This window comes from Bradyrhizobium sp. (assembly GCF_030697065.1).
Taxonomy (GTDB): Bacteria; Pseudomonadota; Alphaproteobacteria; order Rhizobiales; family Xanthobacteraceae; genus Bradyrhizobium.
The window spans coordinates 1-57,671 of the sequence record NZ_JAUYQU010000108.1 but is presented as its reverse complement, the minus strand read 5'-3'; the positions used below and the strand labels follow the sequence as shown (position 1 = coordinate 57,671).

Sequence of the window (57,671 nt, the reverse complement as noted above, 5' to 3'; positions counted from 1 at the left end):
CCAGGCGGCCTCGGCGCCGAGCCCGGTCCCGACCATATCGGGCGTGCTCGCGGGCCTCGCGGCGCTCGGCCTCGGCGCCGTCGTGGCGTTCTGCGGCGCGCATTTTGCGCTGCGCAGGTCGTGAGCGGAGTAATCGAGCCAACACCCCATCATCGCATCGGGCCGCGAGGTCATGCGACTTCCCGCAGGCTTGACCCGGACAGCAACGCGTCGACCTCGACGGCGGGGCGCGGCCGGCCGAACAGATAGCCCTGCGCCTCGGTGCAGCCTTCCAGCCGCAGCATCGCCAGTTGCTCCCGGGTCTCGACTCCTTCGGCCGTCGTCGAAATGCCCAGCCTCCTGGCCAGCACGGCGACGGCGTGGATGATCGCGATCGCGTCGCCGCGGGTGGAGAGTTCTCCCACGAAGGAGCCGTCGATCTTGATTCTGTCGAACGGAAAGCTTCGCAGATAGCTCAGCGACGAATAGCCGGTGCCGAAATCGTCCATCGCGATTTGCACGCCATGGCCGCGAAGCGCGTGCAGCATCGAAAGCGTCGCCTCGCTGTTTTGCAGCAGCGCCGTCTCCGTGATCTCCAGTTCGAGGCGGCGGGCCGGCAGCCCGGCCGCCGCCAGCGCGGCCGTGACCGAGGACACCATGTCGGGATTGCGGAATTGCACCGGCGACAGGTTGACGGCGACCCGGATATCACCGGGCCATCCGGCGGCGTCCCGGCATGCCCGGCGAAGCACCCAGTCGCCGAGCGGGATCATCAGGCCGGTCTGTTCCGCCACCGGAATGAATTCGATCGGCGCGATCAGGCCGCGGCGCGGATGATTCCAGCGCAGCAGCGCCTCGAAGGCGACGATCCTGTCCGCCTCGAGATTGTGGATCGGCTGGTAATGGACCTCGAACTGGTCCGACGACAGCGCGGTGCGCAGGTCGAGCTCCAGGGTGCGGCGGGCCTGGGCGCGGGCATCCATGCCCGGCTCGAAGAAACGGTAGACGCCGCGCCCCTCCGCCTTGGCGTGATAAAGCGCCAGATCCGCATGCTTGAGCAACTGGTCCGGATCACCGCCGTCGTCGGGCACGAGCGTAATTCCGATGCTGACGCCGATGGTGAGCTGGTGGCCGTCGATGTCGTAGGGCGCGCCGATCACATCGACGATGCGGCCGGCCAGCGCGGCCACCGCGGACGTCTCGGCATCGCCGCGCAACTGGACGATGGCGAACTCGTCGCCGCCGAGACGCGCGACGGTATCGCCGGCGCGCACGGTCGCGCGCAGGCGCCGGGCGACGTCCCGCAGCAAGGCGTCGCCGATCGGGTGACCGAGCGTGTCGTTGATATCCTTGAAATGATCGAGATCGAGGCAGAGCACGGCGATGCGGTCGCCGGACCCGGCCGCTCCCAGCGCCAGTTCCAGCCGCTCCCTGAACAGCGTGCGGTTCGGCAGATCGGTCAGCGCGTCATGACGGGCCATGTGAAAAATCTGCTGCTGCGCCTGCTGCCATTCGGTGATGTCCTCGAAGGTCGCGACCCAGCCGCCACCGTCCATCGGCTGATTGACGACGCGGATCGTGCGCCCGTTCCGCTCGACGATCCGGGTCGCCGTCTGGCCACCGCGCATCTGCGTCACGATGCTTTCGTAAACCTGCTCCGGGTTGTGCTCCCGCTCGCCGGTGACCCTCTGATGCTCGAACAGTTCGAGCAGCCGCCTGCCCTTGAAGGACATGATGGTGCGGCCCATCATTCGGGTGTAGCGCTCGTTGAACAGCACGATGCGGCCGTCGGCGTCGCACATGCACAGGCCCTGTGACATGTTCTCCAGCGCGGTGTCGAGCAGGATTTCCTGCTGGCGCAGTTCGCCCTTCGATCGCCGGTCGAGCAATGCCGCCAGCAGGCACATGCCGAGCAGGATGGCAGCGGCGCCGGCAATGAACAGAGCGAGCGCGGCGGACGACAGCGACGGGCCATCGATGACCACGGCAGGATCCGGAATGAACGAGACCGCCCCCATCGCCGTGAAGTGATGCGCCAGGATGGCGATCGCCAGCAGCGCGGCCGCCGCAGCCCCATGGCGAAAGTCCTCACGCCGTGCGGCGACGAATACCGCGAGGCTGGAAAAAACCACGCCGAGCAGCAGCGACGCCGCGACGGTGCCGTGCGACCAGATCAGGCGGGCGGGCAATTCCAGCGCCAGCATGCCGGTGTAGTGCATCGCCGCGATGCCGAGACCGACGACGGCGCCGCCGGTCGCCGCGATCCATCGCCGGTCGTGGCGCACGGCGATGCCAAGACCGGCGCCGGTGATGACCACGGCCAGCAGCAGCGACACCGCGGTCTGGCCGAAATCATACCTCAGACCGGTGCCGCGCCCGTAAGCCAGCATGGCCACGAAATGCGTTGCCCAGATCCCGAATCCGCCGGCAGCGGCATCGAGGCCCAGCCACAGCAGCCGGGTGTTGCCCGCCGTCTGCTGCGCGCGCTGGAACAGGCTGACCGTCACCGCGCTCGCCAGCAGACAGACCGCACCGGCCAGCGCCACCAGGCGCCAGTCGTGCTCGATCATCAGGGAGTTGAGAACTTGATACATTGGACCTCGCTTCACCGGGACAACGAACGGGTCGGTGTTTCGCGGTGGTCAGGCGCGGTATCGTTCCGATCGTGGATAACGAGGGCTTACAAGGGGATGGCAACGGGACCGGGCGGTATCGGATCGGCCCGCAAAAGCCGTGCGGGGCCGAAACCGCCGGATGGAACCTGCGGGCAGACCCGGGTGGGCGGTGGAAACGGCGGATTTATCGCCCACAGAAATGCCGCCTCTTGAGAATGATATCATTTCCATGATATCATTAGGTTCACGACAAGGAGGTAGCCATGCAAGTTTCGAAATGGGGCGACAGCCTGGCCGTGCGGTTGCCCAAGGCGCTGGTGGAGAAGATGGGCCTGATCGTCGGGGACGAGATCAACATCGTCGATGTGGCCGAACGAACGTTGGTCGTGCAGAAAGAGGACCGTCGCAAGGCCGCGCTCAAGGACATCGCCTCGCTGAACTGGACGCTTCCTCCCGATTACAAATTCGATCGGGACGAGGCCAACGAACGGTGACGGCGTTTTTCGATACCAACATTCTGGTTTACGCCGCGAGTTCGGATGCGAAAAGACAACCAGCCAACGAGTGCCTGGGGCGACGTGGCTTCGCCAGCGTGCAGGTACTGAACGAATTCGTTCATGTCGCACGGCGGAAGTTCGGCCACGACTGGCCACAAATCGAGTTCGCGCTCGGGCTCTTTCGCGCCTCGCTCGACGATGTCGTTCCGGTCACCTTGAACACGCATCAAGCCGCCGTCGCGCTGGCCCGCGATCATCGCCTGTCGTTCTACGACGCGCTGATCGTCGCCGCCGCGCTGCAGGCCGGCTGCGACACGCTCTACACCGATGACATGCAGCACGGCCGAAAAATCGGCGGGCTCGCCATCGTCAATCCGTTTGATGAAGGTGGCGGTTGACCGCTTCTGTCGAAGGGCTGCCTGTCGAAGCAACTCGCCGATCTCCGCAGCCGTCATTGCGAGGAGCGCTTGCGACGAAGCAATCCATTCTTTCTCGCCCAGCAAGATGGATTGCTTCGCGAGCCTCTCTTCGGGCGCGCGTTCGCGCGACCCGTTGGCTCGCAATGACGAGGGGTGACGCTCCGCTCATTCGAGCGGCGCCTGCACGCTGCTGCATCCAATTCCGCCGCTGTAGGCCTGCGGAGGAGCCGCCCCCCAACCCGGCGGGCCTGCGGCCCGCCACCCTCCCCACCGCTTCGCGGGGGGAGGACAAGAAAAAACGCCGCGCGGGATTTCCCGCGCGGCGCTCTGATCGAATCCGGTTTCGCCGGTCAGCTCGCGGCGCGCAGGTTGATGCGGCTCTCGGCCAGGGTGGTCAGCTTCTTGTCGGTGGCCTTTTCCTCGTCGAGGGTTTTCTGCAGCACGACGGCGCAGTCGTTGCGGCCGAGCTGTTTGGCCCAGGCAACCAGGCTGCCGTAGCGCGCGATCTCGTAATGTTCGACGGCCTGAGCGGCGTTGATCAGGGCGGCATCGAGCACCGACTTGTCCTCGACCTCGCCGAAGATCTCCTCGGCTTCCGCGATGATGCCGTCGATCGCCGGGCAATTCACCGCCTTCACCTCAGCGCCGTGCATCTGGAACACCTGTTCGAGGCGCTGCAGCTGGATCCGGGTTTCCTCGATATGGGTCACAAAGCCCTGCTTGAGCTGCCTGTCGGTGGCCTTGTCGGCCATTTTCGGCAGCGCCTTCACCAATTGTTTCTCGGCGTAATAGATGTCCTGCAACTGGTGCACGAACAGGTCGTCCATGGTCTGGATGTCTTTACTGAACAGTCCCATGCGGGTCCTCCTGGTAGGGGAACAGTCCGGCGGCCCGTTGCTCACGGGCGTTCGGTTCGTTCGATTTCGGATACAGCGCTAACCGGGGCATTGCCGGGATGTTCCTGGCGCGAGCCCAAAGCATCGTGATGGAACGGGCCACCAGGCCCGCGGGCCGTTGATGATCCCGGTCAATGCCGGGAGCCGGGTTTTGCGCGTAGGCGATATGCAGGAAATATGACGCCCGTCCCGGCGGAGGCCGCATGGCCGGGCGTTGTCAAGGACTGCCCAACGCCGCGTTTTTGCATTATGGGTCTGGGCTGGATCGGGCGGTTGGCGGTATGCCTGTCATCAATCGCTGCGAAAAGGCTCGCAACAGGTTGCCGCCCCGCCGGGAGGACGAATGCATCGACTGCTGACCACGCTGAGGCGTGGCTTCAAGGAACGGATCGGCTGGAAACGGCTGGGGATCGCCGCAAGCCTCGTCATTATCGCCTTCGCCATTTCCACGATGGTCCGCACCCTCAAGGGGGTCGATACCGGCGTGATCCTGACCGCATTGACGGAGATTCCGCTTGCCAACATCGCGCTGGCCGCGCTGTGCGTGATCGGCGCGTTCTGCACGCTGACCTTCTATGATTTCTTCGCGCTGCGCACCATCGGCAAGAACCACGTGCCCTATCGCACCGCCGCGCTGGCGAGTTTCACCAGCTACACGATCGGCCACAACATCGGCGCCACGGTGTTCACCGGCGGCGCGATCCGGTTCCGGATCTATTCGGACCACGGCCTCTCCGCCATCGACGTCGCCAAGATCTGCTTCCTGTCCGGCCTGACTTTCTGGCTCGGCAATCTGTTCGTGCTGGGCATCGGCATGGCCTGGCACCCGGAGGCGGCGACCGCGATGGACCTGCTGCCGCCGGCGGTGAACCGGCTGATCGCGATCGGCTGCCTGGCCGGCATCGCGGCCTATTTCGTCTGGCTGGTGACCGGCGAGCAACGCCGCGAACTCGGCCAGAACGGCTGGAAGGTGGTGCTGCCCTCGGCGCGGCTGACGTTGCTGCAGATCCTGATCGGTGTGGTTGATCTCGGATTCTGCGCGCTGGCGATGTACCTGCTGATGCCGGCGCAGCCCCACATCGATTTCGTGTCGCTGGCGGTGGTGTTCATCCTGGCCACCCTGCTCGGCTTCGCCAGCCATGCGCCGGGCTCGATCGGCGTGTTCGACGCCGCCATGCTGGTCGCCCTGCCCCAGTTCGTCAGCGAGCAATTGCTGGCGACCCTGGTGGTGTTCCGGATCCTGTATTTCCTGATCCCGTTCGCGATCTCGATCTCGATCATGGGTTTGCGGGAAGTGTGGCTCAGCGTGGTGAAGCCGTGGATGGAACGCCGCCGGCTCAGCGAACTGGCCGAGGTCTGCACCTCTTCCAACGCCGTGCCGCAGCCGGTAAAGCGGCAGGCGCAGGGGTAGAGCGCGAGTAACAGCCACGTTATCGAATCCGTCCGGATTTCTCTTATTTCCGCCCTACCAGTAGCGTCAAAGGCGCCATGGTTCGAATTCAAATCCGCCTCATCCTGCCCGCGGCGCTGCTCGCGGCGGCGCCAAATGTGCTGCCGGCGGCGGCGCAGACCCCTCTGCTGCCGCCCGCGGCCATGCAAAGCACGCCGGCGATGCCAGGCGCGCCGGATAGCGCGATGCAGATTTCGTGGGAAGTCCGCAACCGGTTCCGGCTGTTCCGCGAGGAGCGCGACTTCGCGCTGCATACCGAGGGCGGCGCCGGCCGCAGCGTGCTGGCCACCGAACAGGCGCTGGCGCTGCAGAGCGACGGCCGCGGCTGGGCCCGAAATGCGGTGAACCGGCTCTGCATCGACCTGCTCGGCCGCGTCAGCGAGCCCTGCACCCGCGACGGCGTCAAGGAAAGCTACCTGACCCCCACCGAGCACCCGGTCACGGTCCGGCTGACCGGGCAGGTTCCGGTCGGCGCCACCTGCGCCTGGACCCTTGAGGACGGCGACGGCCCCCGGCAATCCACCTTCGATTGCGCCGAGCCGGTCAATTTCCGGGCGCGCTACGGCCGGCCGACGCTGGCCACCGTGGACGTCTCGTCCGCCGACGCGCCGGTTCGGATCTCTACCGAGATCGCGGTGCGCGATATCTTCATCGCCGGCCTCGGCGACAGCATCGCGTCGGGCGAAGGCAATCCCGACCGGCCGGTGGCGCTGGCCGATGTGGGTTTCTGTTTCCGCTCCTATCTCGGCATGGCCTACACGCAGTATTACCGGCCGAGCCGCGCCGGCTACAAGGGCGGCCGGGCCTGCGAGGCGCCCGACTCGCTGCAGGTGTGGCAGCGCCAGAGCGCGCTGTGGCTCAATTCGGCCTGCCATCGCTCGCTGTACAGCTACCAGACCCGCACCGCGCTGGCGCTCGCCGCGCAGTATCCGCACATCGCGGTGACCTACCTGCCGCTGGCCTGCACCGGCGCCACCATCGCCGAGGGGCTGTTCGGCTCGCAGCAGGCGCGGGAATGCCCGCCGACCAAATCGGGCGCCAAATGCTCCGGCAAGGTGAGCGCGCAGCTCACCGAATTGCGCGAAGCCGTCACCGCCGCCAAGCGCCGCCAGCCCGACCGCAACCTCGATCTGGTGCTGCTCTCGATCGGCGCCAACGACATCAATTTTTCCGGGCTGGTCGCCGACGTGATCGTGGACAATGCCACCGAGCGCGCGCTGTTCCGGCGCTCCGGCGTGATCGGCTCGGTGGAGGATTCCCGCAGCGCCATGACGCGCGATCTGCCGCGGGGGTTTGCAAAATTGCGCGAAGCGCTGAAGCCGCTGGTCGGCGACATGTCGCGGGTGGTCTATGTGTCCTACGCCAATCCGACGCTGGCGGCGGGCGGCGTACCCTGCCCCGGCGGCCCCGCCGGTTTTGACATTCACCCCTCGTTCAATGCCGAGCCGCGACGGCTCGCCCACGTCTCCAATTACGTGCAGAACGAGTTCCTGCCGGCGCTGAAGGCGCTCGCGCTGTGCCAGGGCGGCATCCTGTGCCGCGATCCCGCCGCCGACCGCATGACCTTCGTCGATGCGCACCAGCCCGCCTTCGCCGGCCGCGGATTTTGCGCGCGGGCGCCGACCGATCCGGAATTCGACCAGGCGTGCTTTTCGCCCAAGGGCGAAAGTTTCGATCCCGACATCGTCACGGCGGCCAGCCAGCCGATGCTGTGCGGCCGCAGCGCCGGCGAATACCGCGCCTATCTGCCGCGGGCGCGCTGGATCCGCGACGCCAATGACAGCTATTTCGCCGCGATGACTTATCCCGGCGGCTTGCCGGCTTCCAGCCAGCCCTCCGATATCCACGATGCGACCTGGGGCATTCTCTCCGCGGTCTATGGCGGCGCGGTGCATCCCTCGGCCGAGGGCCATGCCGCGATGGCGGACGCAGCCGTGCCGGCCGCGGCCTCGGTGCTTCGGCTCGATGCGGTCGACCCGGTGCCGGCGGCACCGGCGGAGTTGGCGCCGATGGAGATGGCGCCGGACGTTCGTTGATCCGGCGTCAGCGCGCCGGCGCCGGCAAGGCCGCGGGGGCGGGCGCCGTGCTCTTCCTGGCGGCGGGCTGCTTGGCAGCCTTGGCGCCGGCCGGCGATTTCATCGCCGCGGCCTGCGCCGGCAGCCATTTGGCGACGACCGCGGGATCGAGCTCGGCCATCGCGGTGTCAGGCAGCCGGGTCCAGGTCTCGTCCTTGCCGAACAGCGCGATCCCCATATAGCCGCGCATGGTGAGCGACTGGCCGTCCGGGCTGACGGTCATCTTCGCCTTGTAGATCTTGCCGTCGCGCGGATCGAGAACGTTGCCTTTCTCGTATTTAAGTCCGTCGCGCTGCATGTCCCTGATGAAGGACAATCCGAGCAGCGGCGCGTTCATGCGGTCATCGACGCACTTGCTGCAGATCGGGTTCGGAGCGTCGCCGGGCCGCGGGAAGGTCTTCGCGATCACGCCTTCGAACACCCCGTCGCGTTCGACGAACAGGAACCAGCCGACCGGCTTGCCCTCCTCGATCTTCTGCCAGAGTCCCGCGGCTGTCGGCTCCGCGACTTGCGCCGCCGCCATGGTGGCGAACAGGCCGAAACCGATCACGAACAAAAGTGTCTGTTTAATTCTGGATATCGCAGTCTGCATGTTCACCACCACCTGACCAATCCATAAAACAATGGCCCCAGACTAAGGCCATTTCGCGGAGGGTTCCAGCGCCGCCGACCGGCATCGGATCAGCCGGGCGGCGTGGCGCTGCCATATTGCAGCGGCATTTGCGGCGGTCAGTTGACCCCGAGTTTCTTCTGCAGGCTGGAGGACGAGGTGGTGTACTGGAACACCAGCCGCTTGTCCGGATAGATGTAGCGGTGCGCCTTCTGCGCCATCAGCGATCCCTCGTGGAAACCGCACAGGATCAGTTTCAGCTTGCCGGGATAGGTGTTGATGTCGCCGATGGCGAAGATGCCGGGGATGTTGGTCTCGAACGCCGAGGTCTCGACCGCGACCAGATTGTTCTCCAGCGCCACGCCCCAATTGGCGACCGGACCGAGCTTCATGGTCAGGCCGAAGAACGGCAGTATCGTGTCGCACGAGATCTTCGTCATGGCATTGTCATTGCCCTTCACGGTGGCGCCGGTGAGCTGGCCGTCCTTGCCCTCGAGCTCGGTGACCTGGCCGATCCTGAGCTCCAGCTTGCCGGCCGCCACCAGCGCGCGCATCTGCTCGACGCTGTGGGGCGCGGCGCGGAAATCGTCGCGACGGTGCAGCAGCGTGACGCGCCTGGCGATCGGGTGCAGATTGAGGGTCCAGTCCAGCGCGGAGTCGCCGCCGCCGACGATCAGAATATCCTTGTCGCGGAACTGCTCCATCTTGCGCACCGAATAGAATACCGAGGTGCCCTCATAGGCCTCGATGCCCGGCACCGGCGGCCGCTTCGGCTGGAACGAGCCGCCGCCCGCCGAGATCACCACCACCTTGCATTCGAACACCTGGCCGGCATCGGTGGTGACGCGAAAGCCGGGGTCGCCGATCTTCTCGATCGTCTCCACCATCTCGTTGAGATGGAAGGTCGGGTTGAACGGCTTGATCTGCTCCATCAGCGCATCGGTCAGGCCCTGGCCGGTGACGAAAGGAATGCCGGGAATGTCGTAGATCGGCTTTTCCGGATAGAGCTCGGCGCACTGGCCGCCGATCTTGTCGAGGATGTCGACGAGATGCGCCTTCATGTCGAGCAGGCCCAGTTCGAACACGGCGAACAGTCCACAGGGGCCCGCGCCAATAATCAGCACATCGGTCTTGATCGCTTCGCTCATGTCAGCTTCTTTTTCAGTTGAACCGTCGCCGGCCGGCCGGGGGCCGTTGGGCTGCGCCTGTCTAGCCAACGCCGGGAGCCGAGGAAAGCCATAAATGGGCGACAGGGCTGCCCGGCAACCCCTTGCCGGACCTGCATAACTGGGCTGTATGGGCGCGGAATGTCAGGAGATTGCCGCCGTGAATGCCCCTGCTCGCCTCGATTCGACGCCCCGCCTGGAGGATTTTCCCTACCGGCTGACCGACAATGTGCGGTTCGCCGACCTCGATCCCAACCAGCACGTCAACAACGCGGTGTACGCGACCTATTTCGAAACCGGGCGGGTCACGCTGATGAAGGACCGCAGTTACGGCCTGATGCCATCAGGCGTCACCTGGATCATGGTCCGGCTCGACATGCATTTCCGCGCCGAACTGCGCTGGCCGGGCACCATCGAGATGGGACTCGGCGTGGTGAAATTCGGCCGCACCTCGGTGACGTTCGATCAGGTGGTATTTTCCGATAGTATCTGCGTCGCCTCGGCACGATCGGTATCGGTGCTGCTGGACGAAGCCACGCGCAAGCCGACGCCGCTGACGGAAGATATCCTGGCGAAATTCCAGCCGTGGCTGCACCGAAACTTCGACGGAAAATGATGCGCATCGCGCTGGCACTGGTGGTCCTGCTCACGGCGGCGCCGGCCGCGGCCGATCAATTCCATCGCGAAAATCTGCGGATACCGTCGGCGGCCGCCGGCCCCCGCGGGCTGGAAGCCATGCTGATCCGGCCGGCCGGCACCAAGCGCTATCCGCTGGCCCTTCTCAGCCACGGAGCGCCGCGCGATGCCGCGGCCCGCGGGCGCATGACACCCAACGGCCTCTATGCGCAGGCCACGGAATTCGCCCGCCGCGGCTTTGCCGCGGTCGTGGTGATGCGCCGCGGCTACGGCGATTCCGGCGGCAGCTACGCCGAAAGCAACGGTCCCTGCACCCGCCGCGACTATCTCGCCTCGGCGAGCGCTTCGGCCGCCGATTTGCGCGCCGCCGTCGATGCGCTCGGCCGGCGCGCCGATGTCGCCACGCAGGACATGGTCGCCGTCGGCATTTCCGCCGGCGGATATGCCAGCATCGCGCTGTCGGCCGATCCGCCGCCGGGCCTCGCCGCCGTGATCAATTTCGCCGGCGGCCGCGGCTCGCGCGCCGACGACGATGTGTGCGACGCGGACGCGCTGGTCCGCGCTTTCGCAGCCCTGGGCAAGACATCGCGAACGCCGATGCTGTGGGTCTATGCCCGCAATGACAGGTTTTTCGGACCGGAACTGGCGCGCCGGATGCACGCCGCCTTCACCGCCGCCGGCGGAAGCGCCCGGTTGATCGACGCGCCGGCCTTCGGCCGCGACGGCCACGCGCTGTTCTCCGCGGCCGGAGCGTCGATCTGGACCCCGATGGTCGATGCGTTCCTGCGCGAGATGAATCTCGGCACGCGCGACCTGATCGCCGCGCCGGCTCCCGCGGCGCTGCCGCCGCCCCGGCAGTTCGGCGAAAAAGGCCGCGCGGGTTTTGCCGCCTACCTCGCCAGCGGCCCACACAAGGCCTTTGCAGTATCGCCGAAGGGCCAATACGCGTTCCGCGCCGGATTGCGGACGCCGGCCCAGGCCGAGGCGGCGGCCCTTGCCGAATGCGCCAAGCATGCGCCGGACTGTGCGCTGTATGCGACGGGCGACGAATTGGCCGGTCCGGGCGGCCGGTGACGCTTCCAGCGGGGTGTCGCCACGCGCGGCGATGTCACCCGGCTTCGCTGCCGGACCCGTCCGTTTGCAATTGCCGCATCAGCGTCTCGCGCAGCCATCGATGGCCGGGATCGTCGTTGCTGTTCTCGTGCCAGATCATGTGGAAATGCTGTTCGGAGACCGGCATCGGCGGCTCGTGCAAACCGAGGCCGAAGATCGGGGCCATCTGCTCGGCAAAGCGGCGCGGCACCACCGCCACGAGATCGGTGGCGGCCACCATCGCGGGCATCGACCACACCTTGTTGACGAGGTAGGCGATCCGCCGGTTGCCGCCGCGGGTGATGATGTCGCGATCGACCGTGGCGTGGTTGCGCAACTCCCCGATCAGCGCGATATGGCCGAGCGTCATGAAGGTCTTCAGGTCGAGCGTCCTGCCGATGCCCGGATGGTCGTTGCGGGCAATGACGACATACTCGCATGGGCAGATCGTCGTCATCACCAGACCCGGCGCACTGACCGGAAACGTGTAGCAGGCGAGATCCAGCGTTCCCGCGATGATGTCGCCGGCGACGTTGGTGTTCCATGGCGGCCGCGACTCGATCGTGACCAGCGGCGCATGGCAGGCGATCTCGCGCAGCAGCGGCGCCATCAGCAGCGGCTCCAGCGGGTCCACCATCACGATGCGGAAGTGCCGCTTGTAGGAAACGAGGTCGAGGGCGCGGTCGCCGTCGAACTGCTGCCGGATCAGCCGCAGCGCCTCGCGTACCGGCTCGATCATCTGCTGCGAGCGGTTGGTCGGCTTGACGCCGCGGCCGGCGCGCACGAACAGCGGATCGTCGAAATGCTCGCGCAGCCGCGTCAGGGCGTTGGAGACGGCGGGCTGGCTCAGCGCCAGTTGCCGGGCGGCGTGGCTGATATTGCCGGTGGCGAACACGGCGTCGAACACGATCAGCAGGTTGAGATCGACGTTCCGCAGGTTGATATTCGCCATCGCCGTCCGCACCCCCAAGATAATCATTCGCGCGGGTGATACATAGGTCGTCCTGTCGGCCGCTGTCCAAGATAAAAGCCGCGGGCCGCGGAACAAATGCGTGGTGTCCGCCCGTACCGCGAAACATTCGCGGGCGTTATGGATGGCATTCAGAGACTCAATTTTTCGTCGTCCCGCATCGCACCTATTGTCCCGGCCGGGACTGGGATCGTGCGCGTGACGGCATCGCCGTCGACACGCACCCCTGAAAGCCAATGCGGAAATACGAACCGGCCGGCGCGCCGTCGTGCGCCGGAACGGCACGGTTATGGGGACGTCATGATGATTACAAAGCCGCCATTCGTTGGCGCCGTTGGCCGGCGCCTGGGGGCGCTCGGTCGCCGCCTGCTGGTATCCACCACGGTGCTGACGCCCGCCGCGCTGTTGCTGGCCGCGCCGGCCCAGGCGGACGACTACGTCTGGGTCGGCGGTTCGGGCGCGGACTACGCCGCGCCGGCCAACTGGAATTTGAACACGGCGTTTCCGGGCAATCTCGCCGCCGACACCGCAACCTTCGGGAATACAGCGGCCGCATCGGAAACCGTCACCCTCGCCGGCCCCGCGACGCTGGCAGGCTGGACATTCAACACCACCGCGGCGACCGCTTATACCGTCGATGGCGGCCAGACCGTGACGCTGTCGGGAGGCATTCTGAACACCTCGACGGGCGGTACCCATACCATCGCCAACGCCATTGCGGGCGCCGGCGGCATCGTCCAGAACGGCGCCGGCTCGACTCTGGTTCTGTCCGGCGCCAACAGCTATACCGGCGCGACCACGGTGTCCGCCGGCACGCTCGAAGTTAGCGCCAACGACGTGCTCGGCAGTTCCACCGCGCTGAGCATCGCGGCAGGTGCGACGTTCGATATCGGCACTACCCAGCAAACCGTCGCGTCGCTGAGCGGGGCGGGCACGCTGCATTCCGGTAGCAGTTCCGCGCGCTTGACGTTCGGCGCCGACAATTCCTCGACGGCCTTTTCGGGAAACGTCACCAACGCCTGGATCGGATTTGAGAAATACGGCAACGGTACCTTCACCTTCAGCGGCACCACCTGGCCGGGCGGCGGCACGTTCACAATCCATGAAGGGACGGTCGCGCTGACCGGCGGCGCCGACACGACCAATACGTTCTTCAACATGCAGAATAATACCACGCTGGACATCGCCGGAACCGTCAACGGCGCATCGGTCGGCTTTCTTTCCGGCGCGACCGGGACGGCGGTGCATCTCGGCAACAGGACGCTGACGATCGAGCATGATTCCCTTCGAATCAGCACCTACATGAACGGCGTCATCGACGGCAGCGGCGGCCTGACGCTCGGTCAGAATTCCTTTCTGAGGTTGACGAACGACAACCTTTATACCGGCGCCACCACGCTCACCGGCACCAACGCGGAACTGGAACTTCGAAGCGCACAAGCGATCGCCGCATCCAGCGAACTGAATATCGCGGCCAGCGGCGCCACCGTAAACGTTGGCTTCGCGGGAACGGACGTCTCGATCCGGTCGCTCCGGGGCATCGCGGGCGGCGTCCTCCGCGTCGGAGACGAAAATCTGGTCATCACCCATGCAGCAGGGGATTTCGCCGGCGTGATCGAGCGGAATTTTGGCAAGACCGGAGGGCTCGTGCTGGCCGGCGGGCACCAGACCCTGTCGGGCATCAACACCTATACCGGCGCCACCACGGTCAACGGCGGCACGCTGAGCGTAAACGGCTCGATTGCGACGTCCGCGCTGACCACGGTCAATGCCGGCGGCACGCTCGGCGGCAACGGCACCGTCGGCAACACCGCGATATCAGGCGGCGCGCTGGCGCCCGGCAATTCGATCGGCACCTTGGCGGTGAACGGTAATCTCAGTTTCACCGCTGCCTCCTCGTACATGATCGAGGTGTCGCCGGCGAATGCCGACCGCACCAACGTCACCGGCAGCGCGACGCTGGGAGGCGCGACCGTCAATGCCAGCTTTGCGCCGGGTAGCTTCGTGGCCAGGCAGTACACCATCCTCAATGCCGCCGGCGGCCTTGGCGGCAGCACTTTCGGCGCCGTCGTCAACAACAACCTGCCTTCCAGCGTGACCTCGAGCCTGAGCTACGACGCCAACAACGTCTATCTCGATCTCGCGCTCAACTTCGCGATTCCCGGTGGCCTCCACGGCAACCAGGCCAATGCCGGCCATGCGCTGACCAACTTCTTCGATGCCACGGGCGGCATTCCGCTGGCGTTCGCCGCGTTGACGCCGGCAGGACTGAGCCAGGTCTCCGGCGAGACCGCTGTTGGCAGCCAGCAGACCGCTCTCGATGCGATGAATTTGTTCATGGGCGTGATGACCGATCCGTTCCTCGGCGGGCGCGGCGACATACCGGCGGCGCCGGGCGCCGCGCAATTCACCGAGGCGGGCATGGGCCGGGGCCCGGGACGCGACGCCTATGCCATGAGCACCAAGGCTGGCGCGGCGCCGGCCGCCTTCGCCCCGCGCTGGAGCGTCTGGGCCGCGGGATATGGCGGGTCGCAGACCACCGACGGCAACGCCACGCCCGGCACCGGCACCGCGAGCAGCCGCATCTACGGCACCGCCGTCGGCGCCGACTACCGCTTCTCGCCGGACACGCTGGCGGGTTTTGCGCTGGCCGGCGGCGGCACCAGCTTCAGCGTCAACGGCTTTGGTGGCGGCCGTTCCGACCTGTTCCAGGCCGGCGCTTTCCTTCGCCACACCGTCGGCCCGGCCTATCTTTCAGCCGCGCTGGCCTATGGCTGGCAGGACATCACCACCGATCGAACCGTCACCGTCGCCGGCGTCGACCGGCTGCGCGCCCAGTTCAACGCCAGCGCATTCTCCGGCCGCGCCGAGGCCGGTTACCGCTTCGCGACGGCACTGGTCGGCCTCACGCCCTACGCCGCGGGAAAGTTCACGGCCTTCGAATTGCCGGCCTATGCGGAAAGCGTGGTGTCCGGCGCCAACACCTTTGCGCTGGCCTATGGGAGCAAGGCCGTTACGGCGTCACGCAGCGAACTCGGCCTGCGCACCGACAAATCCTTCGCCATGCCGGGCGCGGTGCTGACGCTGCGCGGCCGTGCTGCCTGGGCCCATGATTTCGACACCGACCGCAGCGTCGCCGCGACGTTCCAGACGCTGCCGGGCGCTAGCTTCGTGGTGAACGGCGCGGCGCAGCCGCGCGACAAGGCGCTGACCACCGCTGCAGCCGAAGTCAAATGGATGTCGGGCTTCTCGCTCGCCGCCAATTTCGAAGGCGAGTTTTCTCCCGGCGCCCGCAGTTACGCCGGCAAGGGCATCGCCCGATACAACTGGTAAGCCGGCGCTGCGATGAACAAGGCTGAGCATCAGAGCGCTGGCCGGCGGGAGGTCAGAGGCTATCCGAAGCGCACCATAGCGAACGAGGTGAAAGGCAGGGCGATCTCGTCCGAAGAGCTGCTGGTTGCGGCGATCCTGCTGAGCGCAGCACTCATGCTGGTCACCTTCCTCGCGCCGGTCGCAAAGCGGTTCCTTGTGCCGGGCGAGGGCAGCAGCACCTTCTCGAAACATGGGGCGACCGCCACATGGGGGAAGCGCTCCGCTCCCCCAGCCTCAGGTCGCTCCATCGATCGTGAACCTGATCAGGCCTGACGCTCCGGCGTCGACACGATCAGGCCGTCGAGTTCGTCGCTGACCTTGATCTGGCACGACAGCCGCGAATTCGGCCGCACGTCGAAGCCGAAATCCAGCATGTCCTCTTCCATCGGGGTCGGGGCGCCGACCTTCTCGCGCCAGGCTTCATCGACATAGACATGGCAGGTCGCGCAGGCGCAGGCCCCGCCGCACTCGGCCTCGATCCCGGGGATGGCGTTGCGGATCGCCGCTTCCATCACGGTCGCGCCGTTTTCGACATCAATGATGCGGGTTTCGCCGTTATGGTCGACAAAGTGAATCTTGGCCATGATTGCTCGTTACTGCCGGGATGAAGAGAGGTCCGGGCAGTCCTATAACCGCTCGATCCGCTCCGCGCCAGCGGCCGGGGCGAAAACCTGCCGCGCGTCCGCGCGGGTGCCGTCTGACGGCGGCGGTATCAGGATCGATGCAGGATCGTGTCGATGTCGGCGCGCGCTTCGGCCACGGCATCCCTCAGTCCGGCAAGCGACAGTGCCGGATCCTCGCCGTTCTGAATCGCGGCTTCCAGCCGCTCGGCGGCGCCGGCAACGGCGAAGGCACCGATTGCGCGCGCCGATCCCTTCAGTGTATGGGCCAGCGCGCCGGCTTCCGGAGGCAACGTGGCAAGCGCGCCGATCAGGCCGACGGTCTGGGCCGCGAACATCGCCAGCACCTCGCGTTCCAGGCCGGCATCGCCGAGCGTCATGCGCCGGAGGTGTGCGAGATCGATCGGACCGTCATCGGGAGCGAGCGGCGGCGATGGCATCCAGGCAACCTGTTCCAGATGAAGCGGCATGGCGATAGTCCAAATCTCCCGGCGAACGGCCCCGGGGCAGCGACGATCCCGCCAGCCAAACACGAAAATGGTTAATGGAACGTTTGGCGTACCTGCCGCAAGTTCGCCTTGTTTTCGACGAACCGTCGCCCCAATCGACGTCTCGATCCGGGAATTTTGTGTGCCCTTAAGGCGTTACGCGCCCCTGCTGTTAACGATGATTAAGATTGTATTAATCGCGGCCATTTCATTCGCGCGTCTCAGCCAATAGGATGTTTCCGGATGGTGGCGGAGAAGGCGAGCAGTGGGCGCGCCTTGGCTCCGCACGGGGAACGACACCGGTCTGGGGCTTGCGAGCGATTTTCCAGCAAGCCTCGCCCGGACGCGTAAAAAGTAAATCGAGGGCTCAGACTGAACATGGCGAACAATCCCAAAAAGGTCAAAGACCCCACCGAAGTCGCGCTTTCTGCCATTCAGGAAGCCCTCAACATCAGTGACGCGCCGATGGCCGACCACTCCCGCGGTTCGGTCCGCAGCGATGCGCCGTCTTCCAGTGCATCCTCACCGTCATACGATGACAGTTTCGACACCCGGCCGAGCGTCGACCGCCAGATATTCGAACCCATCGAGGAGCCGCGCTCCGCCCGCCGTGCCGCCAACGACGACCGCGAAACCATCGGCCAGATCCTGCAGGCAATCCAGAAGGGCCGGCCCGCCCGCAACGTCTACACGCTCGCCACGCTGTTTGCCGGCGTCTGGATTATCGGCTGCGCCCTGCTGACCTTCAGCTTCCTGCCTGCGCTGCAGGCTTCGATCGGCCAGGGCCCCGGCGGCACGCTGGTGCTGGCCGGCCTTGCCGCCTTGTTCTTTGCGCCGGTGCTGCTGTTCTACTTCCTGGCGAGCCTTGCCTGGCGCGGCCAGGAACTGCGCATGATCGCGCAGTCGATGGCGCAGGTCGCGATCCGCTTTTCGGAGCCCGAAGGGGCAGCCTCCGACTCCATGGTCACCGTCGGCCAGGCGATCCGCCGCGAAGTCGCCGCCATGGGCGACGGCGTCGAGCGCGCGATCGCGCGCGCCGGCGAACTCGAAACCCTGGTCGCCAACGAGGTTTCGGCGCTGGAACGCGCTTACAGCGACAACGAAGTGCGCATCCGCGCGCTGCTGCAGGATATCGCCCACCAGCGCGACAATCTGGTCGGACAGGCCGAGCAGGTCCGCAGCGCCATCTCCGGCGTGCAGATCGACCTGCGCCACGACATCGCGCTGATCTCGGACGCGATCGCATCGCGCGTCGATGAAGTCGCCAAGAGCATCACCGGCGCGCTGGAAGAACGCGGCGCGCATATCACCGGCGCGCTAAGCCACGCCGGCGACAACATGATCCTCGCGCTCGGCGAGCGCGGCGGCGACCTGCTCGACCGGCTCGAGGAAGCCAGCGCCGAGACCACGCGCGCCGTGCTCGACGCCAGCGAACGCCTCACCACCAGCCTCAATTTCAAGACCGGCCACGTGCATGACGAGTTCGTCGATCTCGCCGACCGCGTCCACGAGATGCTGAACGAGCGCATCGACCGCATCACCAGCGAGTTCGAGCAGCGCTCTTCAACCATCGTCGACGGCATTTCCGAGCGCACCGAGCAGGTCCACGACTCGCTGAAGAATTCCAGCGACTCCCTGCTGCTGGAACTCGAACTGCGCAGCGGCGATCTCGTCAACAAGATCGACGACGCCGGCAACCGGCTGGCGTCCCAGATCCTCACCTCCGGCGACAAGGCCAGCGATGCGCTCGACGTCACCGTGAACTCGCTGGTGGCCAAGGTCGTCAGCCAGACCGAAACCGCGCACGACACCCTCTCCTTGCAGATGAGCGCGTTCGACGAACTGGTGCGGAACCAGGGCGGCGAACTGGCGGAGAAATTCGCGCGCGACTCGGGCACGCTCGGCGCGCTGATCACCCGCCACATCTCGGAATTCGACCGCACCGTCAAAACCTTCGGCGGCGAGATCGTCGACCGCATGGGCCAGCGCACGCAGGACATCTCGGATACGCTGAAGACCTATGTCGACACCTTCGACACACGCCTCAGCAGCAATGGCGGCGACATCACCGCTTCGCTGGACCAGCGCCTGGTGCAGTTCGAGACCACGCTGGGCAGCCGCGTCGCCCATCTGGACACCTCGCTCGACGGCAAGATCGCATCCTTCGACTCCTCGATCGAAGGCAGGATCAGGTCGTTCGACGAATCGATCGACGGCCGCCTCAAATCGCTCGAACAGAATTTCGATACCCGCGCGAAGTCGGTCACCGAGACCATCGACAATCGCCTCGGTACGCTGGCCTCGTCGCTGACCGACGGAGCTTCGCAGGCCGTCAACGTGCTGGACTCCCGCCTGACCCATCTCACGACGTCGCTGACCGACGGCACCGCGCAGGCGATCCAATCGATTGACGCGCGCCTGACCTATCTGACCACGTCGCTGACGTCGGGGGCAGCCCAGGCGGTAGAAGCCGTCGAGCAGCGCATCACCAATGCGACGCAGACGATCGATGGACGCAGCGCCCACCTGACCGAAACCATCACGGCCCGGTTCCAGGAAATCCATCTGGGCATCGAAAACCGGGTCGGCGCGGTTGCCTCCGACATCGATATGCGCGTCGCGCAGTTCGAGGACCTGCTGGGTTCGCGCATCGAAGCCGTGGCAGGCCGCATCGAGAGCAGCGGTCGGCAGGCCAGCGAGGGCCTGATGGCCCGCGCCGAGGAATTGTCGTCCGGAATCCGGTCCCACGTCGAGGACGCGGAACGGTCGCTGACCAACCTCGTGGTCAATACCAGCGAGACCATTCAAACCGGCGCCCGCGCCGCGCAGCAATCGCTGCTCACGGTCTCGAGCGACGTCGGCGCGCAGCTCAAGCTGACCTCGGGAGAAGTCGAGCGTGCCCTCACCGCTGTCGGCACCGGCGCGGCAAACTCGATCCTGACCAGCGCCCGCAATGCGCAGACCACTCTGGTATCGGCTTCCACCGAGGCCGCCGGCCAGATCAAGTCGCTGTCCGCCGACGTCGAGCGCACGCTCTCCGCCGCGGGCTCGGCAACCGCAAGTTCGATCGTCGCAGGCGCCCGCGAGGCGCAGACCACGCTGGTCGCGGCTTCCGCGGACGCAGCCAGCCAGGTCAAGTCGCTGGCCGCCGACGTCGAGCGCTCGCTCTCGATGGCCGGGACTTCAACCGCCGAAGCCATCACAGTCGGTGCCCGCGAGGCACAAAGCACGCTGGTCGCGGCTTCCACCGATGCAGCGAACCAGGTCAAGTCACTGGCCGCCGACGTCGAGCGCACACTCTCGATGGCCGGAACTTCCACCGCCGAAGCCATTACTGCCGGCGCACGCGAGGCGCAGAACACGCTGGTCGCGGCTTCCACCGATGCGGCGAACCAGGTCAAATCGCTGGCCGCCGACGTCGAACGCTCGCTCCTGACGGTCGGAAATTCCACGGCCGAAGCCATCACCGCCGGCGCCCGCGAAGCCCAGAGCACGCTGGTCACCGCTTCGATGGATGTCACCAACCAGGTGAGGTCGCTGGCCGCCGATGTCGAGCGTTCGCTGTCGATCGCCGGCACCTCAACCGCCGAGGCGGTCACCGCCGGCGCGCGTGAAGCCCAGACCACGCTGATCAACGCGTCCTCGGACGCTGCCAGCCAGGTCAAGTCGCTGGCTACCGATATCCAGCGTTCGCTGTCGATGGCCGGCACCTCCACCGCCGAGACGCTCACCATGGCCGGCGCCTCGACCGCCGAAGCGCTCACATCGGGGGCGCGCGAAGCACAGAACGCGCTGGTGAGCGCGTCCGCGGAAGCGGCGAGCCAGGTCAAGTCGCTGGCAGCGGATATCCAGCGTTCGCTGTCCCACGCCGGCTCCACCACGTCCGAAGCGCTCACCTCGGGCGCCCGCGAGGCCCAGAACACGCTGGTCGCCGCCTCGTCGGACGCTGCCAACCACGTCAAGTCGCTCGCGATCGATGTGGAACGCACCTTGTCGGCAGTCGGCGCCGACACCGCAGCTTCGATCCTCGCCAGCGCCCGCGAGGCGCAAAGCTCGCTGACGGCGACTTCCGCCGACGCAGCCGTCCAGATCAAGGCGATCGCGACCGACATCGAGCGTTCGCTCGGTGCGGTCACCGCCAACACCACCGACAATATCCAGACCAGCGCGCTCAACGCGCAGAGCGCATTGGTGGCCGCGTCGAACGAAGTCTCCTCCAAGGTCAAGTCGACCTCGGCTGAAGTCGAGCGCACGGTGCTCGCCGCCAGCGGCTCGTTCGGCTCCACCATGACCGGCAAGACCGACGAAATCGTCACCTACGTGCAGCAGCAGACCGACCGCCTGTCGCAATTGATCGACGGCAAGCGCGGCACGCTGGTCGAGGCGATCGGCTCCAAGACCAGCCAGCTCCAGATCGACATCGATCGCGTCACCACCGATGCGCTGAAATCGATCGAGACCAGGGGCCAGGCGTTCTCGCAGGCGATGATGACCAACGGCTCCGACGTCGCGCGGACCATTACCTCCGCCGGCGAACTCGCCAGCGGCGCGGTAGCCCAGTCACTGAAGGAGCTCGAGCAGTCCTCGCGCGCGGCGATCGACCAGTCGCGTCAGGTATCGATCGCGGCCGTCACCGAAATGCAGGAGACCAGCAAGATCCTGCGCACCGATACGGTCGCCCTGTTCGAGCGGCTGCGTGAAGGCAACATCCTGCTGCAGGAAGTGCTGACCGGCGCGCATGACAACCTCAACTCGCTGGAGCGCGCTCTGGTGACCCGCGTGGCCGACTTCGTGTCCGCCATGAACGACGTCACGTCCCGCAACGGCGTCGCCACCCAGACGCTGGAAGACCAGCTCGGCGTCTTCAACGTCAAGACCTCGAAGGCGCTGGAGGACCTCGGTTCGCTGTCCAGCCAGTTCGAACATCACGGCCAGGCGCTGGTCGAGGCCGCGGCGCTGGTCGAGCAGAGCAACCGCAGCACCACCGCCTCCGTCTCCGAACGCAAGGCGGCGCTGGAATCGCTGGTCACCACCATCGACCTGCGCACCGCCGATCTCGATCAGCGGCTGTCGCGCTTCACCAGCCTGCTGGATGAATCGCTGGCGGCCGCGGAAGAGCGCGCCCGCGATATCGCGCGCGTGGTCGCGGAGACCGCCGGCGCGGGCTCGGCCGCCATCAGTCATCAGTTCGAGGCGGTCAGGGCCACGGCCGAGGAAGAGCGCAGGCTGACGGCGGAAGCCATGAGCGAGCTCTATCAGCAGGGCACCCAGGAAGCCGACGCGATGTTCAAGCAGTCCGCGGACAAGTTCGCCAGCATGGTGGCGGGCATGAAGCAGATGGCGGCGGAAATGCACCACGAGCTCGAGGCCACCCGCAACGAGCTGCGCCGCGGCGTGCTGGAAATGCCGCAGGAGGCCGCCGAAAGCACCGCGCAGATGCGCAAGGTAATCGTCGACCAGATCGAGGCATTGGCCGAACTGAACCGGATCGTCGCCCATCACGGCCGCGGCCTCGACGTGGTCACCGCGGGCCGCGCCAGCGTGCAGCGCGAGGAAGAGCCGATGCTGGTCGCCGCCGGCGGCCAGTCGCGCCCCGCCCCGCGCATGGGCGGCAGCGCCGCATCGACCCTGCCGCCGCCGGACCTCGGCGGGCCGGCCCCGCGCCGTACCGAAGCGCCGCCGGTCAGCCCCGCCAGTTCCGACCAGGGCCGCGACGGCTGGCTGTCCGACCTGCTGAACCGCACCGATGCCGCCGGCCCGGCCCAGGCTCCGCGCCCCCGCGCGCCGCAGCAGGCGGCGGCAGGCGATAACCCGCTGGCGTCGCTGTCACTCGACATCGGTCGCCTGATGGACCGCAACCTTGCCGCCGAGATGTGGGATCGCTATCAGCGCGGCGAGAGCAAGGCCTTCACGAAGCGGCTCTACACGCCGGCCGGCCAGAAGGCCTTCGACGAGGTCGCCCGCAAATACCGCGCCGACCGCGCCTTCAAGCAGACGGTCGACCGCTACATCACCGAGTTCGAGCGCCTGCTCGACGAGGTCGCGCGCGACGAGCGCGGACCGGCGGTGCTGCGCGGCCACCTCACCTCGGAAACCGGGCTGGTCTACACCCTGCTCGCGCACGCGGCGGGACGGCTGGGATAAGCTTGCGAACAGCGAGCACGAATGAAAATGGAGGCCTCGCGGCCTCCATTTTGTTTTTGGCGAGGTTTGCGGCTGCGCAATACTCAACTCGCGACTGAATGAAAATTCCGATCAGTTTCTCGCTGTATCCGGAGGCAACGCCGCCATCATGAGCGACACCGCCAGGACGCGAGCCCTACGTGATGATCGCAGACGACAGGCCAAACTTGCTTACCGCGCCCTGCGAGGCCCAGGGGCCGCGGCGGGCGGTCTCGCCGCCGGCGGCGGCTCCGCCGGCGTACTCGAACTGCCGGCGCCGAACAGCAGCCGCGTCGGGTTGCGGTCGAGGTTGTTCACGGCCCGGCTGATGTCGCCGAGGGTCCTGCGGCCGTCGGCCATCAACAGGCCCGAGCGCTTGTCGAAGTCCTCGGCGAGGTCCTTGATCGCCTTCACCATCGCCGACAGTTCGCCGCCGGAATCGCCACCCGCGATGGTGTTCAAACCCAGCATCAGGCTGTCGGCCTTGCCCATCACGCCGTCGACCTTGAGCATGACGTTGTCGATTTTCTCCGAATTGCGCGCCAGCGCGCCGGTGAAGGTTTCCAGGTTGCGCAGCGAGTTTTTGACCGATTCCTGGTTATCGGAGACGATCCTGTTGACGTTCTGCAGGGTGGCGCGGATCGCCTCGGTGACGTCCTGCAGCGCGTTCGGATCGGCGGTCAGGACCGGGATGCCGTCCTCATCGAGCGGAACCGAGGGCGCCGCCTCCTCGCCGCCCTTCAGCGAGATCGCGGCAACGCCGGTGAGGCCTTGGAATTCGAGGCCGACCAGGGTGTCCTTGCGGATCGGCGCCTTGTTCTCGACCATCGCGAGTGCGACGACTCGACGCGGGTTATCCAGTTTGACGGAGATGACCTCGCCTATCCGGATACCGTTGAAATTGACGCTGCCGCCGTTGCGCAGGCCGGAGGCCGGGCCTTCGAACACGATGCGGATGGGGCTGCGCGCCTTGGTGGTGTGGAGGCTCTGAAACCACAGCACAAAGCCGACTGCCGCGGCAATTACCGCCAGGGTGAAGGCTCCGATCAGGACGTAGTTCGCCCGCGTTTCCATCAAGTAACTCCGTACCAGGCCCTGATCCAGCTTCGCCGCATCAGGGCCGTCGTTTGTCTAGTCGTTTGAGCACGATCCGTTCCGAAGACCGGGACCTACTCCTGGAGGATCATGCTCTAGCCCATGACGGCGCGGGCGCGCTTGCCGTGGAAATATTGCCTCAGCCAGGGATGTTGCGAGGCCTGCATGTCGGCAACCGATCCTGCCGCAATGATCTTACCGTTCCCTAACACCGCAATGCGGTCGCAGGCCGTATAAAGGCTGTCCAAATCATGGGTTACCATGAAAACAGTCAGGCCCAAAGTGCGCTGCAGGGTGCGGACCAGTTCGTCAAAATCGCCGGCGCCGATCGGATCGAGGCCGGAGGTCGGCTCATCGAGAAACACGAGCTCCGGATCTAGCGCCAGCGCGCGCGCCAGCGCCACGCGCTTGATCATGCCGCCGGACAGCTCCGAGGGGAACCGGTCGGCGACCTCGGGCTTGAGGCCGACCATGCCGAGCTTGGCGATGGTGATCTCGTCCATCAGCCGCTGCGAGAGGTTGAGATACTCGCGCACCGGAAACTGGATGTTCTGCCGCACCGTCAGCGAGGAGAACAAGGCTCCCTGCTGGAACAGCACACCCCAGCGGCGCTCGACGCCGCGCCGCGCCTTGGCATCGGCGCCGTCGAGATCGATGCCGAACACCTCGATGCTGCCCGAGAGCTTCGGGACGAGGCCGATGATGGTGCGGGTCAGCACCGATTTCCCGGCACCCGAGGGGCCGACAAAGCCCAGAATCTCGCCGCGCTTCACATCGAGGTTGAGTCCGTCAAGGATGCGATTCTTGCCGAACTGAACGGTGATGTCGCGCACCCGGATGATGTTGTCGGAAGGTTGCGGCGCCATCGTCACATTCCGATCGATGCGAAGAAGATCGCGAACACGCCGTCCATCACGATGACGAAGAAAATTCCCTTCACCACCGACGAGGTGGTGTGCTGGCCGAGCGATTCGGCGCTGCCCTGCACCGCGAGCCCCTCGACGCAGGCGACGATACCGATCACCGCCGCCATCACAGGCGCCTTGATCAGGCCCACGATGAAATGATTGATCGAAATGGCGTCGCGCAGGCGCAGCAGGAAAGCTTCCGGCTCGACCCCGCCATAGAGCCACGCCACCAGACCGCCGCCATACAAGGCGGCCATCGCGCCGAGGAAGGCGAGGATCGGCAGCGCCAGCACCAGCGCCAGCATTCGCGGCAGAATCAGGACCTCGATCGGATCGAACCCCATGGTGCGCAGGGCGTCGATCTCCTCGCGCATCTTCATCGAGCCGAGTTCGGCGGTGTAGGCGCTGCCGGAGCGGCCCGCCACCATGATCGCCACCAGCAGCACGCCGATTTCGCGCAGCACCAGCACGCCGAGCATATCGACCACGAAGATGTCGGCGCCGAACTGGCGGAAATGAAAGATGCCCTGCTGCGCGATGATGCAGCCGATCAGGAAGGTGATCAGCACCACGATCGGCACCGCACGCCAGCAGACCTGTTCGAGGTGGTGCACCGTCGAGGTCAGACGAAATCCCCTCGGCCGGATCAGCACCCGGCCGCTGGCCGCGAGCACCGCGCCCAGCATATCGATCAGGCTGACGAGGGTGACGCCGACGCCGGCCACGCTGCGGCCGATCTGTTCCAGCATCCCGGTGACCGACACCGCACTGCCGTCGAGTTCGGGATTGGCTTTCACCCGACGCACTTCGTCGACCAGGCTGGAATAATTGGCCGAGAGCCCGGCGATCTTCGCCTCCACCCCGCCCTGCGTCAGGCTGCGGCGAAGCCGCTCGATCAACCAGGCGCCGAAGGTGTCGAGCCTGGAGACCTGCGAGACGTCGATGAAGATGTTGGGCCGGCTGCCGGCCAGCTTCTCGGCGTCGGCGACGATCCGCTCCAGATCCGGCGCAAAGCGGGCGGTCCAGGAACCGGCGGCGCACAGCGCCAATCCATTGCCCTGGGCAATGCGCTCCAATGTCGGGTCGCCGCTCACGATACCACTACCTCAGCCTGATCGCCGCTCACCACGAAGGGAATATCCAACAGACCGCCGCCTTGTCGAACATGGCGCTTACCAGCCATACTTGGCTACGCCGGGCAAGACGGATGGTTCAGAAATTGCCAGATTTTAAAACGACTTCCAGCAAATCTCCTGTTCTTGCCGCCCGAATCGAACGCTGGCCGATCGCCGGTTCCTTCACCATCAGCCGGGGCGCCAAGACCGAGGCGGTGACGGTCGTGGCCGAGGTCAGCCATGGCGGCCATACCGGGCGGGGCGAATGCGTGCCCTATCCGCGCTATGGCGAGACCCCGGAAGCCACGCTGGCCACCCTGCTGGCGATGCAGGAGCCGATATCGCACGGTCTCGACCGCGGGGCGCTGCAGGCCGCCATGCCGGCCGGCGCCGCCCGCAACGCGCTGGATTGCGCGCTGTTGGACCTCCAGGCCAAGATCAGCGGCCAGCGCGTCTGGAACCTGCTGGGGCGGCCGGCGCCATCCGCCTGCACCACCGCCTACACCATTTCGCTGGGTACGCCCGAGGCCATGGCGGCGGCGACCGCCGGAGCGGCGCACCGGCCGTTGCTCAAGATCAAGCTCGGCGGCGACGGCGACGGGATACGAATCGCCGCCGTGCGCAAGGCCGCGCCCCATTCCGAACTCATTGTCGATGCCAACGAAGCCTGGACGCCGCACAACCTGGCTCAAAATCTCGCCGCATGCGCCGCGGTGGGCGTCACGCTGGTGGAGCAGCCGCTGCCGGCCGGACAGGATGACGCGCTGGCGCGGATCGGCAGGCCGGTGGCGGTCTGCGCCGACGAAAGCGTGCACGACCGCAAATCGCTCGATGGACTTCGCGACCGCTACGATGCCGTGAACATCAAACTCGACAAGACAGGCGGCCTGACCGAGGCGCTCGCGATGGCGGACGCGGCGCAGGCGCTGGGATTCGACATCATGGTCGGCTGCATGGTCGCGACGTCGCTGGCGATGGCGCCGGCGATGCTGCTGGCGCGGCAGGCCCGCTTCGTCGATATCGATGGCCCGCTGCTGCTGGCGCGCGACCGCGACGGCGGGCTGCGCTACGACGGCAGCCTGGTCTACCCGCCCGAGGCCGCGCTGTGGGGATGATGGGCAAGCCGGTGCCGCGCCAGCCACATCACGAGGCCGCCTGACAGCGCCATCGCGGCCATCACATAATAGACGCCCTGCCCGTAGCGGGCGAATACCATGCCGGACGAAATCGACGCGATCGAGGTGACGATGCCGGTGCAGGCCGCAAGATACCCCTGCCCCCGCGCCATCACGTGAATGGGCACATGGCGCACCATCAGGCCCATGGTGCCGACCATGGTCAGCCCGAACGTCAGGCCATGCGCCAGTTGCACCACCGCAAGCACCGCGATCGGCGGATCCTGCGCGGTGATCGCCCAGCGCGCGACGGCACTGAGCGCCGCGATCACCACCAGCAGCGCGGGCTGCAGCTTGAACCGCGGCGACAGCGCGAACACCACGATCTCGGCGAGCACGCCGAGCGACCATAGCCCGGCAATGGTCAGCCCGCCGAGCCCCGACTGCTGCCAGGCGATCGACGCGAAGACGTAATAGGCGGCGTGGCTGCCCTGGATCAGCGCCGAGGCGGCAATGATGGCGAGAAAGCCGGGATTGCGCAGCAACGGGGTGGTGCCTTTCGTCGGCGCCGCCGCCGCTCTCGGACTATCCAGCGGCTGCAGCCCGAGGCTCGCGACGGCGCCGAGCGCCGCCACCGACGCGATCACCCAGATCAGCTGTTCGGCGGCGATCAGGTCGACCAGCAGCCCGCAGGCCAGCGCTCCGGCCACGAACGCGGCCGAGCCCCACAGCCGCAGCGGCCCGTAACTCAATCCGTAGCGCGCCACGCCGCGCAGCGCATAGGCGTCCGTCAGCGGCGTCATCGACGTCCACAGGCAGGAGGTGACGACGTAGATCAGGAATACCGCGAGCGGCAGATGCTGGGTTCCGACCAGCGCCAGCCCGAGCGCGGTCGCAAAGGCCGCCACGATCAGCGTGCCGCGCAACGCCTGGCGCCGTTCGGCGAGGCCGGTGATGAACGGCAGCACGGTAAACCGCGTCACCGCGGGGACAGCCGTAATGATGCCGATCCACGCGGCGTCGATCCCGACCGCCTTCAGCCACACCGGGAAGAACGGCAGATGGGTGCCGATCAGGCCGAACAGCGTGCCGTAAAACAGCGCCAGCCGGATGGCGAATCGCCCGGAGGTCGCTTGAGATGCGATGGGGATTTGTGATTCGCTCGGCATCAATTCAATTGCGATTCGTTCGATATCGTGATGATCGTTAACGCAACGCGCTGACATTTGCGCGGTGAGTCTTGCATGGCCGACGAAGCATTTGCCCTGTCCCCGATCTCTGCTCGCGCCGCGCAGCCGAGCGAGGAGGACTATGACGCGATCAGCAAGGCGTTCATGGAAACGTCGCGGGGCCGCTGGTTCCTCGGCGAATACGCCAAGCGCAACCGCAATGCCGACACCAGCATGGTGCTTGAAGCGGTGGCGCGGCTCGAGGAAAATCTCGCCGCCCAGCGGCAACCGCAGCCGGCCGACAACGGGCTCGATGAGGCGCTGGCCGCGATCCGCGGTGCGGTCAACCAGGCCAGGGTAGCGGCGCTCGACGGCCTTGCGCTGGAGGAAAAACTGGGGCCGGTCCGCAAAGGCAGCCGGATCATCCGGGAAATCGCCTGGCGCTGGCGCGAAATCGGCGCCGATGGCCGGATCTGCGATCTGATCGACTCCCAGATCGGCGCCATCGAGGCCGCTTGCGGCGAGATCGCATCGATCAATCCGCTGACCGCGTTCGACGTCATCGAGCGGCAACTCGCGGAATTGAGCGGCGGCGAGGCCGCGGCATCGCCGCAGGCCCCCGCAGGGGACACCCCATCGGCCTCGGCGCCACCGGCCCCATCGGATGAAATGCTCGCCGCCCTGGTGGAGCCGTTGGAGACCGCGACTTCGGCTGCGGCCTCCGCTGACGACTCCGAAGCCGCAGTAAGAGCCTCCTCGGTGCTGGCCGAACAAGCCATCGCGACGGCGGAAGCCGCGACGACGGTGGCGGAGACGGCAGAGGTGGCGCTGGCGGTCGAGACCCAGGATGCGATGGTCGAGACCGCGGACGCCATGGCGGAGACCGCCGACATCGCGGTCGAGGCCGTGGATGCCATGGCGGAAACCGATGATGATGCGACCGAGCCGCAGGGCCTGGCCGGCGAAGCCGCCGATGCCGAGGACAACGCGATCCTCGACATGATCGCGCTCGAAATGGCCGCGGACGATCCGTCCGATTTCGACGATATCGCCGAAATTGAGCCTGCCGAAATCGCCGTCGCGGAACTCGCACCCGCCGCCTCCGTCAGCGCGGCGCCGGAGCCCGAATCCGAGGCGATCGCCGTCGCGGTGGAGCCGCCGGCCGTCGAACCCCTGCTTCAAGCCTCCGGGGAGCCTCTTCAGGCAGCCGAGGAGCCCTCGCTCGGCGCCTCGCTGATATCAAGGGGAATCCTGCATAGGCCCCAGGTGGAGGCGGCCGATCCGCTGGCGCCGATCCGGCGCATGAGCCAGGCCGAGAAGATCGCGTTCTTCTCCTAGGCTCTCTTGTCCTGGGTACTTCGGCGATCTGCTTCTCAGCCGATCAATCGCGCGAACAGATCCGCATCGACATTGCCGCCCGACAGCACGATGACGACGTTCTTGCCGGTGACATCGATGCGGCCGGCCAGGAGAGCAGCGAGGCCGACGGCGCCGCCGGGCTCGACCACCAGCTTCAACTCGCGAAAGGCAAATCCGACGGCGGTACCCACTTCGGCATCGGACGCGGTGATGCCCTGCGCCAGCAGCTGGCTGTTGATGGAGAAGGTAATCTCGCCGGGGATCGCGGCCATCAGCGCATCGCAGATGGTGCGGCCTTTCGAGCCGTGCGCTTCACGTTTGCCGGCGCGCAGCGAGCGCGCATGGTCGTCGAACTCCTCGGGCTCGCCCGACATCACCATGGCCTGCGGATAGCGCGCCTTGATCGCGGTCGCGACGCCGGCGATCAGTCCGCCGCCCGACGCGGGCGCCACCACGATGTCAGGTATCAGGCCGAGTGCCGCCATGTCCTCGGCGATCTCGCGGCCCACCGTGCCCTGCCCCGCGATTACGAACGGATCGTCATAGGGCCGCACCAGCGTGGCGCCGCGTTTGTCGGCGATCTCGCGGGAGATCGCCTCGCGATCCTCGCGGTCGCGGTCGTACAACACGACCTCGGCGCCATAGGCCCTGGTGCGCTCGCGCTTGGAAAGGGGCGCGTCGGCCGGCATCACGATGGTCGCCTGCATGCCGAGCAACTGCGCCGCATGCGCCACGCCCTGGGCGTGGTTGCCGGACGAGAACGCCACCACGCCGCCGCGGCGTGCTTCCAGCGGGATCGACGACAGCTTGTTGAAGGCGCCGCGAAACTTGAACGATCCGGTCCGCTGCAGCATTTCCGGCTTCAGGAAAATCCGGGTCCCCATCCGTTCGCTGAGAACGGACGGCGACAACAGCGGCGTTCGCACCGCGAACGGCGCTATCACGCGCGCGGCCGCATCGATGTCAGCGGATGTCACAGGCAAAATGGCGATTGTCATCCGGGAAAGTTACGCCTGTGCCGGCGGGCGGGCAAGGTGCTTCAAACGGTTCAGCCGACGAAACGCGGCTGGTCCACCTCGAATGGAACCGCGCCGCCTTGCGGATCGATGCGAGCCCTGATGACGTTATCGACGAAGGCGCGGGCTGACGCTTCCCAGCTGTGCCTGGCGGCAAAGGCGAGGCAGGCCCGCGGCGAAAGGCTCAATGCGGAGAGGCATGCGACCTGCAGATCGTCGTGCAACGAGCCGACCGGCGCCGAGCCGATCACGTCGCGGGGACCGGTCACGGGAAACGCGGCGACCGGCAGGCCGCTGGCGAGCGCTTCGAGCAGCACCAGCCCGAACGTGTCGGTCCGGCTTGGAAACACGAAGACGTCGGCGGCCGCATAGGCCTGCGCCAGCGCTTCGCCCTGTCGCGCACCGAGGAACACGGCTTGCGGGTACTTGCGCGTCAGGGCCGCACGCGCGGGCCCATCGCCGACGATCAGTTTGGTGCCGGGAAGATCGAGGTCGAGAAACGCATCGAGGTTCTTCTCCACCGCGACGCGGCCGACACAGAGGAAGATCGGACGCGGCAGGCCGAGATCGACAGGACGCGGATGAAAGTGGCGGATGTCGACCCCGCGTGGCCACAGCACCACGTTGCGAAAGCCGCGCGAACGCAGTTCGCTTGCCAGCGCCGGCGTCGCCGCCATCACCGCCTGGCTGGCGTTGTGAAACCAGCGCAATCCCGCCCAGATCCACGACTCCGGGACAGGCAGGCGCGCGGAAATATACTCCGGAAAACGGGTATGGAAGCTGGTGGTGAAGGGCAATCCATGTTGGCGGCAATAGCGCCGCGCCAGCAAGCCGATCGGGCCTTCGGTGGCGATATGAATGCTGTCGGCACGGGCATCGGCGATCAGCCGGGCGATTTTCCCGGGCGACGGCAACGCCAGCCGCAGGTCCGGGTAGCTCGGCAGCGCGACGGTGCGGAACGATTGCGGGGTGACAAAACCGACATCGACGCCGAGCGGCCTTGCCGCCTCCGCCATCATGGTCAGCGTCCGCACCACGCCGTTGACCTGGGGATGCCAGGCATCGGTCGCGATCAGGATTCGCATCAGGCCGCCTGCGCCGCAATGGCGGGCACCGGCACCGGCCGCCGCAGCGGGTTGGTCCAGCTGATGATCTCGAACCGGCCGTCCTCGTGCTCGACCAGCGCGGTGCAGCTTTCCACCCAGTCGCCGCAATTCATGTAGCGGATGCCGTGCTCGTCGCGGATGACGGCATAATGGATGTGGCCGCAGATCACGCCATCGGCGTCGTGGCGACGCGCTTCGGCGGCCAGCGTCTGTTCGAACGCGCCGATGTAGTTCACCGCGTTCTTGACCTTGAGCTTGGCCCATTGCGACAGCGACCAATAGGGCACGCCGAAGGCGCGCCGGAAGAAGTTGACCAGGCGGTTCATCCGGATCGCGAAGTCATAGGCCTTGTCGCCGAGATGGGCGAGCCAGCGCGCGTTCTGTACCACGAGATCGAAGATATCGCCGTGGATCACGAGATAGCGCTTGCCGTCGACGCCCACGTGAATGGTGTCCTCGACGACGTCGATGCCGCCGAAATGGGTGCCGTAATAGTTGCGCAGAAACTCGTCGTGATTGCCCGGCACGTAGATGATCTTGGCGCCCTTGCGCGCCTTGCGCAGCATTTTCTGCACGAAGTCGTTGTGCGATTGCGGCCAGTACCAGCTGGACTGCAGCGCCCAGCCGTCGACGATATCGCCGACCAGATAGATGGTGTCGGCATCATGGCAGCGCAGGAAATCCAGCAATTGGTCGGCTTGCGAGCCCCGGGCTCCGAGGTGGACGTCGGAGATAAACAAAGTGCGAAAGCGTCGCTCTGGACACTCTTCACTCATCACGTCACTTCCCATGCGCGAGCAGCTAGCAGATTTGCGTGACGGCGCGATGACAGGCCGGCTTGCGCCAGCGAATCAACCACCGATCCTCATCAATGCAAATAGCAGTGCCGCACGACAAACAGGCGACGGCCGCTCCACTCATCGCGAACCTGATCGCTCCCTCATGGTGAGGAGTTCATCGACAGCGCCTTTGTGCAGTCCGGCGCGTGTCTCCTCAGGTGCGTGGCCGCCGGTCGCGTTGTCGCGGCGGCTTTCGGGTGCCGGTGTAGTATGGATTGACGATGCACTGTGCGGCGCGGCCCGATGCCGACATCTGGCACTGTGGCAGCGAGGTATAGGCGCATTCGAAGTAATAGTCGGTAAAACCCTGGTAGATTTGCAGGCAGACCGGATATCGCGGATCATAGGTCTGGGCGCGAGCCGACGGCGCGGCCGAAACCGTTGCGACCATCACAATTGCCAAAGCCAGAACGCGCATCAAAATCTCCCTTCGGATAGCATGGGTCTTCCACCGCATCCCCGAGAACGCGGGCGGCTTCGAACCGTTCCTTTCGGGCAGGGAAGCACAGCCCTGCCTGATCGACAATCGCGGTCATCGACGGCTGAGAGCGGCGATCGGTAGTCAGCGCGGGCGTGCTCGACTTGCGCCGCGTCGCCTCAGTAAAACCGGTGAAAATGATGGATCGGCCCATGGCCATGGCCGACGCCGAGCCGGTCCGCCGCCGCGATCGCGGCGCTGACCCAGGCCTTGGCGTGGCGCACCGCGGTTTCCATGTCCTCGCCCCTGGCAAGACCTGCCGCGATGGCGGAGGAGAGCGAGCAGCCGGTGCCGTGGGTGTTCTGCGTGGCGATGCGAGGGGCCGCCAGCGCGATGGCGCCGCCAGCCGTGACGAGATAGTCGATGCTTTCGGCGCCCTGCCCGTGCCCGCCCTTGATCAGCACCGCGGGACAGCCCATCGCCAGCAGCCGCCGGCCCTGGTTCTCGATCGCGGCCTCATCGGCGGCAACCGCTTCATCCAGCAGAGCGGCGGCCTCCGGCATGTTCGGCGTGATCAGCGACGCCAGCGGAATGAGTTTGGTGCGCAGGCTTTCGACTGCTTCCGCCGCGAGCAGCCGATCGCCCGAGGTCGCGACCATCACCGGATCGAGCACGATATGCTTCGGCGACCATTTCCGCAGTCCCGCGGCGATGGCGTCGATCACCGCGAGGTCCGCGACCATGCCGATCTTGACGGCCCCGACGTCGAGATCGCCGAACACCGCGTCGATCTGCGCGGTGACGAACCCGGCGGGCACCTGATGAATGCCGGTCACGCCCCTGGTGTTCTGCGCGGTCAGGGCCGTGACGACCGAGGCGCCGTAGACGCCGAGCGCGGCGAAGCTCTTGAGGTCGGCCTGGATGCCGGCGCCGCCTGAGGAATCCGAGCCGGCGATGGTGAGCGCGATCGGAATCGTCATGGTTCGGCCCGCGGCAATTTCAGCAATCGGAAATGGGTCATGTCCAGTCCTAACCCGGTGAGCAATTGCCAGCAAGCCACGCTCCTTCCACTCGCACCGCTGCGCTGCCTTTCCCGCTTGCGGGGGCAAGGGCAGCATGCAGCGTTTGACCATCGGTTTTCTTCCCGCGAGCCGGTATCCACGCCGCCTGAAAACGCTATATTGCGTCCGAAGCGACGCTCCCTGGAGACGACAACGATGGTTCCCTTTTTCGTGCAGTTCAAATGCAAGCTCGGCCAGTCCTATGCCGTCGCCAACGCGCTCGCCGAAGCCGAGATCGCCTCGGAGATCTATTCCACTGCCGGAGATTACGACCTGCTGGTCAAGTTCTACGTCGACAACGCCACCGACATCGGCCATTTCGTCAACGAGAAGGTGCAGGTCATTCCCGGTATCCAGGATACCCACACCATCATCACCTTCAAGGCGTTCGGCGGCGGCTAGGCTCTGGACTCGCGAGAGTCGGCGCAACCGCGACGATCACCACGGCAACCCGCTGTGCACCGGCTATCGGACCGGAGCGGCCCAACTGGGCCGTTTGGCCTCCGTCGGAATCGCGCTTCCGGCTTGCGGCGGGGCTGGAAATCCGCGAGCATCGACGCCATGCGCGAGCCCTGCTCCCCGGCGTGAAATGCCTTGCGGGCCACGGGGGGCTTCGGCGACAAGCGCCTCAAGGCTGCAACGACAGCCGCAACGGGAGGAATGGAATGATCAATCCGAGGATGATGCTGGCGGCCATTGCGTTGACGGGATCCGCGATCACGGCATCGACGGCAGTCGCGCAGGTGAAATTGCCGCCCAGCGTGACGATGACGGCATACGACACCGGTACGTCGGGCTTCAACATCACCGTCGCCATCGGCAAGATGTTCAAGGACAAGTACGGCACTGACGCGCGCGTATTGCCTGCCGGCAACGACGTCGCCCGCCTGCAGCCGCTGCGCCTCAAGCGCGCCAGCATCTCGGCGATGGGCGTGGGGGTCTATTTCGCGCAGGAAGGCGTGTTCGAATTCGCGACCCGGGAATGGGGACCGCAGCCTCTCCAGATCACGCTGAGTTCAATCGACTGCAACGGCCTTTCACTCGCGGTCGCCGCCGACACCGGCGTCAAAAGCTACGCCGACCTGAAAGGCAAGCGCATCGGCTTCGTGGTCGGTTCGCCCGCGCTCAACCAGAATGCACTTGCCGTGCTGGCATTCGCCAATCTGACGGCAAAGGACGTCAAGATCGTCGAGTTCGCCGGCAACAATGCGATGTGGAAGGGCATCATCAACAACGATACCGATGCGGTTTTCGGTTCGACGATCTCCGGACCCGCCAAGGAATTGCAGACATCACCGCGCGGCATCACCTGGCCTTCCATGCCGTTCTCCGACAAAGCGGGATGGGAGCGCGTGCGCAAGGTCGGCCCGTATTTCACGGAGCACAAGGCCACCTGCGGCGCGGGTGAATTCTCGAAGGAAAAGCCGATCGAGGTGGGTACCTATCCGTATCCGATCTACAGCGTCTATGGCAGCCAGCCCGAGGACGAGGTCTACGCGCTGACCAAGGCGTTGATCGACGGCTATGACGGCTACAAGGACAACGCGCCCGGCGCCAGCGGGCTTGCGGCAAAGGCGCAGGCGAAGAACTGGGCCGTGCCGACGCACAAGGGCGCCGTCAAGGCGCTGAAGGAAGCCGGCGCGTGGAGCGACGACCAAGAAAAGCACAACAATGCACTTCTGAAGCGGCAGCAGGTCCTGATCACCGCATGGGAGGACTTCATGAAGGGCAACCCATCCGCCGATGCCGCCAAATTCACCGAGGAGTGGATGGCCGCACGGAAAGCGGCGCTGACCAAGGCCGGCCTGACCGATACGTTCTCGTGATGCGGCTTCCACTTCTCCCCTCCTCCCGCAAAGCGGTGGGGAGGGGCGCGTGGGAGGGAGGGACGAAAGACGGCTACGATTTCGCCGCCCTCGTCGGCCGAGGCGGTCCCTCCACCGGCGGCAGCGACTTGATGTATTCCGCCATCGCCGCGCGATCCTCGGATGACAGTTGCGACGTATTGCGGATCACGCGCGCCATCGATCCGCCTGCGGTGTCGCCTTCGGGCGTCTGCCCGGTTTCGAGGAAGAAGGCGATGTCCTTGGCGCTCCATTCGCCGAGCCGCTTCTGCGTGATGTTCGGCACCCAGCCCTCGCCTTCCGGATTCGGTCCGCCGGCGAAACGCTGCGCCGTCACGATACCGCCGAGAAAATTGCGCGGGCTGTGGCATTCGGCGCAGTGGCCGAACCCATTGACCAGATAGGCGCCGCGATTCCACTGCGCCGAGCGCGCGGGATCCGGCCGGAACGGCGTGCCGTCCATGAACAGGAATTTCCAGATTCCGACATTGCGCCTGATATTGAACGGAAACGGCACGTCGTGATCGCGTACCTTGCCGGGCACCGGCGCCAGCGTCTTCAGGTAGGCGAACAGGTCGCGGACGTCCTCGACCCGGGCGATCCCGTAGGAGGCATAGGGAAAGGCCGGGAAGTAATGCGCGCCCGAAGGCGCGGTGCCCTCGAGCACCGCGCTGACGAATTCGGCTTCGGTCCACCGCCCGATGCCGTCGGTCGGATCGGGTGAGATGTTGGGCGAATGGAAGGTGCCGAACGGCGATGGAATGGGGAGCCCGCCGCCAAGCTTCAGACGATCGGGCTGGCCCGGCACGGCATGGCAGGAGGAACATCCGCCGGCATTGAACGTTGTGAGGCCGTTGGCGGTATCCGGTGTGTAAGCCGGCAGTGAATTCGCGACTGTCGTCGCGGGGATCGTCAGCCACCAGAAAATCCCGCCGCCAATGGCGGCGGCAACGACAAGCGCAAGGAAAATTCGCCGCAGCATTCACCGATCCCTCGTCAATGGCCTGAATCCGGAGCCAGTATGGCCGTTATTGCAGCCTTGCGCTGCCTGAAATTTGAGGCCGTTCAAGCGGCTCCGCAGGAATAAATCCGCAAGCGCGCTGTTTGAAACGGTGCGATCACGTCGCGTCAACAGGGAGAAAACCATGTCGAAGAACAGAACCATGCTTGCCGTGCTGGCGTTCGGAGCGGCTATTGCCCTTGCCGCGCCCGCATTTGCCGACAAGATGAAGGTAACGCTCGACAGCAAGGGCGCCGCCGTCGCCTCTGCCGGAAAGGGTACCGCCGACCTCGACTATGATCCCGCCAGCAAGAAGCTGAGCTGGAAACTGACCTATTCAGGGCTTTCCGGTCCCGCGACCGCCGCGCATTTCCACGGACCCGCGGCACCCGGCGCGAACGCCGGCGTCGCCGTGCCTATCCCTAACGCGGCCTCGAGCCCGGTTGAAGGCAGCGCCACCCTGACCGACGCCCAGGCGGCCGACCTGATGGCCGGCAAGTATTACATCAACGTCCATACCGCCGCCAATCCGGCCGGCGAAATCCGCGGCCAGGTGACGAAGTAAGGCTTCGCACAGGGATGACGAAATAAGGCTTCGCACGCGACACATAAAGGGGGCGGACGCTTCAGCGCCCGCCCCCTTCAGTTCCGTAGATGGGTGCCAAGCGGCTGAAACGATCAGCCCTTCTTGAGGCGATAGGTCTCGTGGCAAGCGCCGCATTCCCTGCCGATGCCGGGGAAATTGGCTTTCAGCGAATCGAGGTCCTTGACCTTGGCCTTGGCCTCGGAGACCACCTTGGCGAAGCTGGCAACCTTGGCGTCGTAGCCGGCCTTGTCATCCCAGATCTTCGGGGACGGGCTGAAATCGCCTTCCCATTTGGCGTTTTTGACGCTGGCGGGGAACATGGTCGGCAGCTTCTTGGCGGTGTCGTCGAACTGGTTGAGCGCGGCATCGACCGCGGCCTGGTCGTAGGGCTTTTCGCCCTTGACCATCGGGCCCAGCACCGTGCCCATGTTCCTGCCGTTGGCCTTCATGGTGTCCTGGGCCAGCTTGACGGCATCCTGCTGCGCCAGCACGGCGCCCGCACCGAGCAACAACGTTCCTACCACTATGACAGTTCGCATCATCATTGGTCGAATCCCCCTTCTCTTTGATGGCGCCGATCCGCCTGATCGCGAATGGTGCTGATTATGGCCAAACCCCGCGCCCGGATTTTCATTCCCGGTGCGCGACAAAAAAATCAGAGGCTATGCTGGCGCTGGTGCTCGCGGATCGCGACCCAGACCCGCTCCGGGGTCGCCGGCATGTCGATGTGGTCGATCCTGTATTCGCGCCATAGCCCCTCCACGATCGCATTGACGACCGCTGGACAGGAGCCGATCGCGCCCGCCTCGCCGGCGCCCTTGACGCCCAGCGGATTGGTCTTGCAGGGCACGTTATGGGTTTCGAACACGAATGACGGACCATCGGCCGCGCGCGGCAACGCATAATCCATGAACGTACCGGTGACGAGCTGGCCGTCCTTCGGGTCGTAGACCGCCTGCTCCATCAAGGCCTGACCGATCCCCTGCATCGCGCCGCCGTGAACCTGGCCCGCCAGCAACAGCGGATTCAGGGTCACCCCGAAATCGTCGACGATCACATACTGGACGATGGCGATGATGCCGGTGGCGGGATCGATCTCCACTTCGGCGAGGTGGGTGCCGTTGGGGTAGGTGCCGTCGGCGCTGGTGAAGGTCGCGGCGGCCTTCAGCTTCGATGGATCGACGCCCGGCCGCTTCGCCAGATCGGCGAAGCTGATGGAACGGTCGGTGCCGGCGATCCGAACGAGGCCGTCGCTGATCTCGAGATCGCCGACGCTGGTTTCCAGCGCCTCCGCGGCGATCTCGCGCAAATTCGCACCCAGCGTGCGGGTGGCGCGCTCGACGCTGACGCCGCCGGTCGGAATCGACGCCGAACCGCCGGTGCCGAGGCCGGTGGCGATGCGGTCGGTATCGCCCTGAAAAACGTGTACCCGCTCCGGCGCCAGGCCGAACTGCTCGGCGACGATCTGCGCATAGGCGGTCTGGTGGCCCTGCCCGCTCGACTGCGTGCCGATCAGGATGGTGACGTCCCCGTTCGGATCGAGCGCGACATTGGCGGTCTCCTCGCCCATCGTGCCGCACACCTCGACATAGGTGCCGAGGCCGATGCCGCGCACCAGACCCTGCTTTTTCGCGGCCTTGGCGCGCCTGGGAAACTCCTTCCAGTTGCCGATCTCCATCGCCCGCTTCATATGCGCTGTGAAGTCTCCGGAATCATATACCTTGCCGGTCGCGGTCTTGTACGGCATCGCCCGCGGCGCGATGAAATTCTTGCGCCGGATGGCGTCCGGCGCCATGCCGAGCTTTCGCGCGGATGCATCGACCAGCCGCTCCACCACGTACGCCGCCTCGGGGCGTCCGGCGCCGCGATAGGCGTCGACCGGCACGGTATTGGTGAAGACGGTGCGGACCCGGCAGTGGAAGGCCTGGATGTCGTAAAGCCCGGGCAACATGCCGGCGCCGCCGTGCGGAATGTAGGGCCCGAAGGTCGACAGATACGCGCCCATGTCGCCCATCAAGTCGACATCCATGGCGAGAAACCTGCCGTCCTCGGCCAGCGCCATCCGCGCCGTGGTGAGGTTGTCGCGGCCCTGCGCATCGCCCATGAAATGATCGGCACGATCGGCAGTCCATTTGACGGTCCGGCGCAGCTTCCGCGCGGCGACCGCGACGAGCGCGTATTCGCGATAGGGAAACAGCTTGGTGCCGAAGCCGCCGCCGACATCCGGACAGATCACCCGCATCTTCTCGACCGGGATCTTGAGCACGTTCTGGCACAGTATATCGCGCAGCCGGTGGCTGCCCTGGCTGCCGACCGTCAGCGTCAAATGGTCCCGCCTGGCGTCGTATTCGCAGACCACCGCGCGGGTTTCCATGAAGTTGGTAATGGCCCTGGGATTGACGATCGATATCTCGGCGACCGCATGGGCCTTGGCGAAGGCGGCCTCGGTCGCCTTCTTGTCGCCGATCGGCACGTCGAACAGCACGTTGCCCGGATGCTCCGGCCAGACCTGTGGCGCGCCCTTCTTCACCGCATTGGCGAGGCCGATCACGGCGGGCAGCGGCGTCCAGTTGACCTCGATCGCCTCGATCGCGTCGCGGGCCTGATCGACGGTGTCCGCCACCACGAAGGCGACGGCATCGCCGACATGGCGCACCACACCGTGGGCAAGGATGGCATAGGGTGGGCCGGTGAACGGGTCGACTTCCAGATTGAACAGGCAGGGAAGACCGCCAAGATCCTTGACGTCGTCGGCCGTCAGGATCGCCCCGACACCCGGCAGGCTTTTGGCGCGGGTGGCATTGAGGGTGAACTTCGCATGGGCGTGAGGCGAGCGCAGCACCAGCGCATGCATCGAGGCCTGCGGCGCGTGATCGTCGGTGTAGCGGCCCTTGCCGCGAATCAGCGCGTCATCTTCCTTGCGAAGGACGCTTTGACCGACGCCGAACTTGATGGGAGCAGCCATCGTATCTCCGGTTCTGGAATTATAATCATTCCATATTGCAGCGGTTCGCCTGCCAGCGCAAACCGCTTTCGCAAGGGAATTCGCAGCTCAGACCAAGAGGAAACGTTCGGTTGCACTGCAATCGCCAGCAAAAGCGATCGCCAACGAAAAAGCCCCGGACGATGCCGGGGCTTTTCACTGTAGCGAGCGGCTTTCGCCGAGATCAGTACTTCGCGACCACCGGGCCGCCAAAGTGGTAGTTCACGCCGGCCCGCAGCACGACATCGGTAATGTCCGAATTGTAGTCGAACCGCAGCGGCGGAGAGCTGGTGAGCAGCGTGGCGCTGCCCGAGACGTTGCCGTAATCCATGTAAAGGCCCTCGATCTTGCCGGTCCAGTTGCCGCCAAGCCGGGCTTCGAGGCCCGCGCCGACCACCCAGCCGAACTTGGTCTCATCGTGGCCCCAGGCCGCGGAGGTGGGCACACTGGCGGCAGTAAAGCCGCTGATCACGCCGTCGGTCTTGATTCCCGCGACCGCGAGACCGCCGGTCACATAGAGCAGCACGCTCGGAGTGACGAGGGCGCCAACCCGCGGGCGGAAAGTCGCAAACCAGGAAATTTCCTGGTTGAAGGTCGTCGTCGGCGCGACATTCAGACCAGGTCCGAAAGTAAGCGTGTTGCAAGCGCCGGGCGCCGTTACGCAAGTGAAGCCGCGGCCGCCCCTCTCATCGGTCCATTGGGCGTCGGCTTCGAGGCCGAAGACCCAGTTTCCGAACTGCCAGTTCTTGCCGATCTGGCCGCCGAACAACCATCCGTCGAGATTGATGTTCCCGCTCTCGGTGGGGCTGATCTGAACTCCGGTCAAATTGTTGTAGAACGTGCCTGACGTGTCCGACCGGCCCCAGCTGTAGCCGCCGTTGAGGCCGACATAGAATTTGTCCCAGGTCCAGATTTCGACGATCGGCGGCGGCGCCTTGGTGTAGCGCGGCGCCATATCCGCGGCCGAAGCGATCGAACTCGCAGCCATCGCAGCGAACGCCGCGGTCGCAATTGCCTTGATTGTGGAAGTGCGCATGGCATGACCCTCTTGGTAAGATCAAATCGAAATCTGGCGTGATCTTACCGGGGATTCCCGGCCAAGGGGACGTCCAGTTGCGGTGCTCCGGCATTTTGCTCACGGATGTTGCAAAAAGGCGCCACTGCTCCGATAGGGCCGTTCCTCACGCAAAGCCCCGGAAAACGCCGGGGCTTTGATTGTTAGGAGAAACGCTGGTGCCGGGATCAGTATTTCGCGACCACCGGGCCGCCGAAATGGTAGTTCACGCCGGCTCGCAGCACGACGTCGGTGATGTCTGACCTGTAGTCGAACCGCAGCGGCGGATTGCTGGTGGCGAGAACCGGGCTGCCCGAAACGCTGCCGTAGTCCATGTAGAGGCCTTCGATCTTGCCGGTCCAATTGCCGCCCAGGCGTGCTTCGAGACCCGCTCCGATCACCCAGCCCCACTTGGTGGCGTCGTTGCTCCAGGCCACCGAAGTGGGTGTCTGTATGGCTGTAAAGCCACTGAGGACGCCGTCGGTCTTGATTCCCGCGACCGCGAGGCCACCGGTCACGTAAAGCAGCGCCGACGGCGTGACGAGCATGCCGACACGCGGGCGCAGGGTTACGAACCATTCGATATGCTGGTTGAAGCTCGTGGTCGGCGAGACGCCGGCACCGGGTCCAGCAGTAATAAAATTGCAAACGCCGCCGGGGGGGGCCGTCGGCGTAACGCAGGTGAAGCCGCGACCGCCCTTCTCGTCGGTATACTGGCCGTCGGCTTCGAGGCCCACGACCCAGTTTCCGAACTGCCAGTTCTTGCCGATCTGGCCGCCGATAAGCCATCCGTCGAGATGGATGGTCCCGGTCTCGGTGGGGCTGAGCTGAACCCCGGTCAGATTGTTGTAGAACGTACCTGAGGTGTCCGATCGGCCCCAGCTATAGCCGCCGTTGAGGCCGACGTAGAATTTGTCCCAGGTCCAGATTTCGACAACCGGCGGCGGCGCCTTGGTGTAGCGCGGCGCCATATCCGCCGCGGACGCGATCGAACTCGCAGCGATTGCGGCGAAAGCCGTGGTCGCGATTGCCTTGAATGTGGAAGCGCGCATGGGAGCTCCTCTCCATAGGATCAAATCAAAAACCTGACGTTGAGCTTAGTGGAGAATCTCGGTCATGGGGATACGCGGTTGCATCGCTCCAGCATTTTGCTCGCGGATGTTGCAAAAAGGCGGCAGTGCGGCAGCAAGCTCGCGGTATGACATTGAAAGGTCGATGAAATTCAGGAGGACCGCACCAGCGCTAGCAGCCATCGGCGGCCAAACAGCAGCAGGATCAAGCCGGCATAGACCACCGCGCCGGTGATTATCAGGAGCAGCAGCACCGTTTCGTCGCGCAGCGTGCTCCAATGCGCCAGTTGCTGATTGGCGTACCAGCCGGCCGACCACAGCACGGCCGCCAGGACGATCCCGCACAAGGCGAACTTCGCCAGCGACTGCATCAGCGCGCGGTCGAGGACGAGGTACCCTGCCCGCACCGCGAAGGCGATCACCAGCAGCAGGTTGATCCAGGCACCGACCGCGGTCGCTAGCGCGAGACCGACCTGTGCCAGTGAACCGACCAGCGCGATCTTGAGCGCGATATTGACGGCGATGCCGGTTAGCGCCGCCTTGACCGGCGTCGCGGTATCCTGGCGGGCATAGAAGGTCGCGACCGCGCTGCGGATCAGCACGAACGGGATCAATCCGATCGCGTAGGCGGCGAGCGTGGCGCCGGCCGCCGCGGCATCGGCTTTCGAGAATGCGCCGCGCGCGAACATCGCGCGCATGATGACGTCCGGCACCGTCAGGAACGCAGCGACGAACGGCACCGAAAACAGCAGCGTGAAGTCGAAGGCCCGCCGCTGCGACGCCATCGCGCCGGCCTGATCGTTCGCCGTCAGCCGTCGCGACATCTCCGGCAGCAGCACGGTGCCGATGGCGATGCCGATCACGCCGATCGGAAGCTGGTTGAGCCGGTCGGCATAATACAGCGCCGAGAGCGCCCCCGCCGGCAGGAACGTCGCGATGATGGTGTCGGCGAAAAGCGCGACCTGCGTGCCCATCGAACCAACCGTTGCAGGCCCCAGTGCACGAAAGAAGCGGCGGACATCCTCGTCGAGCTTGAGCGGTGCAAATTTCGGCAGGATGCCGCTCCTGGCCGCGTCGCCCGCCAGCAGGAAGAATTCGAGGAAGCCCGCGATCAGCACGCCCCATGCGGCGGCATGGCCGACGCCGGGAAAGAACGCCGCCAGCGCCAACGTCGCCATCATCGACAAATTGAGAAACACCGGCGCCGCCGCGTAGCTGGCGAAGCGGTGCATGACGTTGAGCATGCCGCCATAGAGCGTCACCAGCGTGATCAGCAGCAGATAGGGAAACGTGATCCGCGTCAGTTCGACCGCGAGTTCGCCGCGTACGGGATCAGCGGAAAATCCCGGCGCCAGAATGGCGATCACCTGCGGCATGAACAGCCATGCCACCGCCAGCAACGCCAGTTGCGTCAGAAACAGCAGGGTGAAGATGCGATCGGCGAACAGACTGGCGGAGCCAGCCCCGCGCTCGCCGAGGACATGCGAGTAGGCCGGCACGAATGCCGCATTGAAAGCACCCTCGGCGAAAATCGCCCGGAAGTGATTGGGCAGCCGCAACGCCACGAAGAACGCGTCGGCCACCGGGCCGGCGCCGAGAATGGCCGCGAGCATGATGTCGCGCGCAAACCCGGTCACCCGCGAAAGGAGCGTAAAGCCGCCGACGGTGAAGATACGTCCGAGCATCAGCCGCTTCTACAGCAAGCGGCAGCGCCGCAAAATGGTGAAATCAGCAGAATTTCTTTTTGCGCATGATCTTCTCCGAAGACCGGATTCCACTTTTCGGGATCATGCGCCAAGCGCGCCGCGCACAGCCCTGATGATCCGCTCCTGTGTCGGTTCATCGAGATAGGCATGCATCGGCAGGCTGATGACATCGTCGGAAAGCCGTTCGCACGCCGGCAAACCGCCGTCGGCGACCGGAAAATCCCGATAGGCGGTCTGCTGATGCATCGATTTCGGATAATAGATCGCGGTCGGGACGCCCTGCGCCTTCAGCGCCGCAGCGAACCCGTCGCGGTCGCAGCCCGCGGGCAGCCGGATGGTATACTGCGCCCAAATCGACGTGCAGCCGCTGGCGAGGCGCGGCACCGACACCACATTGCCGAGGCCGCGCGCATAGCGCTCCGCGACCAGGTTGCGCGCGGCGATCTCGTCGTCGAAAATCTTCAGTTTCTCGAGCAGGATCGCCGCCTGCATGGTGTCGAGCCGCCCGGTAAGCCCGAGACGGACATTGTCGTACTTGTCGGAGCCTTGGCCATGGACGCGGATGCTGCGCAGGGTTTCGGCAAGAGCGGCGTCATCGGTGAAGATCGCGCCACCGTCGCCGTAGCAGCCCAGCGGCTTGGCGGGGAAAAAGCTTGTCGCCGTGGCAAGGCCGAGGGTGCCGAGGCGGCGGCCCTTGTAGCTGGCGCCGAACGCCTGCGCCGCGTCGTCGAGCACGAACAGGCCCTCGGCCTCCGCCACCGCCGCGATGGCATCATGATCGGCACTCTGCCCGAACAGGTCGACGGGCATCACCGCCTTCGGCGCGAGACCGCGCTTTCGCGCGGTGGCGATGCCGCGCTTCAGCGAATCCACGTCCATGTTGAAGGTCGCTTCGTCGACATCAACGAAAACAGGCACGGCTCCGGTCAACGCCACCGCTTCGCCGGTCGCGCAGAACGTGAACGACGGACAGAACACCGCATCGCCGCGGCCGACACCCTTGGCCATCAGCACCATCAGCAGCGCGTCGGTACCGCTGGCGCAGGTCACGACATATTTTGCGCCGCTGTATTCGGCGAGCGCGGCCTCCAGCGCGGTCACTTCCGGACCATTGATGAACTGACAATGCGTGAGCACGCGGGTCACCGCCTCATCGATCGCCGGGCCGAGGCGGCGGCGCTGCGCCGCGATGTCGATGAACGGTACGGGTTCTGGACGCAGATGCTGGTTCATGGAGCCTTGCGAAGATTCTTGCGAGGATTGGGACTGGGACATTCAGGGATCGCTAGCCGACGACGCGGCGTGGCCCCTTGCGGGCGGAGGACGCGGCGGGCCGGGTGGGCGTTTCCAGGCAGCGGATGGCGATTTCGAGGCTGGCAACGCCTTCGGCGCCGGTAACCGCGGGGACGGCGCCGGAGTTCACCGCGCCGAGAAACGAAATCAGTTCGGCGCGCAGCGGCTCGTCATGGCCAACCGGCAGATGGCGCATCGAATAGCTGCCGTCCGGCTTGAAGCCGAAGCATTCGGTGACCTGGCGGGTCAGCAGATCGCCCATCACATACTTGCCCCTGGTCGCGACCGTGACGCTGCGCGCCTTGAAGGGAGTCAGCCAGTTGGTGTTGATATGGGCGAGCACGCCGGAGGCGGTCCGGAACTGCAACAGCGCGATATCCTCGCGCTCGGCGATGGCGCTGGACAATTGCGGCTGCACCTCGACGATATCGGACTCGGTGAACCAGCGGATCAGATCGATGTCGTGCACGGCGAGGTCGATCACCACCCCGACGTTCGACATCCGCGGCGGAAACGGACCGACGCGCGTGATGGCGATCGAGAGGATATCTTCGCCCGCCAGCGCCTGCTTGATGGCGGCGACCGCGGGATTGAAGCGTTCGACGTGCCCCACCATCAGCGTCACGCCGGCGCGGCCGGCCGCCTCGACGATGTCGCGTCCTTCCTCGACCGTGGATGCGATCGGCTTTTCGACCAGGATGTGAATGCCGCGGGCGATGCAGGCGAGCGCCACCTCATGATGGAGATGCGTCGGTGCGGCAATGGTCACGGCATCGACGCCCTCGGCGAGCAGTTCGTCCAGCGTGGAAAAGGCCCGACAGCCGGCCAGCTCAGTGGCGCGGGTACGATGCTCCGGCAATGGATCGACGATCCCGACCAGCGTGGTATCCGGCAGCCCGGCCAGGACGCGCGCGTGGTTGGTGCCCATGACACCTGCGCCGATAACGCCGACTCGCATCAAAATCCCCTTCGCACCCCAAGCCTTGTCGCTTTAAGCCATTCCAAAAGCTTGCAAATTCTGGAAGGCGCCGCTCCACTCCGCGGTCGGCCGCATGGTCGCTTAACAGGCCCTCTCGCGCACAGGAATACACAATTTGCTGCACTCCGTTACCAACCATGCTGCTGGCAGGCCATTCCGCGGCCGACGGATCACCCTGACACACCGCTCTATATACCTGCCGGGCACATTTGGCATCCGGCTGGGAACCATGGGGAGGCTACTCAAATGTACCATCAACCCACCGTCACCGGTTCGCCGCATCTCCGGAGCCGGCGCCGAGCACCGTGGCTGCAACGATGCGCAGATCGCCGGTAAATGTCTGGTTCTCGATATAGCTTGCATCGGCCTCGGCGAGTTTCTCGGGCGTCGACATGTCGATGGAGGCCAGTTGGGCCGGCCCGGTGATTCCGGGACGGATCCGGAAGACGTCGCGGGCACGGCGCGCCGCGATCACCTCGCTTTGGTTGGGCAGACAGGGCCGCGGGCCGACCAGGCTCATGTCTCCCCGCAGCACGTTGAAAAGCTGCGGCAGTTCGTCAAGCTTCGAAGACCGCAAGCGCCGTCCGGTCGGCGTAATCCAGCTGTCGTCGACTTCATGAGAACCGGCGCTGGGGGCGCCGTGCGCCATGGTCCGAAACTTGTAGCACCTGAACGGCTTTTCGAATTTGCCGATCCGGGTTTGCACGAACAGGACGCCACCGGGCGAAGACCGTGCGACGAACCACGCAATGATCAGCATGAAGGGCATCAGCACGATCAGCCCGCATGCCGAAACGAAGAAATCGAAGGTTCTCTTCATGGCTGGCCCGTCGGTGATGGTCGAACCGACCGGTCAACCATACAGCGGTCCACTGACGGACACGGTGTTCGTGCCGCCTAAGCCGATTGGGCTACCGGGTCAAGGTCGAACCCTTGAAAACAACGCGCGGTCTGCCGCAGACCTTCGCTCACGCACTTGCGCCAGCCAAGCAGTTCCCGGATCTTGGTCACGTCCACCTGCAACGAATCGATTAGCCGGCTGGTGATCGCGCGCTGCCCGATCATCGCGGCTCCCAGGGTGGCAAAAGCTGCCAGTTCCATCTCCAGGAGAACTGTTTCAACCCGAAATTGTGGACGACAAACCGCATTGGCATCTTGAGCGCAAGCGGAGCGGCCCATTTCCCCCGGTCCCCGCCGACGTCATCTACCCGCCATGCCGCCAGCGCCGGCTGGGAATCCCACAGGTCGTTCAGGCGACGCGATAATAATCCCTGTACCAATCGACAAAGCGCTGAACGCCGTCTTCGATTGCCGTTTTTGGTTGAAAGCCGATATCGGACACCAGCGCCTCGACATCGGCGTAGGTGCGCGGCACATCGCCGGGCTGAAGCGGCAGCATTTTCTTCACCGCCTTCCTGCCCACGGCCTTCTCGATGCATTCGATGAAATACATCAGTTCGATCGGCTGGTTGTTTCCGATATTGTACAGACGGTAGGGCGCCGCCGACGTGCCCGGATCCGGCTTTGCGCCATTCCAGTCCGGATTGGGTGTCGCGACCTTGTCCAGCGTCCTTACAACCCCTTCGACAATATCGTCGATGTAGGTGAAATCGCGGGCATGCTTGCCGAAATTGAACACATCGATCGGCTCGCCGGCGATGATCTTCCTGGTGAACAGGAAGAGCGACATGTCCGGACGGCCCCATGGGCCGTAAACGGTGAAGAAGCGCAGGCCGGTTACCGGCAGGCCATAGAGATGGGAGTAGGAATGCGCCATCAGCTCATTGGCCTTCTTGCTGGCGGCATACAGGTTCAGGGGATGATCGACGTTATCGTGGACGCTGAACGGCATACTGGTATTGGCGCCGTAAACCGAGCTCGAAGAACCATAGACCAGATGCTTGATATCGTGATGGCGGCACCCTTCCAGGATATGCAGAAAGCCGACAAGGTTGGAATCGACGTAGGAATGGGGATTCTCGAACGCGTAGCGGACCCCTGCCTGCGCGGCGAGGTTGACGACGCGATCCGGCCTGTGCTCTGCAAACACCCGCTCGATTTCCCCGCGGTCGGCAAGGTCGGCTTTCACGAACTGAAAACGGTTCTGTCCCTGCAGCCGCGCCAGGCGGGCCAGTTTGAGGTTCACGTCGTAATAGTCATTGAGGTTGTCGAGCCCGATGACGTCATCGCCGCGGGCAATCAAGGTCGTCGCGGTTTGCGAGCCGATGAAACCTGCGACACCGGTGACCAGAACTTTCATTCCATCAATCTCCCGACGCCTGCCGCCGCGGCTCACCCATCGGTTGTCCTCCAAAGCGGATAGCTGGCCTCCTCACCACCGATCGTCCGTCAGGCTTGTTCGGGACATCCTTCGCCACCAACCGTTCCGCCAAACTGGCACGGGTGTCAAACCCGCCGGTAGTCGTCCTCGATGCGGATGATATCGTCCTCCCCGAGATAGCTTCCGGTCTGGACCTCGATCAATTCCAGCGAGATCTTGCCCGGATTTTCCAGCCGGTGCGTGGCGCCGATCGGAATGTAGATCGATTCATTCTCGTGCACGGTCTTGACCAGTTCGTTGACCGTCACGCGCGCCGCACCCCGCACCACGATCCAGTGCTCGGAGCGATGGTGATGCTTCTGCAATGAGAGGCGACCGCCCGGCTTCACGATGATGCGCTTGACCTGATGGCGATCGCCATTGTCGACGGATTGATAGGATCCCCAGGGCCGGTGCACCTTGATGTGTTCTTCGGTTACCTGGGGCGCAAAGGTCTTCAGTTTCGCGACCAGCCGCTTCAGCCCGTTGGCATCCTTCTGGCGCGACACCAGAATGGCGTCCTGTGTTGCCACCACCACGAGATCGTCGACGCCTTCCAGCGCCACCAGCGCCCTGTCGGTCGAAACGTTGCAGTTGCGGGAATCCTCGAACACCGCGGCGCCCTGCGCGGCGTTGCCCTCGGCATCCTTGTCCGACAGCTCCCACACGGCGTGCCAGGAGCCGACGTCGGACCAGCCGCAGGAGACCTGAACCACCGCGGCGCGCGCGGTCTTTTCCATCACCGCGTAATCGATCGAGATCGCCCTGGCCTTTCCGAACGACTCCGGATCGAGCGTCACGAATCCGAGATCGCGTCCGGCGCCGGTCACCGCCGCCGTGACGGCCTGCACGCTGTCGGCATCCACCTTACGGTATTCATCGAGCAGCATCGCGGCCCGAAACATGAAGTTGCCGCTGTTCCAGAGATAGCCCAGCTTGATATAGCCAGCGGCGGTTGCCGGATCCGGCTTCTCGACAAATTTGGCAACGCTGCGGACTTCGCCCGATATCGGGTCACCCGGGCTGATATAGCCGTACTCGGTCGCCGCACGTTCGGGCTTCACGCCGAAAGTCACGATGCTGCCGGCCTCGGCCGCGACCAGCCCCTTGCGGCAGGCGGCGACGAAAGCCGGGGTATCGCCCACCACATGGTCCGCGGCGAGCGCCAGGACCACCGCATCGGCATCGCGGATTTGCGCGAAGGCGGCACCTGCCGCAATCGCCGGCCCGGAATCGCGTCGCATCGGCTCCAAGAGGATATCCGCCTCAATGCCGAGCTCCGCCAGTTGCTCCAGCACCATGAAGCGATAGGCCGTATTGGTGATGATGATCGGACGCTCGAACAAGGCGGCCTCCGACACCCTCAGCAACGTATCCTGAAACGTCGAACGCGTGCCGAACAGCGGCAGGAACTGCTTCGGACGCACCTCGCGCGAGGCGGGCCAGAGCCGGGTCCCGGCGCCGCCACACATGATCAACGGGATTATTCGCCCTGCCATTGGCTCCTCGAACTTCCTGATGTCGACGGCTTCACGGCCTCTTTACCCGTCGTGTCGAGGGTGCCGCAATACCCAGTTGCCCGGCTATTGCCAGATCGGCCTCAAAACCATACCAAGACGGACGAAATTCAATGCGCGGTTGCCGGATCGCGCAATATTAACCCTTTCTCGAACCGAAGAGCGCGCACCGCATGCGCCGGATTCTGCTTTCAGCGTTAAAGATACTGATTTCCGCGGGGCTGCTTTATCTCGCGCTCCGCAAGGTCGATTTCTACGAGCTCGCCTCGCGCTTCAACGTCGCGAGCCTGGGCTGGATCGGGCTTGCGATCGCCGTCATGTTCCTGCAGATCTTCGTCGGCGTGCTGCGGTGGCGCGAGGTCAGCGCCGAATGCGGCGCGCCGCTCGGAACCGCGCAGGCGACGCGCTACAATGTAATCGGGACATTCTTCAATCAGACGCTGCCCTCCTCGATCGGCGGCGACGCGGTGCGGTTGTGGCTGGTCGCACGCGCCGGCGCCGGCTGGCGGGCGGCGACCTACTCCATCTTCGTCGATCGCGCGATCGGCCTGATCGCGCTTGCGGTCGTCATCGTGGCGACGTTGCCCTGGAGTTACAATCTGATCACCGATCCGCAGGGCCGCACCGCGCTGCTCGCGATCGATTTCGCCGCTCTTGCGGGCGGCCTGGGATTCCTGATCCTGGGCAGGTTGCCATGGCCGTGGCTGAAGCGCTGGTGGGGCACCAACCACCTGCATGCCTGTTCGGTGATCGCCAACCGCGTCATCTTCAGCCGGGACCGCGGTCCGAAAATCGCGGCGCTGTCGTTTCTGGTTCACCTGCTCGCCGTCGTCATCGCATGGTGCGTCGTGCAATCGATCGCAGCGCCCGTGGTGTTCGGCCAGATCTTTCAGCTGGTCCCGCCGGTCATGCTCATCACCATGCTGCCGATCTCGATCGCCGGCTGGGGTGTCCGCGAGGCCACCATGGGCCTGGCATTCGGCTATGCCGGGCTGATGAGCAGTGAAGGCGTCAATATCTCGCTGCTGCTTGGCGCCGTGTCGTTCATCGTCGGCGCCTTCGGCGGGCTGGTGTGGATATTCAGCGCCGAAAAGGCGGCCAAGGGCGCCGCGCCGATCGAGGTTCGCGACTGAATGCACGCGTCGGGCGAGGCCCGCCGTCGTCCTGCAACTTGACGAAGCTGAGCAGCAACGATGCGGGCAGTCGGCAGGACCGGCGGTTTTTGACAGCGCCATTCGGCCTCGGTAACCTGACGCCGCACGAGACAGCAATGAAGATCAGCGTCGTCACAGCGAGTTACAATTCACAGGCAACGATCGGCTTCACGATCCAGTCCTTTCTCGAGCAGGACCATCCCGAAAAGGAAATGCTGGTGATCGACGGCGCATCCAGCGATGCGACGCTGAAGATCGTCGAGTCGTTCGGGTCCGACGCGATACGCGTGTTCTCGCAGAAGGACCAGGGCGTCTACGATGCGATGAACAAGGGCTTTCACCTGTTCGAGGGCGACGCTATCGGGTTCCTGAATTCCGACGACACGTTTCACGATTCGCGCGTCCTCAGCGACATCGCCGCGGCCTTGCAGGATGCCGACATCGCCTATGGCGACCTGCATATGGTGACGGATCATCGCACCAAGCGCGTGGTGCGTTCATGGCGCGGCGGAACATTCAATCGCCATTCGTTTCAGCTCGGCTGGGTGCCTCCGCACCCGACCTTCTACATGCGCAAGGAAGTGGCGCTGAAGGTCGGCGACTATGATCTGAGCTATGTCACGACCGCCGATTACGACTACATGCTGCGGGCAATGGCGCTGAACGATTTCAGGGCGCGCTACATCCCGCGGGTTCTCGTGGACTTCCAGATCGGCGGCATCAGCACCCAGGGCTGGCGCATCACCCTGCGCGCAAACCTGGAATGCTTGCGATCACGGCGCCAACACCTCAACGCGCCGATCATCGACCCCGCATTTTTCCTGCGTTTCGTCAGGCGGATTTTCCAGATCCGCCGATCAGGATCGTAGCAAGGTGCCGGCGGCCGCGGATTCCTCTGCCGCGGGCGAGCCGAACTCCGGTACCGCATCCTTCAACACCGCCCTGATGGTCGTTCGGTCATCCCGGACGATGGCCTCGTCCAGCGCCGCGAGCCATTTGCGCAAGGCAGCCATCGGTGGCTCGTTGGGCTTGGCCGCCATGATTCCGGCGACGCCGATCGCGACCGCGGGCTCCTCGGCGGCGAACAGGATTTCGTTCAGCCGCTCCCCCGGCCGCACGCCGCTGAACACAATATCGATGTCGTGGCCCGGCTGCAGGCCGGACAACCGGATCATGCGCTCGGCGAGGTCGACGATCCTGACCGGCTGGCCCATGTTCAGCACGTAGACCGAAACATCCGCCGGCGCCGGCGACAGCGCGTGGGTGGCCGCGGTCAGCACCAGGTCGCAGGCTTCCCGGATGGTCATGAAGTACCTGACCATGTCGGGATGCGTGACCGTGACCGGCCCGCCGGCCTCGATCTGCGCCTTGAACTTCGGCACCACCGACCCGTTCGACGCCAGCACGTTGCCGAAGCGTACGGAAATCAACCGCATCCGCGGCCTGCCGCCCTGCTCCGCCGCCAGATCGTGATCGAGCGCCTGGCAATACATCTCGGCGAATCGCTTGGTCAGCCCCAGCATCGAGACCGGCTCGATCGCCTTGTCGGTCGAGATCATCACCATCGCGGTGGCGCCCGCAGCCAGTGCTGCGTCGGCGACGTTGACCGATCCGAAGATGTTGGTCTTGACGCCCTCGCTCCAGTCGCGCTCCAGGATCGGCACGTGCTTGAGCGCGGCGGCGTGGAACACGATGTCCGGCTTGAACTCGATCATCAGCCGATGCATGCGCTCGCGATCGCGGATGTCCGCGATCCGGCCCTCGATCACGGCACTGCCGCCATGCGCGGCCAGCGTTTCCGTCACGGCGTAGAGCGCCGGTTCGGAGTTCTCGATCACCAGCAGCCGTCCGGCGCCGAAAGTCACGACACGGTCGCAAATTTCCGAACCGATGGAACCGCCGCCGCCCGTGACGATCACCGCCTTGTCCCTCACCAGGCCCTCGAGACGCGCATAGTCGATCTTTTCGCTGGGACGCAGCAGCAAATCCTCGACGGCCACATTGGTCAGCCGCGGAACGTCTCCGCTCTCCAGCGACGGAAGCCGGCTGACGATCAGCCCGTGGCGACGGGCCCGCATCAGCACGGCCTCGGGATGCGACTCGGGTTCGAATGCCGACGGTGTCATCACCACACGCATGATTGGCTTGTTGCGCCGCGCGAAATCGCCGATCACGTCCTCGAGATCGTCGATCCCGCCCAGCACCGGAATATCCCGAATGGTCTGGCCGCGGTCGGCAGGCGACGGCGACAGCAGCCCGACCGGCCAGATCCGCTTCACGGCGCCGCTTTCGATGCCGCGCAGCAGAATTTCGGCATCCGCGGCGCGGCCGACCAGCAGGGTCGCCGAGGCGTCTTCCGACCTGGCGTGATGGCGCACGCGGGTATAGCGGAAATAGCGATAGGCGAATCGCAGCGCGCTCAGGAAGAAGACTTCAAGAAAGAAGTAGAGAACGATGTTGATCCTGCCGAGGAAGAAGGTGGTGCCGCTGCCGGGCGCAACGATCACGTAGTCCAGCACCACCAGTCCCAGCGTCAGCACGGCCGCAACGCGCATGATATTCAGCGCGTCCGGCAGCGAAATGAACCGCCATTTCGTGGTGGTGAGGTTGAACGTGTAGGCAACCACGACACTGAAGGCGACGAACCAGGGCAGAATGCGCAGCAACAGCGGCAGGCGATCGAAAAACGCGTCGCCCTCGAACCGAAGATAGAAGCTCACCAGCAGCGCGAGCGCCGTCGCGAGCGCGTCGTGCGTGGCGATCAGCACGTTGCGCAGGGTCAGATTCGAGAGCCGCATCATTTCGCCGACCGGTAACGAGGAAAATTCGGGTGCCGCAGCAAACCCGCTGATAGCTCATCCCGCGCGTGCATGCCAGCCGGCGCAGGCGGAACCTGCGGCAGCGCTCACGCCTTGTCCCCACGGGCGCGATTGACCAGCGAGGTCGTGGAGAAGCCTGGCAACACGTCAATCAGCAGAACTTCGCCGCCATGGGCTTCGACGATCTCGTGGCCCACCACCTGGTCGCGGGTGTAATCCCCGCCCTTCACCAGCACGCTCGGCTTGATCGCGGCGATCAGCATGATCGGCGTGTCCTCCTCGAAGACCACCACGAGATCGACTGCCTCCAGCGCCGCCAGCACTTCCGCGCGCGCGCGTTCGTCCTGGACCGGGCGCGCTTCGCCCTTCAGCCGTTTCACCGAGGCGTCGCTGTTGAGACCGACGATCAGCCGGTCGCAGGCGCCGCGCGCCGCGGTCAACACCTTGACGTGGCCGGGGTGCAGGATGTCGAAACAGCCGTTGGTGAAACCGACCCGCAACCCCTGCCGGCGCCAATCCGCAAGCTGCGCCTCGAGGCCGGTGCCTGAAGCCACGATCTTTTCTTCCGCCGCGAGAAAGGCATGCGGCAGGATTTTCCGCCGCAGCTCGGCTGACGTCACGCTGGCGGTGCCCTTCTTGCCGACGGCAACGGCTGCGGCGGCATTCGCCATCCGCAACGCGGTTTCCCAATCGGCTCCGGCGGAAAGCGTGACCGCCAGCACCGCGGCGACGGTGTCGCCGGCGCCGGAGACGTCGCGTACCTTCACCGGATGCGCCGGGACATGGATCGCCTCGCCGTGGCGCGGCACCAGCGTCATGCCGTTCTCGCTCTGCGTCACCAGGATGGCTTCGCAGTCCGCCAATTGCATCGCGTCCTGTGCGGCGTCGGCAATGCTCTTTTCGGTGTCGGCGCGGCTGCGGGTCGCCTCCGCGAATTCCTTGCGGTTGGGCGTCAGCAGCGTGGCGCCGCGATAGATCGCGAAATTGGCGCTCTTGGGATCGACGATCACGCGCTTGCCGAGCTTCTTCGCGGCGTCGATGACGTTGCGGATCACGCGCGCGGTGAGCACGCCCTTCGCATAGTCGGACAACAGCACGATGTCCGCGCGGGAGATTTGCGGCAGGATCGCGTCGATCAGCTTCTGCTCGACCGCGGCGGACGCCGGCTGCGCCAATTCCCAGTCCGCACGCAGCATGTGAGTGGAGAAATGTTCGGAGACGAAACGCACCTTTCGCGTCGTCGGCCGCGACGGGTCGGAAACCAGCACGCTCTCGATTCTGTTTTCCTGGGAAAGCGCCGATTTCAGCGCCGCGCCGGCGCCGTCCTCGCCGATCAAACCGACAAAAATGCAGCGCGCGCCGAGCGAGCCGATGTTGCGCGCGACGTTGCCGGCGCCGCCGATATTGGTCTCGCTCCGCCGCACCGCGATGACCGGCGCCGGCGCTTCCGGCGAGATCCGCGAGACCTCGCCATAGACGAATTCGTCGAGCATGAGGTCGCCGACACAGAGCACCGTCTGGCCGGCAATCGCTCCCGACAGGGCTTCAAAATCGAACATTTTTTCTCGTCATCTGTTGCGCCGTCAGCGGAAACGGTCGGTGCGATTCAGAACATCACCGACATAGGCAGAAACCGCGTCTTCCAGCGGCGTAAAGCCGCCATTGTAGCCGGCGCGCTGCAGCCGATCGACCTCGCTTTGGGTGAAATACTGGTAGCTGTCGCGAATTTTCTCGGGCATGTCGACATACTGGATGTTCGCGGATGTGCCAAGCGCGGTATAGGCCGAGAGGATCAGGTCCCTGAAACTGCGCGCGGTGCCGGTTCCGACGTTGAAGATGCCGCTGACATCGGGGCTGGCCATCAGCCACATCATCACCCGCACCACGTCGTCGACATAGATGAAATCGCGCCGCTGATCGCCGTCGGCGATGCCGTCGCGGTGGGATTTGAACAGCTGCACGGCGCGGCCGGCCTTGATGTCGTCGAAGCGCCGCGCCAGCACGCTCATCATCGTGCCCTTGTGATATTCATTGGGGCCGAACACGTTGAAGAATTTCAGGCCGGCCCATTGCGGCGGCAGCCGCTCGCCGTTGGCCGCGCGTTCGGCGACCGCCATGTCGAACAGATGCTTGCTCCAGCCGTACAAATTCATCGGCCGCAGCGTCTTCAGCGCCGGTAACGACGGGTCGTCGGCAAAACCCTGCGCGCCATCGCCATAGGTCGCCGCCGACGAGGCGTAGATGAACGGCGTCGGATTGGCCGTGCACCAGTCGAGCAGCCGCATCGACAGCCGGAAATTGGTTTCGATGACGAGATCGCCATCGGTGGCCGTGGTCTCGGAGATGGCGCCGAGATGGATCACGGCATCGAGCCGGCGGCCCCTCAGCCAGTCCGCGAGGCCCGCCGGCGGCACGAAGTCCGCAAGCTGGCGCTTGGCCAGATTGCGCCATTTGCCCTCATGGCCGAGCACGTCGCAAACCGCGACATCGGCACGGCCGGCGTCATTCAACGCGGCCACGACGTTCGATCCGATAAAACCGGCGCCTCCGGTCACCAGCAGCATTCAGCACCCTGCCCTTGATTTGGGATGCCAGCTTTGCCCCAGTCAGGCGCGGCAGGCAACTTGGGTCATGCCGCGTGGTGAAGACAGCCGGCGCGGCTTTACGTCGGGAAGCGGAGCGGTTACCGACGGAGCCGAAATCAAAATTGCGAAAACAACCCCATGCAATGCAAGAGCGGGGGTGGCCGGGTACCAGCACAAAGATATGATTCTTAATTCAATAGATGGGATCGCGGTGGAGGGTGCGGCGGACACCCGGCCGATCCTGATCGTCCCGTATATGTGGATCGGCGATTTCGTGCGCGGCCACACCGTGGTGCGGGTGCTGAAAGCGCGCTGGCCGAACCGGCCGGTCGACCTGCTGGTCACCCCGCTATGCGCCCCGCTGGTCGATTATATGCCGGGCGTCCGCTCCGGGATCGTCTGGGACCTGCCGCGCAGCCGGCTTGCGGTGGCCAAGCAATGGGGCCTGGCGCAGCAGCTGCGGGCCCGGGGCTACGGCACCGCGCTGGTGCTGCCGCGCACCTGGAAGTCGGC

The 57,671-nt window shown here is 65.3% G+C and carries 49 protein-coding genes (1 of these 49 running past the window's edge); 18 read left to right on the top strand and 31 right to left on the bottom strand.

The genetic code is table 11. The features are described from left to right. Window positions 1-124 carry the 3' portion of a hypothetical protein gene (locus tag Q8R73_RS08570; protein ID WP_305719134.1) on the top strand. 311 nt of this gene lie to the left of the window's left edge, so the window shows 124 of its 435 coding nt (coding positions 312-435); the start codon falls outside the window, past its left edge; the stop codon is at window positions 122-124. A gap of 46 nt (window positions 125-170) precedes the next feature. Here Q8R73_RS08570 and Q8R73_RS08565 read toward each other — a convergent pair whose 3' ends face one another. Beyond that, entirely contained in the window at window positions 171-2,573 is a 2,403-nt protein-coding gene (locus Q8R73_RS08565; protein ID WP_305719110.1) for an EAL domain-containing protein, read from the bottom strand. Between the two features lie 284 nt (window positions 2,574-2,857). Between Q8R73_RS08565 and Q8R73_RS08560 the strand changes: the two genes are divergently transcribed. Both Q8R73_RS08560 and Q8R73_RS08555 read left to right on the top strand, forming a co-directional pair. Beyond that, window positions 2,858-3,088, top strand: a complete 231-nt coding sequence (locus tag Q8R73_RS08560; RefSeq protein ID WP_305719109.1) for an AbrB/MazE/SpoVT family DNA-binding domain-containing protein — start codon at window positions 2,858-2,860, stop codon at window positions 3,086-3,088. Next, window positions 3,085-3,489, top strand: a complete 405-nt coding sequence (locus Q8R73_RS08555) for a PIN domain-containing protein (RefSeq protein ID WP_305719108.1) — start codon at window positions 3,085-3,087, stop codon at window positions 3,487-3,489. The genes Q8R73_RS08560 and Q8R73_RS08555 overlap by 4 nt, the downstream gene beginning before the upstream one ends. 371 nt (window positions 3,490-3,860) lie before the next feature. On the opposite strand, the gene Q8R73_RS08550 is transcribed toward Q8R73_RS08555, so the two are convergent. Continuing rightward, window positions 3,861-4,367, bottom strand: a complete 507-nt coding sequence (locus Q8R73_RS08550; protein ID WP_305719107.1) for a ferritin-like domain-containing protein — start codon at window positions 4,365-4,367, stop codon at window positions 3,861-3,863. A 382-nt stretch (window positions 4,368-4,749) separates the two neighbouring features. Between Q8R73_RS08550 and Q8R73_RS08545 the strand changes: the two genes are divergently transcribed. Then, window positions 4,750-5,817: a YbhN family protein gene (locus tag Q8R73_RS08545; protein WP_305719106.1), complete on the top strand. Its 1,068-nt coding sequence runs from the start codon at window positions 4,750-4,752 to the stop codon at window positions 5,815-5,817. Window positions 5,818-5,894: 77 nt separating this feature from the next. Further along, a complete protein-coding gene (locus Q8R73_RS08540) occupies window positions 5,895-7,892 on the top strand; it encodes a hypothetical protein (RefSeq protein ID WP_305719105.1) in 1,998 nt (665 codons plus the stop codon). Window positions 7,893-7,899: 7 nt separating this feature from the next. Here Q8R73_RS08540 and Q8R73_RS08535 read toward each other — a convergent pair whose 3' ends face one another. Both Q8R73_RS08535 and Q8R73_RS08530 read right to left on the bottom strand, forming a co-directional pair. Then, on the bottom strand, window positions 7,900-8,523 hold the full coding sequence (locus Q8R73_RS08535) for a DUF2147 domain-containing protein (protein WP_371126062.1): 624 nt from the start codon (window positions 8,521-8,523) through the stop codon (window positions 7,900-7,902). A 137-nt stretch (window positions 8,524-8,660) separates the two neighbouring features. Next, the gene (locus Q8R73_RS08530; protein ID WP_305719104.1) at window positions 8,661-9,689 is read right to left on the bottom strand and encodes an NAD(P)/FAD-dependent oxidoreductase; all 1,029 of its coding nucleotides are present in this window, start codon (window positions 9,687-9,689) and stop codon (window positions 8,661-8,663) included. A 178-nt stretch (window positions 9,690-9,867) separates the two neighbouring features. On the opposite strand from Q8R73_RS08530, the gene Q8R73_RS08525 reads away from it, so the two are divergent. After that, window positions 9,868-10,323, top strand: coding sequence for a thioesterase family protein (locus Q8R73_RS08525; RefSeq protein WP_305320549.1), 456 nt, complete (start codon window positions 9,868-9,870; stop codon window positions 10,321-10,323). Then, complete coding sequence (locus tag Q8R73_RS08520; protein ID WP_305719103.1) at window positions 10,293-11,417, top strand: S9 family peptidase; 1,125 nt, start codon at window positions 10,293-10,295, stop codon at window positions 11,415-11,417. The genes Q8R73_RS08525 and Q8R73_RS08520 overlap by 31 nt, the downstream gene beginning before the upstream one ends. A gap of 34 nt (window positions 11,418-11,451) precedes the next feature. Here the strand turns inward: Q8R73_RS08520 and Q8R73_RS08515 are convergent, their stop codons facing one another. Then, entirely contained in the window at window positions 11,452-12,387 is a 936-nt protein-coding gene (locus tag Q8R73_RS08515; protein ID WP_305719102.1) for a LysR family transcriptional regulator, read from the bottom strand. Between the two features lie 318 nt (window positions 12,388-12,705). Here Q8R73_RS08515 and Q8R73_RS08510 point away from each other — a divergent pair, with 318 nt between their 5' ends. Together Q8R73_RS08510 and Q8R73_RS08505 are read left to right on the top strand one after the other, a co-directional pair. Next, complete coding sequence (locus Q8R73_RS08510) at window positions 12,706-15,738, top strand: autotransporter domain-containing protein (RefSeq protein ID WP_305719101.1); 3,033 nt, start codon at window positions 12,706-12,708, stop codon at window positions 15,736-15,738. 12 nt (window positions 15,739-15,750) lie between these two features. Next, window positions 15,751-16,050 (top strand): hypothetical protein, encoded by a 300-nt coding sequence (locus Q8R73_RS08505; protein WP_305719100.1) that lies wholly within the window; start codon window positions 15,751-15,753, stop codon window positions 16,048-16,050. Here Q8R73_RS08505 and Q8R73_RS08500 read toward each other — a convergent pair. Beyond that, the gene (locus Q8R73_RS08500) at window positions 16,041-16,361 is read right to left on the bottom strand and encodes a 2Fe-2S iron-sulfur cluster-binding protein (RefSeq protein ID WP_304742209.1); all 321 of its coding nucleotides are present in this window, start codon (window positions 16,359-16,361) and stop codon (window positions 16,041-16,043) included. The two genes, Q8R73_RS08505 and Q8R73_RS08500, sit on opposite strands and share 10 nt — an antisense overlap. 128 nt (window positions 16,362-16,489) lie before the next feature. After that, window positions 16,490-16,867 (bottom strand): Hpt domain-containing protein, encoded by a 378-nt coding sequence (locus tag Q8R73_RS08495; RefSeq protein ID WP_305719099.1) that lies wholly within the window; start codon window positions 16,865-16,867, stop codon window positions 16,490-16,492. A gap of 396 nt (window positions 16,868-17,263) precedes the next feature. On the opposite strand from Q8R73_RS08495, the gene Q8R73_RS08490 reads away from it, so the two are divergent. After that, entirely contained in the window at window positions 17,264-23,029 is a 5,766-nt protein-coding gene (locus tag Q8R73_RS08490; RefSeq protein ID WP_305719098.1) for a negative regulator of septation ring formation, read from the top strand. Window positions 23,030-23,239: 210 nt separating this feature from the next. Here Q8R73_RS08490 and Q8R73_RS08485 read toward each other — a convergent pair whose 3' ends face one another. The 3 genes from Q8R73_RS08485 to Q8R73_RS08475 all read right to left on the bottom strand — a co-directional run bounded on the left by Q8R73_RS08485 (window position 23,240) and on the right by Q8R73_RS08475 (window position 26,144). Continuing rightward, window positions 23,240-24,121, bottom strand: a complete 882-nt coding sequence (locus tag Q8R73_RS08485; RefSeq protein ID WP_305719097.1) for an MlaD family protein — start codon at window positions 24,119-24,121, stop codon at window positions 23,240-23,242. Window positions 24,122-24,237: 116 nt separating this feature from the next. Beyond that, window positions 24,238-25,008, bottom strand: a complete 771-nt coding sequence (locus Q8R73_RS08480) for an ABC transporter ATP-binding protein (protein WP_305719096.1) — start codon at window positions 25,006-25,008, stop codon at window positions 24,238-24,240. Window positions 25,009-25,010: 2 nt separating this feature from the next. Continuing rightward, window positions 25,011-26,144: an ABC transporter permease gene (locus tag Q8R73_RS08475; RefSeq protein WP_305719095.1), complete on the bottom strand. Its 1,134-nt coding sequence runs from the start codon at window positions 26,142-26,144 to the stop codon at window positions 25,011-25,013. A 125-nt stretch (window positions 26,145-26,269) separates the two neighbouring features. Between Q8R73_RS08475 and dgcA the strand changes: the two genes are divergently transcribed. Further along, window positions 26,270-27,280, top strand: a complete 1,011-nt coding sequence (dgcA, locus tag Q8R73_RS08470; protein ID WP_305719094.1) for an N-acetyl-D-Glu racemase DgcA — start codon at window positions 26,270-26,272, stop codon at window positions 27,278-27,280. On the opposite strand, the gene Q8R73_RS08465 is transcribed toward dgcA, so the two are convergent. Continuing rightward, a complete protein-coding gene (locus Q8R73_RS08465) occupies window positions 27,250-28,449 on the bottom strand; it encodes an MFS transporter (RefSeq protein WP_305719093.1) in 1,200 nt (399 codons plus the stop codon). The genes dgcA and Q8R73_RS08465 overlap by 31 nt on opposite strands. Before the next feature lie 75 nt (window positions 28,450-28,524). Between Q8R73_RS08465 and Q8R73_RS08460 the strand changes: the two genes are divergently transcribed. After that, window positions 28,525-29,787, top strand: a complete 1,263-nt coding sequence (locus Q8R73_RS08460) for a hypothetical protein (protein ID WP_305719092.1) — start codon at window positions 28,525-28,527, stop codon at window positions 29,785-29,787. Window positions 29,788-29,822: 35 nt separating this feature from the next. On the opposite strand, the gene Q8R73_RS08455 is transcribed toward Q8R73_RS08460, so the two are convergent. The 5 genes from Q8R73_RS08455 to thiD form a co-directional block, all read right to left on the bottom strand. Then, complete coding sequence (locus Q8R73_RS08455; RefSeq protein ID WP_305719091.1) at window positions 29,823-30,806, bottom strand: threonine/serine dehydratase; 984 nt, start codon at window positions 30,804-30,806, stop codon at window positions 29,823-29,825. A 50-nt stretch (window positions 30,807-30,856) separates the two neighbouring features. Next, the gene (locus Q8R73_RS08450) at window positions 30,857-31,909 is read right to left on the bottom strand and encodes a glycosyltransferase family 1 protein (RefSeq protein ID WP_305719090.1); all 1,053 of its coding nucleotides are present in this window, start codon (window positions 31,907-31,909) and stop codon (window positions 30,857-30,859) included. Further along, window positions 31,909-32,706 (bottom strand): UDP-2,3-diacylglucosamine diphosphatase, encoded by a 798-nt coding sequence (locus tag Q8R73_RS08445; RefSeq protein WP_371126061.1) that lies wholly within the window; start codon window positions 32,704-32,706, stop codon window positions 31,909-31,911. The genes Q8R73_RS08450 and Q8R73_RS08445 overlap by 1 nt, the downstream gene beginning before the upstream one ends. 217 nt (window positions 32,707-32,923) lie before the next feature. Beyond that, a complete protein-coding gene (locus Q8R73_RS08440; protein WP_305719088.1) occupies window positions 32,924-33,187 on the bottom strand; it encodes a DUF3551 domain-containing protein in 264 nt (87 codons plus the stop codon). Between the two features lie 179 nt (window positions 33,188-33,366). Then, the gene (gene thiD, locus Q8R73_RS08435; protein WP_305719087.1) at window positions 33,367-34,167 is read right to left on the bottom strand and encodes a bifunctional hydroxymethylpyrimidine kinase/phosphomethylpyrimidine kinase; all 801 of its coding nucleotides are present in this window, start codon (window positions 34,165-34,167) and stop codon (window positions 33,367-33,369) included. Window positions 34,168-34,404: 237 nt separating this feature from the next. On the opposite strand from thiD, the gene Q8R73_RS08430 reads away from it, so the two are divergent. Both Q8R73_RS08430 and Q8R73_RS08425 read left to right on the top strand, forming a co-directional pair. Further along, window positions 34,405-34,650, top strand: coding sequence for an Lrp/AsnC ligand binding domain-containing protein (locus Q8R73_RS08430; RefSeq protein ID WP_212437491.1), 246 nt, complete (start codon window positions 34,405-34,407; stop codon window positions 34,648-34,650). Window positions 34,651-34,913: 263 nt separating this feature from the next. Next, entirely contained in the window at window positions 34,914-36,074 is a 1,161-nt protein-coding gene (locus Q8R73_RS08425) for a TAXI family TRAP transporter solute-binding subunit (protein ID WP_305719086.1), read from the top strand. A gap of 73 nt (window positions 36,075-36,147) precedes the next feature. On the opposite strand, the gene Q8R73_RS08420 is transcribed toward Q8R73_RS08425, so the two are convergent. Next, window positions 36,148-37,074, bottom strand: coding sequence for a cytochrome c (locus Q8R73_RS08420; RefSeq protein WP_305719085.1), 927 nt, complete (start codon window positions 37,072-37,074; stop codon window positions 36,148-36,150). Between the two features lie 163 nt (window positions 37,075-37,237). Here Q8R73_RS08420 and Q8R73_RS08415 point away from each other — a divergent pair, with 163 nt between their 5' ends. After that, entirely contained in the window at window positions 37,238-37,657 is a 420-nt protein-coding gene (locus tag Q8R73_RS08415; protein WP_305719084.1) for a CHRD domain-containing protein, read from the top strand. A 113-nt stretch (window positions 37,658-37,770) separates the two neighbouring features. Here Q8R73_RS08415 and Q8R73_RS08410 read toward each other — a convergent pair whose 3' ends face one another. From Q8R73_RS08410 to Q8R73_RS08360, 11 genes are all read right to left on the bottom strand, one after another. After that, complete coding sequence (locus tag Q8R73_RS08410) at window positions 37,771-38,220, bottom strand: cytochrome c (RefSeq protein ID WP_305719132.1); 450 nt, start codon at window positions 38,218-38,220, stop codon at window positions 37,771-37,773. 113 nt (window positions 38,221-38,333) lie between these two features. After that, window positions 38,334-40,643: a xanthine dehydrogenase family protein molybdopterin-binding subunit gene (locus Q8R73_RS08405; RefSeq protein ID WP_305719083.1), complete on the bottom strand. Its 2,310-nt coding sequence runs from the start codon at window positions 40,641-40,643 to the stop codon at window positions 38,334-38,336. Window positions 40,644-40,845: 202 nt separating this feature from the next. Further along, a complete protein-coding gene (locus Q8R73_RS08400) occupies window positions 40,846-41,697 on the bottom strand; it encodes an outer membrane protein (protein ID WP_305719082.1) in 852 nt (283 codons plus the stop codon). A 206-nt stretch (window positions 41,698-41,903) separates the two neighbouring features. Continuing rightward, complete coding sequence (locus Q8R73_RS08395) at window positions 41,904-42,767, bottom strand: outer membrane protein (protein ID WP_305719081.1); 864 nt, start codon at window positions 42,765-42,767, stop codon at window positions 41,904-41,906. A 170-nt stretch (window positions 42,768-42,937) separates the two neighbouring features. Next, window positions 42,938-44,470 carry a murein biosynthesis integral membrane protein MurJ gene (gene murJ, locus Q8R73_RS08390; protein ID WP_305719080.1) on the bottom strand — a complete coding sequence of 511 codons (1,533 nt, stop codon included), beginning with the start codon at window positions 44,468-44,470 and terminating at the stop codon, window positions 42,938-42,940. Window positions 44,471-44,572: 102 nt separating this feature from the next. Next, window positions 44,573-45,724, bottom strand: coding sequence for a DegT/DnrJ/EryC1/StrS aminotransferase family protein (locus tag Q8R73_RS08385; protein ID WP_305719079.1), 1,152 nt, complete (start codon window positions 45,722-45,724; stop codon window positions 44,573-44,575). Between the two features lie 52 nt (window positions 45,725-45,776). Further along, window positions 45,777-46,742, bottom strand: coding sequence for a Gfo/Idh/MocA family protein (locus tag Q8R73_RS08380; protein ID WP_305719078.1), 966 nt, complete (start codon window positions 46,740-46,742; stop codon window positions 45,777-45,779). 286 nt (window positions 46,743-47,028) lie between these two features. After that, a complete protein-coding gene (locus Q8R73_RS08375; RefSeq protein WP_305719077.1) occupies window positions 47,029-47,583 on the bottom strand; it encodes a sugar transferase in 555 nt (184 codons plus the stop codon). Window positions 47,584-47,660: 77 nt separating this feature from the next. Continuing rightward, window positions 47,661-47,942, bottom strand: a complete 282-nt coding sequence (locus Q8R73_RS08370; protein ID WP_305719076.1) for a hypothetical protein — start codon at window positions 47,940-47,942, stop codon at window positions 47,661-47,663. 70 nt (window positions 47,943-48,012) lie between these two features. Then, window positions 48,013-49,023: an NAD-dependent epimerase gene (locus Q8R73_RS08365; RefSeq protein ID WP_305719075.1), complete on the bottom strand. Its 1,011-nt coding sequence runs from the start codon at window positions 49,021-49,023 to the stop codon at window positions 48,013-48,015. Between the two features lie 146 nt (window positions 49,024-49,169). After that, complete coding sequence (locus Q8R73_RS08360) at window positions 49,170-50,582, bottom strand: mannose-1-phosphate guanylyltransferase/mannose-6-phosphate isomerase (RefSeq protein WP_305719074.1); 1,413 nt, start codon at window positions 50,580-50,582, stop codon at window positions 49,170-49,172. A gap of 191 nt (window positions 50,583-50,773) precedes the next feature. Here Q8R73_RS08360 and Q8R73_RS08355 point away from each other — a divergent pair, with 191 nt between their 5' ends. Further along, complete coding sequence (locus Q8R73_RS08355; RefSeq protein ID WP_305719073.1) at window positions 50,774-51,733, top strand: lysylphosphatidylglycerol synthase transmembrane domain-containing protein; 960 nt, start codon at window positions 50,774-50,776, stop codon at window positions 51,731-51,733. A gap of 137 nt (window positions 51,734-51,870) precedes the next feature. Next, window positions 51,871-52,623, top strand: coding sequence for a glycosyltransferase family 2 protein (locus tag Q8R73_RS08350; RefSeq protein ID WP_305719072.1), 753 nt, complete (start codon window positions 51,871-51,873; stop codon window positions 52,621-52,623). Here Q8R73_RS08350 and Q8R73_RS08345 read toward each other — a convergent pair. The 3 genes from Q8R73_RS08345 to rfaD all read right to left on the bottom strand — a co-directional run bounded on the left by Q8R73_RS08345 (window position 52,612) and on the right by rfaD (window position 57,137). Beyond that, on the bottom strand, window positions 52,612-54,555 hold the full coding sequence (locus tag Q8R73_RS08345) for an SDR family NAD(P)-dependent oxidoreductase (protein WP_305719071.1): 1,944 nt from the start codon (window positions 54,553-54,555) through the stop codon (window positions 52,612-52,614). The two genes, Q8R73_RS08350 and Q8R73_RS08345, sit on opposite strands and share 12 nt — an antisense overlap. 104 nt (window positions 54,556-54,659) lie before the next feature. Next, window positions 54,660-56,132 (bottom strand): D-glycero-beta-D-manno-heptose-7-phosphate kinase, encoded by a 1,473-nt coding sequence (gene rfaE1 / locus Q8R73_RS08340; protein ID WP_305719070.1) that lies wholly within the window; start codon window positions 56,130-56,132, stop codon window positions 54,660-54,662. 24 nt (window positions 56,133-56,156) lie between these two features. Next, a complete protein-coding gene (gene rfaD / locus Q8R73_RS08335; RefSeq protein ID WP_305719069.1) occupies window positions 56,157-57,137 on the bottom strand; it encodes an ADP-glyceromanno-heptose 6-epimerase in 981 nt (326 codons plus the stop codon). 202 nt (window positions 57,138-57,339) lie between these two features. On the opposite strand from rfaD, the gene Q8R73_RS08330 reads away from it, so the two are divergent. Beyond that, the coding region (locus Q8R73_RS08330) for a glycosyltransferase family 9 protein (protein ID WP_371126060.1) at window positions 57,340-57,671 on the top strand (332 nt) is incomplete at its 3' end.

Bases quoted from the DNA above. Each gene is read 5' to 3' on its own strand.
- Q8R73_RS08565 (WP_305719110.1), bottom strand. From the start codon at position 2,573: ATGTATCAAGTTCTCAACTCCCTGATGATCGAGCACGACTGGCGCCTG.
- Q8R73_RS08560 (WP_305719109.1), top strand. From the start codon at position 2,858: ATGCAAGTTTCGAAATGGGGCGACAGCCTGGCCGTGCGGTTGCCCAAG.
- Q8R73_RS08550 (WP_305719107.1), bottom strand. From the start codon at position 4,367: ATGGGACTGTTCAGTAAAGACATCCAGACCATGGACGACCTGTTCGTG.
- Q8R73_RS08545 (WP_305719106.1), top strand. From the start codon at position 4,750: ATGCATCGACTGCTGACCACGCTGAGGCGTGGCTTCAAGGAACGGATC.
- Q8R73_RS08540 (WP_305719105.1), top strand. From the start codon at position 5,895: ATGGTTCGAATTCAAATCCGCCTCATCCTGCCCGCGGCGCTGCTCGCG.
- Q8R73_RS08535 (WP_371126062.1), bottom strand. From the start codon at position 8,523: ATGCAGACTGCGATATCCAGAATTAAACAGACACTTTTGTTCGTGATC.
- Q8R73_RS08530 (WP_305719104.1), bottom strand. From the start codon at position 9,689: ATGAGCGAAGCGATCAAGACCGATGTGCTGATTATTGGCGCGGGCCCC.
- Q8R73_RS08515 (WP_305719102.1), bottom strand. From the start codon at position 12,387: ATGGCGAATATCAACCTGCGGAACGTCGATCTCAACCTGCTGATCGTG.
- Q8R73_RS08510 (WP_305719101.1), top strand. From the start codon at position 12,706: ATGATGATTACAAAGCCGCCATTCGTTGGCGCCGTTGGCCGGCGCCTG.
- Q8R73_RS08505 (WP_305719100.1), top strand. From the start codon at position 15,751: ATGAACAAGGCTGAGCATCAGAGCGCTGGCCGGCGGGAGGTCAGAGGC.
- Q8R73_RS08500 (WP_304742209.1), bottom strand. From the start codon at position 16,361: ATGGCCAAGATTCACTTTGTCGACCATAACGGCGAAACCCGCATCATT.
- Q8R73_RS08495 (WP_305719099.1), bottom strand. From the start codon at position 16,867: ATGCCGCTTCATCTGGAACAGGTTGCCTGGATGCCATCGCCGCCGCTC.
- Q8R73_RS08490 (WP_305719098.1), top strand. From the start codon at position 17,264: ATGGCGAACAATCCCAAAAAGGTCAAAGACCCCACCGAAGTCGCGCTT.
- Q8R73_RS08485 (WP_305719097.1), bottom strand. From the start codon at position 24,121: ATGGAAACGCGGGCGAACTACGTCCTGATCGGAGCCTTCACCCTGGCG.
- Q8R73_RS08480 (WP_305719096.1), bottom strand. From the start codon at position 25,008: ATGGCGCCGCAACCTTCCGACAACATCATCCGGGTGCGCGACATCACC.
- Q8R73_RS08465 (WP_305719093.1), bottom strand. From the start codon at position 28,449: ATGCCGAGCGAATCACAAATCCCCATCGCATCTCAAGCGACCTCCGGG.
- Q8R73_RS08460 (WP_305719092.1), top strand. From the start codon at position 28,525: ATGGCCGACGAAGCATTTGCCCTGTCCCCGATCTCTGCTCGCGCCGCG.
- Q8R73_RS08455 (WP_305719091.1), bottom strand. From the start codon at position 30,806: ATGACAATCGCCATTTTGCCTGTGACATCCGCTGACATCGATGCGGCC.
- Q8R73_RS08450 (WP_305719090.1), bottom strand. From the start codon at position 31,909: ATGCGAATCCTGATCGCGACCGATGCCTGGCATCCCCAGGTCAACGGC.
- Q8R73_RS08445 (WP_371126061.1), bottom strand. From the start codon at position 32,706: ATGAGTGAAGAGTGTCCAGAGCGACGCTTTCGCACTTTGTTTATCTCC.
- Q8R73_RS08440 (WP_305719088.1), bottom strand. From the start codon at position 33,187: ATGCGCGTTCTGGCTTTGGCAATTGTGATGGTCGCAACGGTTTCGGCC.
- thiD (WP_305719087.1), bottom strand. From the start codon at position 34,167: ATGACGATTCCGATCGCGCTCACCATCGCCGGCTCGGATTCCTCAGGC.
- Q8R73_RS08430 (WP_212437491.1), top strand. From the start codon at position 34,405: ATGGTTCCCTTTTTCGTGCAGTTCAAATGCAAGCTCGGCCAGTCCTAT.
- Q8R73_RS08425 (WP_305719086.1), top strand. From the start codon at position 34,914: ATGATCAATCCGAGGATGATGCTGGCGGCCATTGCGTTGACGGGATCC.
- Q8R73_RS08420 (WP_305719085.1), bottom strand. From the start codon at position 37,074: ATGCTGCGGCGAATTTTCCTTGCGCTTGTCGTTGCCGCCGCCATTGGC.
- Q8R73_RS08415 (WP_305719084.1), top strand. From the start codon at position 37,238: ATGTCGAAGAACAGAACCATGCTTGCCGTGCTGGCGTTCGGAGCGGCT.
- Q8R73_RS08410 (WP_305719132.1), bottom strand. From the start codon at position 38,220: ATGATGCGAACTGTCATAGTGGTAGGAACGTTGTTGCTCGGTGCGGGC.
- Q8R73_RS08405 (WP_305719083.1), bottom strand. From the start codon at position 40,643: ATGGCTGCTCCCATCAAGTTCGGCGTCGGTCAAAGCGTCCTTCGCAAG.
- Q8R73_RS08400 (WP_305719082.1), bottom strand. From the start codon at position 41,697: ATGCGCACTTCCACAATCAAGGCAATTGCGACCGCGGCGTTCGCTGCG.
- Q8R73_RS08395 (WP_305719081.1), bottom strand. From the start codon at position 42,767: ATGCGCGCTTCCACATTCAAGGCAATCGCGACCACGGCTTTCGCCGCA.
- murJ (WP_305719080.1), bottom strand. From the start codon at position 44,470: ATGCTCGGACGTATCTTCACCGTCGGCGGCTTTACGCTCCTTTCGCGG.
- Q8R73_RS08385 (WP_305719079.1), bottom strand. From the start codon at position 45,724: ATGAACCAGCATCTGCGTCCAGAACCCGTACCGTTCATCGACATCGCG.
- Q8R73_RS08380 (WP_305719078.1), bottom strand. From the start codon at position 46,742: ATGCGAGTCGGCGTTATCGGCGCAGGTGTCATGGGCACCAACCACGCG.
- Q8R73_RS08375 (WP_305719077.1), bottom strand. From the start codon at position 47,583: ATGAAGAGAACCTTCGATTTCTTCGTTTCGGCATGCGGGCTGATCGTG.
- Q8R73_RS08370 (WP_305719076.1), bottom strand. From the start codon at position 47,942: ATGGGCCGCTCCGCTTGCGCTCAAGATGCCAATGCGGTTTGTCGTCCA.
- Q8R73_RS08365 (WP_305719075.1), bottom strand. From the start codon at position 49,023: ATGAAAGTTCTGGTCACCGGTGTCGCAGGTTTCATCGGCTCGCAAACC.
- Q8R73_RS08360 (WP_305719074.1), bottom strand. From the start codon at position 50,582: ATGGCAGGGCGAATAATCCCGTTGATCATGTGTGGCGGCGCCGGGACC.
- Q8R73_RS08355 (WP_305719073.1), top strand. From the start codon at position 50,774: ATGCGCCGGATTCTGCTTTCAGCGTTAAAGATACTGATTTCCGCGGGG.
- Q8R73_RS08350 (WP_305719072.1), top strand. From the start codon at position 51,871: ATGAAGATCAGCGTCGTCACAGCGAGTTACAATTCACAGGCAACGATC.
- Q8R73_RS08345 (WP_305719071.1), bottom strand. From the start codon at position 54,555: ATGATGCGGCTCTCGAATCTGACCCTGCGCAACGTGCTGATCGCCACG.
- rfaE1 (WP_305719070.1), bottom strand. From the start codon at position 56,132: ATGTTCGATTTTGAAGCCCTGTCGGGAGCGATTGCCGGCCAGACGGTG.
- rfaD (WP_305719069.1), bottom strand. From the start codon at position 57,137: ATGCTGCTGGTGACCGGAGGCGCCGGTTTTATCGGATCGAACGTCGTG.